Here is a 55,476-nt window from a genome sequence, read left to right as displayed (position 1 = left end):
GTGACGGCCTTGAACGCGCGCAGCACCTCTACCTGGGTCGTGACGTCGAGTGCCGTGGTAGGCTCGTCGAAGATGACGACCTTCGGTTGACCGATCAGGGCCATGGCGGCGGCAAGACGCTGCAACTGACCACCCGAGACCTGGTGCGGATAGCGGTCGCCGATCGTTTCCGGCTCCGGAAGCGAGAGCGCTTTGAACAGCGAAAGGGCTTTCGCTTGTGCCTCAGCGGCCGACATGAGCTTGTGGATACGTGCCACCTCGGTGACCTGATCCATGATGGTAAGTGCAGGGTTGAAGGCAGCCGCGGCGCTCTGGGGCACGTAGGCGACCGTGGTCCCGCGAATTCGGGCGCGTTCCGCTTCCGAAAGCTTGACCATGTCGACGCCGGCCACTCGCACTTCGCCGCCGGTGATAGCGCAGCCTTGGCGGGTGTAGCCCAGAAGCGTCATGGCAATCGTGGTTTTGCCCGAGCCGCTTTCGCCGATGAGGGCTAGGATCTCGCCTTCGGCGATGTCGAGGCTGATATCCTTGATGATCTCGACCCGCCGGCCTGCGTCGGTCGTCGCTTCAACCCTGAGATTGCGGATCTCGACGAGGTTTCCCGTCATTCGGCGCTCCGGTCGCGGATTCTGCGCGGCAAATTGTCGATCAGAAGGTTGACGCAAATCGTGAGACTTGCGATGGCGAGCGAAGGGAAGATCACCGCCGGCGCACCGAAGGGAAGGCCGCCGATATTCTCACGGACCAGTGCCCCCCAATCGGCATAGGGCGGTTGCACGCCGAGTCCGAGAAAGGACAAGCCGGAAAGCAGGAGTACGATGAAGACGAAGCGAAGGCCGAGGTCGGCAAGCACGGGACCAAGAATATTGGGAAGGATCTCGGAGGCGATGAGATAGGGCAGGCCTTCGCCCCGAATGCGGGCGACCATGACGAAATCCATCGTGTTGACATTGACGGCGAGAGCGCGGGCGAAGCGATAGGCGCCTGGGGTATAGATCACCGAGAGCGTCGCGATCAGCGCCGGGATTGACGAGCCGATGGCCGCGACGACGACGAGGCTGAACAGCTTGCTGGGAATCGAGTTGAGTGCATCGAGAAACCGGCTCAGCGTACTGTCGAACCAGCCGCCCGCAACTGCTGCAGTCATGCCGAGTGCGACGCCGCTGAAACAGGCAATGGAGACGGCGGCAAGCGAGATGCCGAGCGTGTAGCGCGCGCCCATCAGGATGCGCGAGAATATGTCGCGTCCAAGATAGTCGGAGCCAAACCACAAATCTCGGCTCATGGGCCCGAAGTAATCGGTGTCGACGATCTCGCCGACAGAATGCGGGATGATGTGCGGGGCGAAAACGGCGATGCCACCCCAGAGAAGGATGATGCTCAGCGCCGTCACGCCGATGAGATTGAAGCGATAGCCAAACTGCACGCCGAGCCGGCCGGGCGAAGTGGATTTCGTCATCGGAGCCTCGGATTGGACAGGACGGCGATGATGTCGGCTGCCGTGATCAATGTCAGATATCCCAGGCAGAAGATCATCGCACATGTCTGGATCAGCGGCAGGTCGCGATTGGAAACGGCATCGACCATCAAATATGCGATGCCGGGATAATTGAAGATTGTCTCTACGATGATCACGCCACCAAGCAAATACGACAGCGAGAGTGCGACCGAATTGACGATGGGGCCAAGCGCGTTGGGCAATGCATGTCTTAACACCAGCCGAGGGCGCGAGGCGCCTTTGAGAAGCGCCATCTCGATGTAAGGCGTGTTCAGTGTCTCGACGACGGCGGCCCGGGTCATGCGGATCATCTGCGCCGAAACCCCGATCGTGAGCGTTACCACCGGCATCGCGTAGATCCTCATCAGGTCATAGAACGACTTGACCTCATTTGTGAGAGATAACGCCGGCAGCCATTTGAGGTAGACTGCGAAGAGCAGCACCGCCAAGGTTGCGATCATGAACTCCGGCACGGAGATGATACCGATGGTCGCAACGGTCACCATGCGGTCGTAAAGGGTGCCTCGCCACATTGCGGCGGTGATGCCGAGCGTCAGGGCGAACGGCACGGCGATCGAGGCGGTCAATCCTGCAAGCTTCATGGTATTGGCGAGCCGTCCACGTATCAGATTGGCGACAGAGACGTTGTTTGCATAAGACGTGCCGAAATCACCCTGAACGAGGCCGGCCATCCATTTCAGGAAGCGGACGATCGCGGGATCGTTGAGGTGCATGGCCTTGCGCAGACCCTCGATGGCTTCGGGCGTTGCGGACTGGCCGAGCAAGATGGTGGCTGTATCGCCGGGCAGGAGCGCGGTGGCAAAGAAGACCGCAAACGAAACGATTATGAGCGTGATCAGGGCGATAACAAGCCGCTTCGCCACAAGCGACATAACTTGTCTTCTCACATTCGAGCTCCCGCACCGCCGCTCAGTTTCTCAGCCACGATTGCAGCAATGGGCCGCTCAGGTAGCAAGCCAGACGTACTCGGCGAACGCGTAGCCCATCATACCGCCGAGCGGGTTGGGCTCCAGTCCCTTCAGCTTGGCCGTGATGGCGTCCGCATTGGAGATGTAGGCCGGAATGATGGTGCCCGCTTCCTCTGACACCAGGACTTGCATCTCATTGTAGATTTCGCGGCGCTTGGCTTGATCGAGCGAACCGCGGGCCTCGAGCAGCATCTTGTCGAATTTTTCCGAGCTGAAACGGCTCTCGTTCCACGGCGCGTCAGACTTGTAGAGCAAGGAGAACAGGATGTCCGGCGTCGGACGCGGATTGAGATTGCCGAAATGAATCGGCGCCTTCAGCCAGTAATTGCTCCAGTAGCCGTCGGAAGGCACGCGCTTCACGTCGAGTTTCATGCCGATTTGGGCGGCCGATGCCTGGACGATCATGGCCATGTCGATCGCCGAACTGGCCGCTTCGGAGGTAATCACCTCAATGCTCTGCCCGAGAACGCCCGCTTTCTGAAAATGGAATTTTGCCTTGTCGGGGTCGAACGATTTGGGCTTGAGAGCCTTGTTGTAGAAGAAGTTGACGGGCGACACCGGCTGATCGTTGCCGGCGACGCCGAAGCCGCGCAGTGCCGATTTGACGATCTGCTCGCGGTTGACGACGTATTTCATGCCCTCAACGAAATCCCGATTGCTGCCGGGCGCCATGTCCATCCGCATGTTCAGGTCGGTATAGGTGCCCGACGTGCTCGTGGACAGTGCGAAACCATTCTGGCCTTCGAGGAGGCGCAGCGATCGTGGGTTGATCGCGGCGGCGAGATGAATATCCCCGGACAGCAGCGCGTTGATTCGAGCGTTTTCATCGGGAATGGCGAAAAACTCGAACGAATCGACGTTCGGGCCGCTCTTGAAGTAGTTGGTGTTCCGCACGCCGATCGAGCGCTCGCCGGGGCTGAATTGCTTGCACGTGAAGGCGCCGGTCCCGTTACCGGTGGAGAAATCGGTGGTGCCGTCGGCCACGATCATAAAATGATGCATCGACAGGATCGTCGGCAAATCCGCGTTGGGGCTCGCCAGCGTGACCTCGACGGTATTCTTGTCGACGGCCTTGAACTCGGACATTTGGGAGGCGATTGCCGCCACTTTCGATCCGGTTGCCTTGTCCAAATGGCGCTTCAGGGAAAAGATGACGTCGTCGGCGCCGAGGTCCTTGCCGTTGTGGAAGGTGACCCCTTTCTTCAGCTTGATCGTCCAGGTCTTGGCGTCGCCGCTTTCAATCGATTCGGCGAGCTCCATCTGCGGTACGCCGGCTTGGTCGAGAAATGTCAGGCGATTATAGAAGGAGCAGCAGCGCACATAGTCCGTCGAGAGCGACGCTTTGGCCGGGTCGAGCGTGTCGGCCGTCGAGGAGGACCAAGCCGCGGCTTTCAAAGCGCCGCCTTTCACGGGCGTCGCTGCCACCGCTTGCGATGCGCGACCGAAGACCGTGTTGGCAGCCGCCAACACCATGCCGTTGGCGAGCATCAACTTCAGCAAGTCGCGGCGGGAAGCCCCGCGCCGAATAGCGCTCTCGACCGCGGCGTCGTCTGAACAAGACCAGTTCCTCGTTGTGTCGTTCATGTCAATCCCTCGTCGCTGACTAAGGCTATGGCTCATGCTGCGGTGAGCGACGGATTATTCCGTCGCGCCATTGTGCTGGATGCCGGCGTGGTCTTGTCAAACGACCGTAACGCGGCGCCCCTCAGGATTGCATTCTTTCCCGCGATCGAAGTCTCGCAGGATAGTTTCACGGCTTTGGCCGAAAAGCCCGTGCGCCACGGCACAAAATTGCGAAGATGCTTCGATTTCTAGTATTTCGGACCTGCTTGCTGCCACCTCAATGTGCTTGCCCATTAATGTTGCAATGCGGCGCGAACTTCGGCATCGGCCAGTGTGTCGTCGAGCGTCCTTGCGGTCCGCTCGATGATCGCATCGATATCGGAGTCGGAGCAGCAGAGCGGCGGAGCATAGCCCAACACGCCTGTCGGGAAAGCCCGGATGACGAGGCCGTTTTTCCAGGCGCGGTCGAAAATGCGCTTTGCTGGTTCGGCGGCGGCGGGGAGCGGCGTCTTGCGCTGCTTGTCAGTGACAAGTTCGATGGCGGCGAGCATGCCACGGCCGCGCACGTCCCCGACGAGGGGGTGATCCCTGAGCGATTGCAGGCCAGCCATCAGACGTGCACCCGCTCTTGCGCCATTCGCAAGCAACCCGTTTTCGTAGAGGCGCAGCACTTCCAGGGCCACGGCGGCGCTGACGGGATGCGCGGAGTAGGTATAGCCGTGGCCGACAGCGCTTGAGCCCGCCGCATCGGCGATCGTGTCGTAGACGTGATCCGAGAGCAAGACCGCGCCCATTGGCACGTATCCAGAGGTCAATCCCTTGGCGAGCGTCATGAGGTCCGGCACGATTTCGTCCTCGCTGCACGCAAAAAGCGGTCCGGTCCTGCCGAACCCGGTAATGACCTCGTCCGCCACGAACAGGATGCCGTAGGCCTGGCAACGCGCCCGCATCGCTTTCATCCAGCCCTTGGGCGGCACGAGCACGCCACCTGAGCCTTGGATCGGCTCGGCATAGAACGCGGCGACGCGTTGCGGACCGCCAATCTCCTCGATTTTCGCATCGAGCGCGGCCAGTGATGCGGCGGTGATAGCGTCACCGTTCGCTCCGGCTGGATTGCGGTAGACGTCGTGCGAGGGGATCCTGTGCTGCCAGCTGTGCGGCACGCCGAAGCCGGCATGAAAGGCGGGCAGGGCTGTCAGCCCCGCGCCCACGGCCGAAGACCCATGATACCCCTGTTCAAGGGTGATGAAATGCTCGCGCTGCGGCTCGCCGCGAGCGTGCCAATAGTAGCGAATGAAGCGGACCGTGCTGTCGACGGCGTCGGAACCGCCCAGTGTAAAGTAGACGTGGTTGAGGTCGCCGGGCGCGCGTTGAGCCAACTCCGCGGCAAGCCGGATCGCCGGCTCTGAGCCGAGGCCGAAATAGCCCGTTGCATAGGGAAGCTCCTGCATCTGCCTGGTTGCGGCCGCAACGATGCTCTCGTGCCCATAGCCGGCATTGACGCACCAGAGGCCGGCAAAGCCGTCGACGAGCTGATGTCCGGAAGCATCCGTCACTATCGCCCCTTTGGCCGATTTCAGCACCTTGACGCCGGCCGCCTCGTGACCGCGGTACGATGCGAGCGGGTGGACGAGGTGAGCCCGATCGAGCTCGATGAGCGAGTTGCTGAGCATTGGAGTCTCCACCTATCCGAAAGCCTGGCTGGCGAGCGCGAATGTGGTGAATGGCGCGTGGCTGGATCGCACAGCGGCAGGGCGCTGCATGGCCATGCCCTCGTCTACCCGGACGAGTCCCTTGTCCGTGAGCCAGGCCCCCAATTGAGAGGCCTCGGCAGTATCTACGCGTACAAAGCGTCCTTCCCGCTTAGCCATGAAATAGGCCAGCAAGGCCTTCCCGTCGTCCGCGTTTGCCGCCACGACGGGGCCGATCACCTCACCTCTGCCGAAGCTGCGCAGCGCCGCGAATCCAGTCAGCGTCTGGCCATTGCAGAGCACGGCAAGCTGGCCAAGCTTCGCAAGCACAAGAAGCAGATTTCTGCGGTCTGCACCGTATGCGCTTCTGTCGAGTTCAAGAATCCCGGAGATATCGTGCGACTCGGCCGGCCGGACATTGGCAGGCGGGACGATATGCAGAACCGTTCCCTGATGCTGCGCGATCGTTCCGGTCTGGCAAAAGCCGAGCTTTTGATAGAGTGGCATGCCCTCGCTGGTTGCAACGAGGCTCAGCGCGCGCCCCGCCGCAAGCGCGATGGCCGCCGCCATGAGCTCACGACCCAATCCGCGCCCGCGGGCGGCTTCATCGACGATCACCATGTTGATGGTTGCGACATCCCCTTTGTAGGGCGTCATCAGAACCGTCCCGAGCACGGTTGCGGCATTCGCGTCCAGCGCGACTAATCCCTCGCTCAAGTCGAGTGCAACTTGCCAGTCCTCGAGCCGGTGCGGCCACTTGGCCTGAAGTGAAAGCCGCAGGGCACCATCGAGATGCTCGGGGCCGAAGGCGGTGAGCGATAAGGTGCTTTGGGTCATCGATTCGTTTTCCTGTCCGGCATCAGTCTCGTATTTTGGCGATGTGCAGATCGTCTGAAGGCCGCCGCGCGAACGATATCTTTCACCGCAGCCGACGGAAAAGCCGCATCTTATGCCGCACGGCTCCTCTATTGTTGCGGCACCGACATCGCGCGAGCGCCCCAGGACAAAGATGATGAGCCAGTTTCGCCCAAAATACGTGACCTTCGATTGCTACGGCACGCTGACGAATTTCCAGATGGCGGAAGCGGCGCAGGATCTCTATCGCGCGCGTCTACCCGAACCGCAGATGGCCGCCCTGGTCCGGGATTTCGCGGCGTATCGGCTCGACGAGGTTCTCGGCGACTGGAAACCCTATGCCGAAGTGATCCACAATGCGCTGGAGCGCGCCTGCAAGCGCAATGGCGTCGCCTTCGAGGTCGAGCATGCACACATGGTGTACGATCGCGTGCCGAGCTGGGGGCCGCATCCGGACGTTCCTGCCGGCCTTGCCAGGGTTGCCAAGGAGATTCCGCTCGTCATCCTCTCGAACGCCATGAATGTGCAGCTGCCGTCCAACGTGGCGAAGCTTGGGGCGCCTTTTCACGCCGCACTCACGGCCGAACAGGCGGGATCCTACAAGCCTCGCATGAAGGGATTCGAATTCATGTTTGATACCTTGGGCTGCGGACCGGAAGACGTGGTGCACTGCTCCTCGTCGTTTCGCTACGACCTGATGACGGCTCACGACCTCGGCATCAAGAACAAGGTGTGGGTCAATCGCGGACACGAGCCCGCCAATCCCTATTACGGCTATGTCGAGATCAAGGGTATCGACGCCTTGCCAAGCGTGTTCGGGCTCTGAGCGGTCGGGATCTGCGGTGAAATACGTCTCTTACTGGCACGATACCGCACCAGGCTTCGACGGCGGGGACACAGGTCCCGTCGAGGGGCACTATGACGTCGCAGTGATCGGCGGCGGCTTTACGGGGCTGGGAGCTGCGCGCCAGCTCGCGAGGGCCGGAACGAGGGTCGTCGTCCTGGAAGCGGACCGGGTGAGCAGCGGAGCATCGGGCCGGAACGGCGGGCATCTCAACAATGGTCTGGCGCATAGTTATCTTTCCGCCAAAACGGAGTTGGGAAAGGAGCGAGCCATCGCGCTTTACCGCGCACTCGATGCCTCAATCGACACGCTCGAGGCGCTGATTGCGGAGGAGGGCATCGACTGCAATTTCCGCCGTGCCGGCAAGCTAAAGCTCGCGTCCAAACCGACGCACTTCGACTCCATCGCGCGGAATTTCGAAGCGGTCCATCGCGAGGTCGATACAGAGACCGCGTTGCTGTCCGCCCAGGATCTTCGCTCGGAAATCGGCTCGCCGTTCTTTGGTGCGATGCTCTCGAAGAAGAGCGCGATGATGCATATGGGGCGCTACGGCGTCGGACTAGCCGAGGCGGCCAAACGCCACGGCGCGATCATCTTCGAGCAAGCGCCGGTCACCGCGCAGGCGCAGGAAGGTTCGCGTCATCGCTTGACGACCTCTCGTGGCAGCGTCACCGCCGATCAGGTGCTGCTGGCGACCGGCGCCTACACCACACCGAATTTTCGCTACTTCCGTCGCCGCATTGTTGCCGTCGGAAGCTTCATTATAGCGACCCGTCCGCTGGACGCGGCCGAAATCGCGGCCACCATGCCTGGCAACCGCACTTGCGTCACTTCGATGAACGTCGGCAATTATTTTCGGCTGGCACCCGACAATCGCCTGATTTTCGGCGGGCGCGCACGCTTCTCGGCCACGTCGGATCAGCGTTCCGACGCAAAGAGCGGGGCGGTACTGGTCGACAGTCTCGCGCGAACCTTTCCGCAACTCGCCGGCGTACCGGTGGACTATTGCTGGGGCGGGCTCGTCGACATGACTAGCGATCGCTATCCACGCGCCGGTTATCAGGACGGGCTGTGGTATGCGATGGGCTATTCCGGCCATGGTGCACAGCTCTCCACCCATCTCGGGATGACCATCGCCGACGCGATGCTCGGACGCGAAGACCAGAACCCGATGAAGGGCCTCGACTGGCCCGCGGTGCCCGGCCATTTCGGCAAACCGTGGTTCCTGCCGCTGGTGGGAATGTACTACAAGGTGCTCGATCGCGTTCAGTAGTACGACCGCGCGCTCTCAGGTGGAGCGCTTAGCATTGCGCTAGTTCGTCTGCAGCGGCTGCCTGGACCCGGCAGAGAGCGCAGGCATGCGCCCCCTCCGTTGCACATGGTTATCCCAACCCACCGATATGGAACGCCTTCGTTTCGAGGTATTCCTCGATCCCGACCTGGGCTCCTTCGCGACCCAAGCCGGATTGCTTGATACCCCCGAATGGCGCCACTTCCGTCGACACCATGCCCGTGTTGAGGCCGACCATGCCCGCCTCGAGCGCCTCTGCGACGCGCCAGGAGCGCTTCAGGTCTCTGGTGTAGAAATAAGCCGCGAGTCCGAACGGGGTTGCATTTGCAATGGCGACCGCCTCCGCGTCGGTCTCAAAACGGAAGAGCGGCGCGACCGGACCAAATGTCTCTTCGTGCGCCAGCGCCATCTCGGTGGTTGCCTCGGTCAGAACGATAGGCGCGGTAAATTGCGGCCCCTTCGGTAGCTTCACGGGCTGGCCCGCAAGACGGGCACCCTTGGACAGTGCGTCGGCGACATGGCGGTCGATCTTGCTGATCGCCGCCTCGTTGATCATCGGCCCGATCGCCACGCCCGGCTCCAGGCCTGGTCCCACCTTCATTCTTTCGACGCGGGCCACAAGCTTGTCCGCGAAGGCATCATAAACGCCGGCCTGCACGAGAATCCGGTTGGCGCAAACGCAGGTCTGGCCGCCATTGCGGAACTTCGACATGATCGCGCCCTCGACCGCGAGGTCGAGATCGGCATCGTCGAAGACGATGAAAGGGGCATTTCCGCCGAGCTCGAGGCTCACACGCTTGATGCTATCGGCGGCACCGCGCATGAGCAGCGAGCCGACGCGGGTCGAGCCCGTGAACGAGATCTTGCGCACCGTTTCGTTGGCCAAGATCTCCGCGCCGATCTCGGTTGGCAGGCCGGTGACGACGTTGACCACGCCCGGGGGAATACCGGCGCGCTCCGCCAGCACCGCGAGAGCGAGTGCCGAATGGGGCGTGAAGTCGGAGGGTTTGATCACAACCGTGCACCCCGCCGCGAGCGCTGGCGCGACCTTGCGTGTGATCATGGCGTTTGGAAAATTCCAGGGCGTGATGATTGCGCACACGCCCACCGGTTCCTTGAGAACAAGGATGCGCCGGTCTGGCGTCGGCGAGGGGATCGTCGTGCCGCCGATACGCCGGGCTTCCTCCGCGAACCATTTGACGAAGGAGGCACCGTAGCGGATCTCGCCCTTTGATTCCTCCAACGGCTTGCCCTGTTCGAGCGTCAGAATGCGCGCCAGATCGTCCAGATGCGCGATCATGAGTCCGTGCCAGGCTTCCAGAAGCACAGCGCGCTCGGCGTTGGTCTTCGCACGCCAGCCCGCGTAAGCGGCGGCGGCGGCAGCAATAGCGGCGCGGGTGTCGTCCCGCCCCATGTTCGGCACGGTGCCGACAATGGCCTGCGTCGCCGGATCGATCACATCGATCGTTGCTCCCGAAAGTGCCCCCACCCATTGGCCACCAATCAGGCCCCGCTGGCGGAACAGCCCTTCGTCGTTGAGGTTCTGCATCTGATGATCCTTGTCGGCTAGGAGAAACGGGAATGCACGGCTGTGGTGATCGCCTCGGTGCCGGCGGCCCCCAGCAAGGCCCGTGCGGTTGCTGTCACCTCGCGCCCAATGCCGTCGCCGGGAATGAGTGCGATGCCGTAGCTCTTCATGAAAGCCCCTCGATATGGATGAGTACGCTCTTGGAGCGGCGGTTCGCGCAATAAGCTTCGCGGCCGAGATCCTTGCCGATGCCGGAGCGCTTGTAGCCTCCGGTCGGCAGAATGTGATCGCGCGATCGGCCATAGCCGTTGACCCACACGGTGCCGGCGGCAAGCGCCCGGGTGGCCCGGATCACGCGCGAGACGTCGCGCGTGTAAAGTCCGGCGGCAAGACCGTAGGTCGGGTGGTCGGCGAGGCTCACGGCTTCTTCCTCGGTGGTGAATGTCTGAAGCGTCAGCACCGGCCCGAAGATCTCTTCGGCAATGGCGGGAGAAGCTTGCTGCACGTTGGCAAGAAGCGTCGGTGCATAGAAATAGCCTTTGCCGTCCATGGGTTCGCCGCCCGCTCGACACTCGGCGCCACTGGCGCACGCTGCTCGGACGATCGTGTGAATTCGCGAGCGCTGCCGCTCGGAAATGATCGGCGAATACGTGGTTGCGGCATCCCAGGTCGGACCAGCGCGAACGGCTTTCATGCGAGCGAGGATGGCCTCGACGAGCGGTTCGGCCACCAAGGCGTGCGCGATCAGCCGCGATCCGGCGACACAGGCTTGACCTGCGTTGGCGAGGATGCTGCCGGCAATCGCCGCAGCAGCCTGATCGAGATCGGCGTCCGCGAACACGATCTGTGGGCTTTTGCCGCCGAGCTCGAGTGTCATTGGCTTGATGCCGGTAGCCGCAATATTGACCATGATCGCAGCTCCCGCGCCGGTCGATCCGGTGAAGCTCACCTTGGCCACATCGGAATGGCCGGTAATGGCGGCGCCGGTCGTTGGTCCATCGCCGAGCACGACGTTGATGAGTCCCGGGGGCAGGCCGGCCTTGATCGCCAATTGAGCGAGAAAGACCGAGGAGAATGGCGTCAGCTCGGAAGGTTTCAGCACCACGGCGTTGCCCGCGGCAAGCGCCGGTGCGAGCTTCCAGCCTGCCATGGACAGCGGAAAATTCCAGGGCGTGATAGCGCCGACGACTCCGTAGGGCTCGGTCATGATCATGCCGAGATGCCCGTCATCGGTGGGTACCAGGTCGCCGCCCTCCTTGTCGGCGAATTCGGCGAAGAAGCGGATTTGCTCCGCGGTCACCGCGATGTCTCCCGCAACGAGTTGGCCGACCGGGCGGGTCGATGAAACCGCCTCGACTTTCGCGAGAGTGTAGGCTTCGCGCTCTATGAGGTCGGCCCAGCGTTTGAGGACGTTGGCGCGTTCGCGCGGCCGCACGCCACCCCAGTTGCTTGTCTTCAGGGCCTTTCTGGCGGTTTGAACCGCCTCGTCGACGATCTCCTCCGAGGCGACGGGACATTCGGCGTAGAACGAGCCATCCGAAGGGCGCTGCAGCGGAAGCAGGCCGGGCGCCTCAAGCAGCCGATCGCCAATCAAGTGGCCGATCGGCAGCGAAATCTGATCGGGGTCGAAGCTCAGGCTCATGACACTGTGACGTAGATCTTGCGGACGGTCTCGATGGTCTTCCAGACGCCCGTAAAGCCTGGTCGGGGATCCACCCCGACAGGGCCGATCGCGAACGGCAGGTGCGGGAGATCGCGAGCGAAGGCGTCGCGAAAAACGGCCGCGCGCTGTGCGTCGGAATTGAAGAGAAATGTCATTCTCGAAGTCGATCGCACCAACAATGGCGAACTCGCCGGGTTGAACCATGCTACCGGAGCGAGCGTACATCCGGTGCCGAATGCGACCGCGATTTGGTGGATTGTTTCGTTGCACGGCAGTTCTGAAATGCAATCTGCGGCGGCGGCCGGTTTATGCTGAGCTTCTCCGGAGCCCGGAGCGGCGGCTTCGGCCGATGTCGGGTCTGATCAGAGGGAGACATGAAGCCCCGCACGACCAGTTCACTCACGATCGATGCCTTCGATGCGCGCGCGGTCGACATCGACACGGTAGGGCTCGAACAGCTCTACACGTTGTCGATCGGCGTTGGCTGGCCACACCGGCCCGAGGACTGGCAGTTTCTGCGCAACGTGGGACACGGGATCGCGGTTCACGATGAAATCGGACGATTGCTGGGCTCCGCCATGTGGTTTCCCCACGAGCCGGATTTTGCCACCGTCGGAATGGTCATCACGTCACCCCGCGTTCAGACACGCGGCACGGCCCGGTGGTTGATGAAGCGGGTTCTGTCCACGTGCAAGAGACGCAATCTCCGCCTCAATGCCACGCGCGCAGCCCGCAAGCTCTATCTCTCGCTCGGCTTTCGTACCGAGCGAACGGTGTTCCAGCGTCAAGGCGAGGCGCAATGGTCCGGCGAGATGCCGCTCCTTTCCGGAGGAGCTGAATTGCGTCCCCTTCACGACAGGGATCTGCGGGCAATCGCCGAACTCGATGCGCAAGCATTCGGAGCATCACGCCTCGCGCTGCTTGGGGCTCTCCTGCCGCAATCCGCAGGGGTAGGGCTCTATCGGCGCGGTCGTCTCGAGGCCTTCGCACTCTGCCGCCCGTTCGGGCGGGGGCATGTCGTCGGGCCGGTGGTCGCCTCGAACGACGAGGACGCGATCGCGGTGATTGCGCCGCATGTCGCTGCCCATGAAGGAGAGTTTCTGAGGCTCGATACGCACCTGGCCGACGGCGAGTTCTGCTCGTTTTTGGCTGGCTCGGGCCTCGCGTTTTTCGACAGCGTTACGACGATGTCGCTCGGGGGAGAGTTTTGCGATCCAAATGCGCGCTCTTCAAGGCCCACAACTTACGCGCTTGCAAGTCAGGCGCTCGGCTAACCTCAAATCGTGGAGCGTCCGCGATACGGGCCTTGCCGATCGTTCTGAGAACCGCCGCTCGCCGGCCGACCCGGATCTAGTGCGCGTCAATCAACGACCTAGAAGATATGCGCTGCGTTCGGCGCCCGCGTTTGCAGAACGATAGTGGCGCGCATCCATCCGAGTTCATGGATCAGCACGGCAGCAAGCGCTGACCGCGATCGCACTGGGCGGTCCCGAAGGTTGCATCCCTGCAGCGCACACCGCGACGACACAGGAACCAAACAGCAAGGGAAGGCTTGATCGCTAAAGGAGGTGCGGCATGAACGTCTCCCGAGTTGCCCTTGTCCTGGCTGTGATCATTCCTTGCGCCGCGTTTGCTCAAGGCGGCGGAGGCGGAGGTGGCAGCGGCGGCGGATCTGCCGGCGGAGCAGGTGGCGCCTCGTCCTCCTCGGGTGCTGGCGCAGCAGCTTCAACATCTCCCTCCAGCGGAGCTGCCGGCACTGGCGCGACAGGCGCGAATGGAAGTGCGTCGACAACGGCTCCTGGGCTCAATGGAAACGTGGCGACGGGCACGGTCAATGGTCTTTCGACCGGGCAGCCTGGCGTTAACCAGCGAACCGGCGCCGAAAATGGGCTTGGAACAGGAACAACGCCCGGCACCAACACCGCCGGCACCGCAAGCTCATCAGGCGCGCCAGCCGCGAACGCGCAAAACGCCGCGCCTGCCGGCGGCATCGGCAGGCCTACGCGAACCAAAGAGCAGGACAGCGATTCCAAGATAGATCAGGAGAACAACAAGGCTGATCGGACGGTGGGGCAGATCTGCAAGAACTGCTGAAACGGACTGCCATGACGGCGCGGCCTGTCGGCCGCATGATGATGATCGGACGTCAGCAATTCGAACCGCCGCATGGGACAGGGCACCGCGTGCCCTCCCAGCACGCACCACGCTGAACGTGTCGACAGACCCTCGTGCCGTAACGCTCCCCTGCCAAGGTCGCTCGCAAAACCGGCGCGAACCAAAACCCGCGCGAACTAAGGCTCGTTTCGTCGCGTGTCGAAGCTGGTATTCCCGCAATTCGGGCATTTGGGAATTTTGTGGCCCTTCGTGACGTGGGTCGTCTCGTGGCATCGTTCGCAGCGGAAATCGCCGGTTTGCTCCGCGGCTTCTCCAGCATGTGCAGCCATTGCGTTTCTCCTGTGATCGCTGCGTGTCAAATCACCCAGCTTCGCAACGGTTTCTATTTGCCGGTTCTTTTCTCCCGCCGTGGAGTTCAGGCAAAAGGCTTGTTGAGCATCGCTACTAGGAACGATCCGATCAATTCCTGCTTTTCTGATCGCCGCCATGAGCGCCGCCGCCAGGCATGGCGGTGCGGACTTTCTGGTCGGCGATCGCGATCCTAAAATTATCAAGGAGAACGTCCATGAAACAGTTGATCCTCGCCGCCGCTTTGCTTGCCTGCCCAGCCGTTTCGGCGTTCGCGCAGACCCCAGGTCCGGTCAATAGCTCGCAGATGGACGCGGCCTCCAGCGCCAACGACCAGAAGAGCCCGACGGACCAGGGCCAGAACGCCGGCGGGGCACAGAACACGGCCGCGATTCAGAAGATCAGGCAGGATCTGGAGAGCGCAGGGTTTACCGACGTGAAGGTTGTCGCGCAGTCATTTGTGGTCCAAGCGAAATCCAGCGAGGGCAATCCGGTCGTTATGACCATCGGACCGCATGGCATGTCGGTTTTCGAGGCCATGAGTTCGGGCTCTGGCACCGTCGGATCGGCCTCTGCCGGGGCCAGTGCGACTTCTCCGGCCACACGATCCTCAAGCGATCAGAATGCTGGCGCGCAAAAGTAGACGCCGCCGGGCCGACCCAGCCATCCTGACCGGGCCGCAGGACGGCCGGCAGGATCCGGACTGCGGAAGCAACCAGACCTGCAAGTCAGCGCGAGCGGGCCGGTGAACGGGCGAGGGCATGTCGCCACTTTCTTTCATAGCGGTGCTGTTGTGCCTTGCGTCCACGTTCGGACTTCTCAACCGGATGCTTCTGCGGCTTCCCGGCACGATCGGGCTGACGGTGGTCGCGCTCATTGCTTCGCTTGTTGTCATCGCCCTCGGCGCTCTCTTCCCTGCTCTGAATTTGCGACTGGCGCTCCAGGATATTTTGGGTGTCCGGGAGCTGCCGGAGACGCTCTTGAACGGCGTCCTGTGCTTCCTGCTTTTTGCCGGCACCTTGCAGGTCGATGTCTCCGCATTGTGGTCCCGCAAGATCACGGTCTTCCTTCTGGCGACCGCGGGGGTGGTGATTGCGACCGTGTTGTTCGGGGTGGGGATCTACTTCGCCTTCGCCCTCACTGGGGTGCAGATGCCGCTCTCCTGGGCCCTCGTGCTCGGGGCCATCCTCGCGCCAACAGATCCCGTGGCGGTCGGGTCGATACTGTCGCGAGTGGGACTCTCCAAGCATTTGCAGGCGGTGATGGCGGGCGAGAGCCTGTTCAACGACGGCGTGGCGGTGGTCCTGTTTCAGGCGACGCTAGCCTATGCGGTCGGGAAGCATCCTACGTTCGGCTCCATCGGCCTTGATTTCCTGCGTGAGATGGGCGGCGGTCTCATCGTCGGCGCTGCGACCGGCTGGATCGGTTATCTGGCGATGAAGCGCATCGACGACTACCCGTTGGAGATCACGATGTCCTTGGCTTTGGCGAGTGGGTCTTACGTGCTCGCCAACAGTCTCGGCGCCTCCGGTCCGATTGCGGTCGTGCTTGCCGGCCTTTTGATCGGCAGCCGCGGACGGCGCGAGGCGATGAGCGAGAAGACGCGCCGCAATCTTGCTCTGTTTTGGTCGGTGGTCGACGAGATCCTGAACTCGCTGCTGTTCTTGTTGATCGGTTTCGAGATGCTTGGGCTGGCTCGTCTCGAACGCTCGACCTTGGTCGTCATGGCACTCGCGATTCCCCTCGGTCTGCTCGTGAGAGCCGCAAGTATCGTCGGCACCGCGTTGTGGCTTCATGCCAGGAATCCGAACCGTTGGCCCGCAATCGCCGTCCTGACCTGGGGCGGCCTGCGCGGAGCCATCTCGGTGGCGCTGGCGCTGAGTATCGGTTCCAGCGAATGGAAAAGTGAACTTTTGGCGATCTGCTACGCCGTGGTCGTATTCTCGATCGTGGTGCAGGGGCTGACATTGGAGCGGGTCGTGCGGTTAAGCCGCTTCAAGGACCAGGTTCGGTGAAGCCTTGCGGAGCCGTACAATCGCAGGCGAGTGAGCGCCCATCTCAGCATTATTACAGGGCGAAGGAACTTTTGCGGAACGGGCAGGTTTTCGCCACAGCAAGAGTGTTCGCCCATGCGCCAAATCCGCTGGCTCGCCGTCGCGCCGTTCCTCGCTCTCGTGGCCGGTCCGTTCTTCGTCAACCGGGTGCACCCGCTTGTCTTCGGCCTCCCGTTCCTGCTGGTCTGGATCGTGGCCTGGATTGTGCTGACGTCGCTCATCATGGCCGTGATCTACGCCGTCGATCCGGCCAACCAGGAGAGCGAGCCGTGAACGGCGCGCTGCCCTTTATCGCGGCCGCGGCGGTGTTGGCTCTCACCCTCGGCTTTCTCGCGCAGCGCGGGAAGGACATGAACCTGGAGCAGTGGACGGTGGGTGGCCGCGGTTTCGGCGCCGTTTTCGTCTTCCTGCTGCTTGCAGGAGAGATCTACACCACCTTCACGTTTCTCGGCGGAAGCGGCTTTGCCTACGGCAAGGGCGCGCCGGCCTATTACATCCTCTGCTATGGCACGCTGGCCTACGTGCTCTCGTATTTCATGCTGCCGCCGATCTGGCGCTACGCCAAGGAGCACCGGCTTTACTCACAGTCGGACTTCTTCGTGCGTAAATATGATAGTCCGGCGCTCGGCATCATCGTGACGCTCGTCGATATTGTGGCGCTGATTCCCTACCTCGTGCTCCAATTCAAGGGGCTCGGCATTATCGTCGAAATCGCCGGTTATGGCGCGATCTCCTCCACGGTTGCGATCTGGACAGGCGCTGTCGTCGTGGCGGGTTACGTCATGGTGTCGGGCGTGCATGGCTCGGCCTGGACCGCGGTGGCCAAGGACATTCTGATTCTCGTCATCGTGGTGTTTCTCGGCCTCTACCTTCCGTCGCACTACTATGGTGGGCTCGGGGCGATGTTTGAGGCCATCGAGCAAGCCAGGCCCGGTTTTACGGTCCTGCCGCCGCATGGGGAAAGCCTGTGGTGGTTCTCCTCCACCGTGCTGCTCACCGCGCTCGGCTTCTACATGTGGCCGCACAGCTTCGGCTCGATCTATACCGCCAGAAACGCGACCGTGATCCGCAAGAACGCGATCGTGCTGCCGCTGTATCAGCTCATCTTGCTGTTCGTGTTCTTCGTCGGCTTCGCCGCCATCCTGCAGGTGCCCGGGCTCACCGGCCCGGACATCGATCTCGCGCTCTTCAAGCTGTCGGTCAAAACATTCGATCCGTGGTTCGTCGGTGTGATCGGGGCCACCGGCGTGCTCACTGCGTTGGTGCCCGGCTCCATGATCCTGATGACCACTGCGACGCTGATTGCCAACAATCTTTACCGCGTGCTCAGCCCGTCCTCCGACGATCGACAGGTCTCGCGGGTGGCAAAGCTTCTGGTGCCTGTGGTGGCGCTCGTGGCGGTGTTCTTCACGCTGAGAGGCGGAGAAACCATCGTGGCTCTCCTGCTGATGGGATACAGTCTGGTCACACAGTTGTTTCCTTCGCTGGTGCTCAGCCTCGGTCAGCGCAACATCGCGACGCGCGAGGGCGCAGCCGCGGGCATCCTCGCCGGTGTCGCCACGGTCGCCATCGTCAGCCTCACCGGCCTCAACTTGCACAAACTATCCTGGCTGCCGACAGAGTTGCAGGACCTCAATATCGGCATCATCGCGCTGGCGGTGAACTTCATCGTGCTGATCGCGGTCAGCCTGGCTATGCGAGCCGCCGCGGCCCCCGCTCAGGCCGCTGCCGAATAGGTGCGCCCCGCCGCTCACCGACAGCCCGGCGCCTTCGAAACTAACCCAGGATAGATATGAGCGTTTTTTTGAACGGCCGGCATTGCCGCGAGCTCTGGCGTGGGCGTGGAGGCTGGGGATTGGGTGGACATAGGAACGTCCGACATTCAGGCTCGTTACTCGCCCGCTTCATGAACGAGACCTGCTGGGGACGCAGCCACGGCAGCCATTTGCGGAGAGCAAAGATGAAGAGCACGGCACCTTTTCTGACGACACTCGCAGTTCTGTTCGCGGCCGCAGCACCGATGCAGGCCCGCGGCGCGGTTGGACCCGCGATGGGAGGTTATTCGGCCGGCGCCGTCTTCGAGGGCGTCGAATTGCCCAGCTATGGCTGGCCCGGCTACGGATATGCGGATGCGTCTTGGCGCGGAGCCTACCGTGAGCCGGTTCAGCCCTTCTCTGCAGTACGCCCACGCTCGCATCGCGGGCACTGGTCGCGGCAGTAAGCGCTGTTCGCGCCAATCGGGAACGGCTCGTCGTGGCTGCCCATCGACACTGTCGTCAACATGGCGACGGTGATCAGACTCAGCCGCTGCCGGGCAGTGCATACGCCCGGACATAATCGCCGAGTTTAGTGCCGAACGAGCCGTGACCGCCATCGACGGTCACCACATACTGCTTGCCGCCGGCCTCATACGTCATCGGTGTGGCCTGCCCGCCGGCGGGAAGCCGGTCCTCCCACAATTGCTGGCCGGTGCTGATGTCGAACGCTCGGATGTAATCGTCCATGGTGCCCGTCAGGAATGCGACGCCGCCCGCCGTGATCATCGGACCACCGAGCATCGGCACGCCTAGCTTGAAGGGCAACGGCAGCGGCGCCTCGTCGCGAATTGTCCCGACCCGATGCTGCCAGATGATCTTGTTGGTCTTCAGGTCGATCGCGGCAAGAGTCCCCCAGGGCGGCGCCAGACAGGGTATTCCGAGCGGCGACAGGAAGATTCCGAGGTCCACCCCGTAGGGCGTACCATACATTGGCTGCACACCAAGTTCGGTCCCGGGCGGATGCGACGCGGTCGGCGCCGCTGGATTGTCTTTTCCGCGCGGCACCAACCGCGAGATGAACGGGATCGACTGCGGATTGGCGATAGCAATCTGGCGGTGAGGGTCGACGGCGATGCCGCCCCATTCGAACATGCCGAAATCGCCTGGAAACACGATCGTGCCCTGCTCGGAAGGCGGCGTAAACGGGCCTTCATAGCGCAGCCGGTGGAATTTGATCCGGCAGACGAGCTGGTCGAACATCGTGCTGCCCCACATTTGCGCGCCGGTCAGGTTCTCCCGCGGACGAAAACTCAAATCGGAGAACGGCTGTGTCGGCGAGAGTCGGTCGCCAGGGGCCGCACCTTGCGGTACGGGTTGCTCGGGCGCCGGGACCAGCTGATGACCGTCCCGGCGATCAAGCACGAAGATGTTGCCGGTCTTCGCGGGCACGTAGATCGCGGGAGTGACCGCGCCGTCGATGGGCAGATCGACCAGGCTCGGCTGCGAGGGCATATCCATGTCCCAGAGGTCGTGATGCACGTTTTGGAACGACCAGCGTAGCTTGCCCGTGTTGATGTCGAGGGCGACAAGCGCGGAGTCATATCGCTCGTAGTCCGGCTTTCGATTGCCGCCCCAGATATCGGGCGAACTCGAGCCGAGCGGCACGTAGACCAACCCCAAGCCCTCGTCGACCGCCGAGATCGACCATGAATTCGGCGAGCCAGCCGTGAAGTGGTGGGTAGCCGAAGGCATTTCGTTCGGATCGGGATTGCCGGAGTCGAACACCCAGATCAGTTTTCCGGAATAGATGTCGAAGCCGCGGATCACGCCCGAAGGCACGCGATCGGAATAGTTGTCGATTACGGAGCCGCCCATGATCAAGATCTTGTCGGTCACGACGGGAGGCGAGGTGCCCTCGTAGAAGCCGAGCGTCTTGATTTCGCTTCCCTGCTTCAAGTCGATCTGGCCGTGATCGCCAAAGCTCTCACAGGGCTTGCCGCTTTCGGCATCGAGCGCAAACATTCGCCCGTCATCGGTCGGCAGAAAGATGCGCTTGGGGCAGTCCGCCGGCGCGGGTGTTCCGTCCGCGGTGGCCGCGCCCTGCTTCGTCTCGTGATAGGAGACGCCACGGCAGGTCATGTGCTGGAATGTCTTGTTGCGCGCAATCTGCGGATCGAACTTCCAGCGCAGCTTGCCGGTGGCGGCCTCGAGCGCAAACACGATCTGATGCTGCGAGCAGGTGTAAAGCAGGTCTCCGATCTTGAGCGGCGTGGCTTCGTTGGTGATCTCATCGGGGTCATCCGGGCCCTTGCCGTCTCCGGTACGGAACTCCCATGCGAGCTTGAGATTTTTCACATTGCCCGTGTTGATCTCCCGCAGGCTGGAATAGCGTGTGCCAAAGCCGCTGCCACCATAGGCGGTCCAGTCGGATGCGGCGTCGGCCGGCGATGGTGCGCCTGCCGCGGCATTCGCGTTCTCGGCGCCGAGCGCTCCCGCTATCGCTTTGCGATCCGAGCTTAAGGAAACACCAAGTACGACGGCCGCAACAATCAGGACCAATCCCAATCCCGAGGCTGCCGCTCGTCGGCGGCCAGCCAAATGCGAGCTGATGAACGGCAGCAGCAGCCAGATCCCGATCGGGACCAAAACATCGCCCCGCGGGGCCAGCGACCAGAAGTCCAGGCCGACTTCCCAGATGGCCCAGATCAGCGTTGCGAGCAACAGCGCCGCATACAGCCACAACGCCTCGGCCCGCCTTCGGAAGAGGAGCCACGCCACCGCGAGCAGTGCCAGCCCGGCGATGAGATAGTAGAAGGACCCGTGAATCAGGACCAGCCAGATTCCACCGGCGGCAAGTACAAGCCCCATGAGCGCGAGGATGATGGCGGTCGCGACCAACAGCGGCGCCTGCCGCACTGATATACGGCTATGCATTGCCGAACTCCGGAATGATTAGACTGAGCGAAACTGCTGGAGCTCGGCGGAAGTTCCTCTTGACGGGATGGCGTACGTTCCAGCCCGGCAGCTTCGTTCCGCGGCTTCCGGCCTTTCACTCGGGGCCTCGCCAATCTGCCCCAAGACTAACGCCTGTTTCCCCGCGGAATCCCTCGGCTTAGGAACACCTCTGCCGGAATCGCATTGTGAATCCACCTTGAACAGGAGGACAGTGATGCGAAAACTCGTTATTGCCGCTCTTGCGGCAGGCGCGATATCGGCCGTAACCGCAGCACCAGCCGAGGCGCGTTGGCACGGTGGCTGGCATGGAGGATGGGGCGGTCCCGGTCTTGGCTTCGGACTTGCTGCCGGCGCCTTGGCCTTGGGAGCTGTTGCGGCTGCTTCGCCTTACTACTATGGGCCCGGCTACTATCCCGGTCCATACGCCTATTACGGGCCACGTCGCTATGCCTATTACGGTCCGAGCTACTACTACGGGCCACGATATTATCGCCCTTACTATGGGCCATACGGCTACTGGTAACGACAACGGCCCGGTTTGATCCGGGCCTTTTTGTCGGCGACAAGCGATGTGTTCGTCTTTCCGGTTAACTTATGTAGACGTCAGCGGCGCGCCGGCGCGATAGCCTTCTCACGAAGCCACGAGAGGAGTGCCAATGCAGAAACGACGCCGCTTCAAGCAAACAACATCGCTTCAAGACCGCATCGCAAAATTCTCAGAGGACGTCCGCAAGCAAGCTGACAACGCGGCCGATAGGAGTACCAAGGAAGCGCTTCTTAAAAAGCTTTGTGCTGCCGATACCGCCGCCGATCTCGACCGTCAATTGTCCACCGGGTGATGCGGAAAATTCGGCCTTGCCCGAATGCAATCTGTTCCCCGGATCGGCTCAGGCAGCGAGCGTGACGCGCCGCGCGACAATGATCGCCACGACCGTCAGAAAGAACTTGCCCATCACCTCTTGTCGTCCTGAGCGTCCTTCTGGACCGGTTGACGCGGCATGTGGCCAGGCTGTGTCTTCGGAGCAGTCTGTGCACGCTCCTTGTCTTGAGGCTGTTCCTCACCGCGCCCCGCTCGCGTGATGCCCTGATCGGGTGGTTGCGTCATGCTGTCGTTTCTTTCTGACTTCTGACGCGCGCCTTCCGCGGCAAGTCGACCGTCGCCCAGGATTTCTCCGACGAGCTCTTTGGTGGTCCCGGCGATGCTGTCTTTCGGCTTGCTCATGCGGCCTCTTTGAACGCTCTCCGTTGTCAGGCAACGGCAACGGGCGGGCCAGGCGGCCGTTCCTCGCAGCCTTTCTGTCAGCCGCCGCCGGATTTGCGGCCGTCATTTCATGGAGACGCCGATTGGCGGCGAACTGATCGGGTACGCGCCCGATGAGCAAGCGATGAGAGCAGGCCTGGCGGCCGCCACCGGCCGCGCTGGGCCGGGCTTTAACATGTGCGAATCCGGAACTTGCCGGTTTCGTGCATAATCGGCCCGACAACGGGGGAAGCCCACATGTTTGATGCCCAAACAGCCGCCTTGTTGCGGACGATCCTCGACGAGGTTTGTGCAGGCATGTCCGGCGACGAAGCCGCTACGAGAGCCCATGTGGCCTCGAAGCTGTTCGAATCCGCCAACCGCGGCGAAATCTCGGTCGAAGGTCTGAAGGCCGTCGCGCGAAAGGCGCTCTCGGACGCCCCGACCATGTGGCGGTAGTGTCAGAGGCGTCATCGAAGTGGCGCGCAGCTTCCGCAATACGTCAGCGATCGCGGCGCACACGCGCCGCTTTAGCGGTCAGCGGTTCTGGCATTTAGTGGTATTTCCGATATTTGCGTCGGACATAGGAACGAACGCCTGGCCACTGCTTAGGCTCACCGAATGAGCGAGGGAGACGCCCGGTGATGCCGCGCTTCTATTTCGATCTGCGCGACGGTGACAACCTCGCCGTTGATGAAGAAGGGCTGGAGCTGCCCAACATAGGCGCGGTTCAAGCGGAGGCCGCGATATCGCTGGCCGATATGGCCCGGGATGCCGTCCATGGCGCTCCTCTCGTTCGTGGCGGACACCGCATGGCGATCGAGGTTCGGGACGACGCCGGGCCGGTGATGCAAGTCAGGTTTGCCTTCGAGGTCGAACCACAGAAACAGTAGTCCGCTGGAAGAATTTCACAGATCGGCAGGCGCTCGTGTCCGGACTCCTCACGCGCGAAGAAGGTGCGACGCTTGTCAACGAAAAACGGACTGCCTCTTCAGGCGCCGTCGGCTTCGGATCTCGTTGGCTGATCCGTTAACCTATGTAGATGCCATCTGAAATGGCGGGCTGTAGGTTTACTGTTGAACAAGCGTGAGAAGTACTGCAATGCAACGACGACGTTTTAAGCAGACGACCTCCCTTCAGGAGCGAATAGCGGAGTTTTCCGAGAGAGTCCGTAAACAGGCAGATGCGGCGACTGATGGAAAAGAGAAGGAAGAGCTTCTCAAGAGACTCCGTTGCGCCGACACTGCGGCGAACCTTGAACGGCAGCTGACGATCGAGTCCTGACCGCCTTCTCGCGTTGCTCTGGCTTGCGGAGGTGCCTCGGTGGAACGACATCGCCGCGCACGGCGCGCGCCATCGGCGGCAGCCTGTGTCTTGGCCAATCGGGGGCCTTCACCCAAGCTCTTTCAGGCCAAGTGTTACAGTCATTTCAAACAATGGCCCGTCCTCGGTCCTTACGGTCACGGTCACCTGCGATCCCTTTGAGGCGAACACGTCCCTCGCTATCGAGGTCGCCGTGGCAATAGCTTCCTTCCTCGCAGCTTCGACGCTGGCATGCTCGGCTCCCTCGTCGTCAGACACGGCAAAGAAGTCATCCCGAATATCGAAATAATAGCGCATTTCAGAGCGAGCGATCCAAATGAAGATAGAGCGCGTCGAAGTCGGCTATCTCCCTCAATCCAGCTTCGTTCAGCAGCGTGATGCGGCCTCTGTCGAGATCGAGCAGACCTCTGCTGCGCAATTCCTGGACCACACGGTTCATGTGAACCACGCTCGTTCCCACGGCGTCAGCAAGCAGTGCTTGCGTTGCCGGAAAGCTGTAGGACCGGCCGTCCGTGCGTCCAATCGCCGCCAATCTGGTATAGAGCTCGAGTACCAAGTGTGCCACGCGGCTCGTCGCGTCCCGCTGGCCGACATTGCAGATCCACTCGCGGAAAACCGAGGCATCGGTCAGGGTGTCGCGCCAAAGCGCTTGAGCAATATTCGGTCGGCGCTTGATCAGCTCGCGCAGCGGCGCATGCGGGATAAAGCCGAGGACGCTATTTCCCAATGCGCTGACATCGTGATCCATGACGTGAAGAAACAGGCTCTGCAGATCAGGGATGTCGCCTGGCTGGTGGAATGCGAGAACCTGACGGCGCCCGGTCCCGACGATCTTGGATCGCAGCACGAATCCATCGACGACCAGGCAGCACGCCGACGGCCGATCGCCGAAGGATACGATCGGTTCGCCGCTGGCCATCGATTTGACTGATATCGGGAGCGTTCTGATCGCACCCTCGTCCTCCTCGTCGATCTCGGTGCTGACCCTCAATCTCTTCAAGAAGGGCTCTGTAACGTCCGCTTTGGTCATCTCTCGCTCCCGAACGCAGAACCTGATTTCGGGAAAAAAGTTCCCAAGCAAAGTTCCCAAACATGGCTGCCGATGCCGCCGCCATCCCTACCGATGGGCTCGTCCAGCGCGCGTATGCGTAGCGAGAATTGATGCCGCGACAGGCTGATCGCCATGAACGTCACGCTCGTGGTGGTGTTCCCAGGCCCGCGAGGGCTCGGCCCGACTCTCCTGCAGATTCGCCGCCAGAGTGAAGGAACGCCTTGCGGACAGCGCAAGTTAGTCAGCCGAACAGCCGGAGCCTGACATGACAAACTATCCAAAGCCGCCATACCCGCCGCAAAAACAATCGATGCCCGGTTCGACCAAAGCGATGAACCCACGGCCCGACCATGGTGAGGCGACGTACAAGGGCGCCGGTCGTCTCGCCGGCAAGAAGGCAATCATCACGGGCGGGGATAGCGGCATCGGGCGGGCGGTTGCGATTGCCTACGCGCGCGAGGGCGCGGATGTCGCCATAGCCTACCTGGATGAGCACGAGGACGCCGCCGAGGTCAAAGCTCTGGTCGAGCGGGAAGGGCGCAAGGCCGTTCTTATCTCCGGCGATATCCGCGACGCCCAACATTGCCGTAGCGTCGTTCGCCGGACCGTCGACGAACTTGGCGGGCTCGACATCCTGGTCAACAATGCGGCGCACCAGGACACCTTCAAAGACATCGCCGACATCAGCGACGAGGAATGGCAACGGACCTTCGAGACGAATATCCACGCCATGTTCTATTTGACCAAGGCGGCGGTCGCTTGCATGAAGCCGGGAAGCGCCATCATCAACACGGCTTCTGTCAATTCAGACATGCCGAACCCGACCCTGCTTGCCTATGCTACCACCAAAGGCGCGATCCAGAACTTCACCGGTGGACTCGCCCAGATGTTGGCGGAGAAGGGCATTCGGGCCAACGCGGTTGCGCCCGGTCCGATCTGGACTCCCCTTATTCCGTCTACGATGCCGGAGGAGACGGTCAAGAATTTCGGTCAACAAGTGCCCCTGAAGCGCGCCGGGCAGCCGGCCGAGCTCGCAACGGCCTACGTCATGCTGGCCGATCCTCTTTCGAGCTACACCTCTGGCACGACGGTCGCTGTGACCGGAGGCAAGCCCTTCATCTAGGATCGCGTTTCACGGGGCTGCGCTGGAGCAAGTCGTCCTTGCGTGATGGCTGCCGGAACAGGCTATTTTAGCGTGTAGAGATAGGCGGCAATGTCCCGCGCATCTTTCTGCGGAATGCCCATGCTCGGCATGGCATTGCCCGGCAGGACCTTCTGCGGCTCCTGAATCCAGAACGCCATATTCTCGGGAGAATTTCGCACGAAGCCTGCAATGTAAGTGCGGGTGCCGATACGATGTAGCGGTGGGCCAACATTGCCGTCGGCGCCCGCTATACCGGGAATGTCATGACAACCGCCGCAACCGTATTGGCCGATCAGCTCGGCACCGTGTCGGGCGTCACCGGTGAAATTGACCGGGCCGGCAGCTTTGCCCGGACCGCAAGCGGTGAGCACGGAGCCGAGCAGCAGGATCATCAGAAGACGCGTATCGCGGGGCACAGAGAAGCAGATCATCGGGCGCTCCGCCTCGCTCATGGTTTTTGGCCGAAGCTGAATCCTTTGGTGCTCGACCAGGGATCGCTGGTCGAAACCTGCTCCGACGGGACCTGCTCGACATTTGGCGACAGCGGGCTCGCGGAGAATGTTCGACCCCATTGATGGGTCGGCTCGTTGCTGATCTTGCCGATATAGGTCACGAGATCCCAAATCACCGAATCTGGCAGCACCGAGCCCCACGCCGGCATGCCGTTCGGGCGGCCCTGGTAAATGGAGAGATAGATGTTCTCTGGCTGCGAGCCGTAGATGAAAAGACTATTGCTGAGCGCAGGCCCCATCCCGCCGCCACCGTTCGGCGCGTGACACCCGACGCAGTTGAGACTGACGTAATACGTCATGCCGCGTTCGAGTGCCTTCGGGTCTCCCTGTGCAGGATTCTTGATGGCCGGGCTGCTGGGCTGTGCACCCGGGAAGAGGTGGGTGACCGGCACTTGCATGAAAACGCCCGGCCTGCCGTTGCCGACACTCTCGCCAAAATTAGGCCGGGGCGCGAGCGTCGGCGTCTCGGCTTCTTGCGATTGTGGCAGGGTCTGCTGGCCGATGGATGATCCGCTGCCGGCGATGACCATGAGCAGAGCAATGGCAATCCTGAAGGGACGCAGGGGCATCTAATGTCCTCCGGAAGCGGTTTCCGACATCTCCACCAAGGGAACGCCGTAATCACGCAGGAGGGTTGCGATTTCGGCGCGATGGTCGACGATGAATGTATTGAGCTGATCGCGCAGGGCGTGATCACTCTTGCGCACGCCCATCGAAATGGAAAACTGGAATTGCTGGGGTGCAAACCGGTCCCCGTCCCGGATCGGCGTGACGGTCAGAGGCACTGGCGAAAGCTTGGCGAAGTAGCCGGCGAGGGGCCCCCATGCGGCGGCAACGTCGATCTCCCGATCTTCGACCGCCTCGAGCAATCGCGCCGGTGGATCTGCCTGGCGATAGTCGCCATAGATCGAGTAGCCACGCACGTTGTCGACAATACCCTGATCGCCGAGTGCCTGCGCCGGCGGCGCATTGTTGCCGTCATCGCCGATCAGGTGCACCCCGATCGTCAACTTGCGCAGCCTTGGATCGAGCAGGGAAGCGACATCGAGATGCTGATCCTGGCGCGACAGGAAAACGTAGGTCGACCGATAATAAGGAATCGTCGGCTCGACCAGATCGTAGGTCGAGGGCACGCCCATCACCACGTCGCATTTGCCGGCTTTCAAGGTGTTTCGGATGAATCCGCGGCGCTGCGCCCACCAGGTGTAGGCGACCTGCTTGCCCAGATGGTCCGCGATCATGGCCGCAAGCCGGTTCTCAAATCCGAGCTCGGCGCTGTTGGAAAACGGCATGTTGTTTGGGTCGGCGCACACCCGAAGCTCGGAAGCAGACGCAGCGATGATACGGCTGGTCAAGAGGACCGTAGTCGCAAGCGCCGCCGTCGCCCCCTTACTGAGCCGGCGCATGATTGTTGTCCTGCGCTGGATTACCCAACCTGAAGACGAGCAGCTCGCTGCCGGCCGCGGTGTAGAACGGCAAATCCTGGGTCGCGCCCGTGAAGCCAAGCGCAGCGTTGCGCACGCGGGGATCGACCTCGGCATTTGCCACGACGCCCGGCCAACCACCGACGCCTGACAGAACGGCGATGTATTGCTGGCCGTCCGAGCCGCGATAGGAAACCGGCTGACCGATAAAGCCGGATCCCGCCCTGAACTGCCAGAGCGGATGTCCATCCTTGGCATCGACGGCTTTGAACAGTCGGTCCATCGTGCCGTAGAACGCGACATCTCCGGCCGTGACCAATGCACCGCTCCAGACCGGAAGCTTCTCGTGAATCTCCCAGACCTTTTTGCGCGCGACCGGGTCCCACGCCATGAACTCGCCACGGTAGCCACCCGGACCCGCGAACATGTCGACTTCAGCACCGACATACGGCGTGCCGGCGATATAGCCGACCTGAGACGCCTTGAAATTCATGCACAGATGTTGATGCGGGACGTAGAGCAATTTGGTTCGGGGAGACCAGGCGCTCGGCTGCCAATCCTTGGCGCCAGGCGCAGAGGGACAGATGTTCTCGATGGTCTTGCCGAGCAGAGGCGTCTTCTCGTCATTGGGAATGATCTTCCCCGTCTTCAGATCGACGCCCTTGTAAGCGTTGACGAACTCGTAGGCGTCCGCGGAAATCACCTCGCCGGTCGCGCGGTCGATCACGTACATGTAGCCGTTGCGCCCCGGGTGGATCAGCGCTTTGCGCGGCTTCCCGTTGATCTCGAGGTCGACAAGGACGTTTTCGTTGATTTCATCGTGGTCAAAAAGATCGTGCGGATTGACCTGATAGGCCCATTTGGCCCGGCCGTTGTCGGGATCCCTTGCGAAGATCGTGGTGCTCCAGAGATTGTCGCCGCTGCGCTGGTTGGCGTTCCACGGACTTGGGTTCGCCGTACCGTAGTAGATCAGTTTCAATTCCGGGTCGTAGGAAATCCAGCCCCACATCGTGCCGCCACCAACCTGCCAGCGATCAGCCGGCCAGCTCTTGACCCCGAGGTCTTGGCCCTTGAGATTGTCGTAGAAAGGCTTGAAATCATCGCCGATCAGGACGTCCTTGTCCGGCCCTGTTGCGTAGGCGCGCCAGACGATGGCGCCGGTGTTTTCATCCAGCGCAGTCACCCAGCCGCGAACGCCCATCTCACCGCCGCTGTTGCCGACCAGGATATTTCCGTTGACGATCACCGGCGCCATCGTGATCGTTTCGCCCTTGTTGATCTCCCCAAGTTTGGTGTGCCAGAGCTCCTTGCCGCTGCCCGCATCGATCGCAACCGTGTGGTTGTCGAGCGTGTTGAGAAAGACCTTGCCATTATCGAAGGCAAGTCCGCGATTGATCACGTCGCAGCAGGCAACGCCGGCCGCGGCGGGCTCTGGCTTCGGCGCATACGACCATTTCAACTCGCCTGTCGTCGCGTCGAGCGCGAACACGCGGTTGGGGTAGGGGCCCGCATACGGGCCGACCACATACATCGTGCCGTCGACGACGATAGGCGCGGCCTCCTGTCCGCGATCGGCTCCGATCGAGAATGTCCAGGCAAGCTGCAGGCGAGACGCATTGCCTGCATTGATCTGATCGAGTTCGCTGTAGCGGGTATTGGCATAATCCCGCGCCGCCATCGGCCATTGTGCGGGATCCTTCATGCGGCTGATCAGATCGGTTTGGGCTGAAGCCGCGGGCAGGAGCGTTCCAGTGATCAAGACAAGGCCCAACACTCCGATCAGCGGACGCCTCAAATCCCGCGCTAACATATGTAAACGTCTCCAGGAGAATGGTCCGCGCCTGCCGCAGGCCAACCGCGGACGTACAAAGGTTTCCTTAGCTGTTGGTTCCTAACCTGCCGCCGGGCAAACCTATCTCACGACGTTTCCCGACACCCCGGCACCGAGATCGATCGCGATCTGGTCTTCCTTGCCGTTGCATTTGGGGTGACCAAAGCCTGATGGGCTTTTGCCGTCTGGCCCGATGTCGTAGATGATGGCGTCCTTCATGTTGGGACTGACGCCTGCCGGAACGTGATCGAGCCCGAGATAATGCCGCGTGCGCCAGGCGACGTTGTGATCCGCGCACGAGCTGTCGCCGCTGACCCCGATCGCGCCGGTAATGCCGTGATCGTCGTAGAGCGCAAGGCCGCCGCCGAACACGATCACGCCGCCCACGGGCTTGCCGACCATCGGATCATGCGCGGTGCCGAAGTCCTCCGGCCGGCCGGAATAGATCACGTCCGGCGACGGCGGATTGCTCAGCCCCGCGCCGAACAGGATTCCGCCAGGTTGGGAACCCGCATAGAGATTGGCGCTCGCCATCGCCTTGTTCTTCAGGCTGAACGCGTTGGAGGTGTTCGCCTTCTCTGCTGCGATGGCGCGACTGCCGAGCCATTGATCGTCCGCCTTGTCGCCGCTGTAAGCAACCGCGCAGACGACGCCTTCGCGGTTCACGACGGCCGCCCACTCATTGTTGTCAAATCCACCGTTGCTTGGGCCTCCCGACGGCTTGACGCTCTTCTTGAGGACATCGGCCAATTGGTTATGGTCGACCGGGCAGGACATTGGGGAGCTCGGCTGATCCTCCGCCGGCGATGCCGACGGACCGAGACAGCAGATCACCAGGATAAATCCAACCATTGCGCGTCGGTTGCTCATGCATTCTCCCGTCATGACCGTTAACCCCTGCGACGAACGTCGGGCGAAAGCAGCGGTTCCTAGCCGATTCCGGGCATTCGATAGGAGGCGTGAGAGGACGGCGTTTCGCTCATGCTGAGCCAGCGATAGGCGAACACCAGCGCAGCGCCGGTGTAGAGCGCTCCCATGGGCACCCACATCAAGATGCCTGCAAGCTGCTGGTCTTCCAACTTTGACAGACCGAAATCCGCCGCGAGAACGCCTTGGCCGGGAATCCACACCCGTGTCGACAAGGTCAAAAGCGCGCCGAGCACGCCGGAATGCAACACCGTTACAAACAGACATGCGATGCCGATCCCGTCGCGCAGCCGCGCGCTGCGACCCGGACCGCGGCCGTAGAACAGCACCCACCAGAACAGAAGCGCTGTCGCAAAAAAGCTGACATGCTGCAGACGATGGACCGCCACGTTCTCCAGAGCCCATGCGTACAGAGGCGGTGCGTGCCAGATCCAGAGCGCAAGCCCGTGCAATGCCGTTGCGCTGACAGGGTGGCTGAGGAAGCTCCAGGCCGCCGCCAACGGCCCTGTGCTGAAGACGCGACCGACCGGGGCGCGCAGCTTTGAGGGCAGGCTCCACAACATCGGGCCGTTGATCCTGGCCCAGGCCATCAGCGGAGCGGCGACGAGCATCAGCAGTTCATGTTCGACCATGTGCGCGGTGAACAGGCGCTCGCCGATCCAGTGAAGAGGTGACGTGACCGCGAGCGCAACGACCAGCCATCCGGTCCAGAACGCGGCGACCCGACCGTAGCTCACTCCACGCCCACCGCCGGCGCTATGCCAGAGCCGCTGCGTTCCGATGTAGAAAGCGATGCCGACCGCATAGAGCGGGGTGAGCAGCCAGGGGTCGTAGCTCCACAGCGACGATGGATCGATCACGTCGGACAGGCCGTGCGCGGCAGCGGACGAGGGCAGCCACCCGACAAACAGCAGAACCGCGATCAGCGCAGGCATGAGTTGACCATGGAAGCGGCCATGAGCTGATTTGCGATCACGAGTGCGAACAGGATGCCGCTGCCGACGCCGAGCCAGGCCATGAACGTTCTGGGGCCGCCGCCCTGAGCGTCGGCCCATTCCGATCCGGCACCGCGATAGATCGCCCGCGCTGATAGCAGCGAGCCGGCCAGAGCGACCAGCATCAAAATGGCCCCTATCACCAGGCCGCTGGACGCCGTCCTGTGGCAGGCGAAATGTGTGATGGCGTAAGCGGCCTGCGAATTTGTAGCCCAGGCGACCGGCCCCAGAGCCACGCCGGCCCAATAAAGCAGCTTTGAGTTTTGCTCGGGAGTACTCATAGCCTTGGCACCCAATCGAGCAGGACGTACAGAGGCAGCCATGCCAGGACGACGAAATTCCAGTAGAAAACGTTGTCAGTGACGTCGCTGAACCGGCGCGGCTTTGCGTGCGACGTGAACATCAGCACCGTCAGAACGATCGTATCGGCGAGGTCGGTCGCCAGATGCGTCGTATGCAGGCCGAGAATGAGCCAGACGATGGAGCCATAGGCCGAATTGTCCCACCGGGTGTTGAGATGCGCGAATTCGAATCCGCGCAGGACCAGCAGCACGATTCCGATCAGCGACATCACGATCAGGCAGGCACGGACCTTCGGCAGATCCTGGCGATGCGCGACACGGCTGGTGTACTGGTTCGGGATGATGCTGAGGAGATACAGCGCGGTCTCGACGCTGCCCGGCCAAAGGTCGGGCGGCGCCGCTCCGATCGGCCAGGTCGGATTCACCGCATACAGATAAAGGTATGCACCGACCGCGATCGCAAAACCCATGCCCTCGAGCGCCATGAAACCCATCGCGCCCCACCAGGGCCCGCTCCGTGGGCCGAAACCGTAGGTCGGCAACTCTCCGACGTTCTGGACGATTTGCTGCTTCACTCCTCGTCCTCCCTGCTGCCCGTCGGCCAGAACCAGCCGATCAGGGCGACGGCCATCGGAGGCGTACCCCAGAGCACGGCCCAGGGCGTGAAGATGGAGCCGATGAAGAACACCGTGGTAGCGAGCGCGGTGAGCAGGGGCCAGATGCTTGGCTCCGGCGAAGCTTCGCGGACCTGCGGATCGGCTTCCGCAAGCGATGTCAGCAGCACCTCGCGGCGCTCCACGCTCATACCGGCTACGACCCGCATGCTCTCGGTATCGGACCACAGCGGCTCGCGATGGTCCACCGCGGGAATACGCTCGAAATTGTAGGACGGCGGCGGTGAAGTCGTTGCCCACTCCAGCGTGGAGGCGCCCCAGGGATTGTTGCCGGCCAGCGCACCTCTGCGCCCACTGACGACCGCGTTTACAATCAGCAGGACGAAACTGAGGCCGAAAAGCGCGGCGCCACTGCTCGACAGCAGATTCAACCGGTCCCAACCCATGTCGGGCGTGTAAGTGTAGACCCTGCGCGGCATGCCCAGCAGTCCGAGAAAGTGCATCGGGAAGAACGCGAGGTTGAAGCCCACGAACGCAAGCCAGAAATTCCACCGCCCCAGCCTCTCGCTCATCAAGCGACCGCTGATCTTCGGGAACCAGTAGTAGACGGCCCCGAGCAGCGGAAACACCGCCCCGCCGATCAGGACGTAGTGGAAGTGAGCCACCACGAAGTAAGTGTCGTGCACCTGGGTATCGATCGGCACCGAGGCCACCATCACGCCTGAAAGGCCGCCGATCACGAAGATCACGATGAAGCCGAGCACGAACAATAGCGGCGTCCGATAAACCGGTCGGCCATCCCACAACGTTGCGAGCCAGCAGAAGATCTGCAAGCCACTCGGAACCGCGATGAGCATGCTGTTGGCCGTGAACAGCGCGGCGCCAAGCTGCGGCAGTCCGGTCACGAACATGTGGTGCACCCACAGCCCGAACGACAGAAAGCCGGTCGCAATCAGGGAAAGGACAATCACGGGATATCCAATCACCGGCCTGCGCGCGAACGTGGCGAGGATCATGGAGGCCATGCCGGTCGCAGGCAGGAAGATGATGTAGACCTCGGGATGTCCGAAAAACCAGAACAAATGCTGCCACAGCAGCACGTGCCCGCCGGCCGCCGGATCGAAGAAATGCGTGTTGACGAGCCGGTCGAGGATCAGCGAGGTCGAGGCGATCATGATGGACGGCATCGCAAACATCACGAGAAAGGAGGTCACCAGCATCGACCAGACGAAGATCGGGATGCGGTCGAGCGTCATGCCCGGTGCGCGCAGCTTGAACACGGTGACGACGATCTCTACGGCGACTGCAAGCGCGGCGACTTCGGTAAACGTGATCATCTGCGCCCAGACGTCGGCGCGTTTGCTGGGCGTGAACTGAAGGCTCGAAAGGGGGACGTAGGCGAACCAGCCGACATCAGGGCCGACATTGAAAAGAAAGGAAATCCACAAAAAGAGTCCGCCGAACAAGAACATCCAATAGCTGAAGGCATTGAGGCGCGGAAATGCGATATTCCGCGTACCCACCATCAACGGCACGAAATAGACAGCGAACGCCTCCATCACGGGAACGGCGAACAGGAACATCATGGTCGAGCCGTGCATCGTAAAGACCTGGTTGTAGAGGTCTGCCGACAGAACGTGTTTCTCTGCGCCGGCGAGCTGAGCGCGCATGAGGAGCGCGAGAATGCCGCCCAGAAACAGGAATAGAAACGCCGTGAGGATGTAGCGCCGGCCGATGACCTTGTGATCGACCGATGCAAGCGCGCCGATCAAGCCAGACGGGGTTCGCCAGATCCTGTCGAGCCGCGTCGCGAGTTGCAGCCCGTCCAGAGCGTCGTCGCGCAATTCGCTGTGCTGGGCGACCAGAGTCACTTGAGCTGCTCCAGATAATGGTGGATCGCGATGAGTTCATCTGACTGCAACGGCATCTGCGGCATGAGATTGCCGGGCTTGATGTGTTGGGGGTCGGCGAGCCACGCGCCCAGGGTCGCTGAATTGAGCGGCAACGTACCCGCGGCGATTGTGGTGCGGCTGCCGATATGCGTCAGGTCCGGACCGAGCTGGCCGCCGGCAAGGGTGCCGCGGATGGCGTGACAGAGCGCGCAGCCGCGAGCGCGAAACAGCTGTTCGCCCTGTTTTGCCAGCGGGTCGCTCGGGCTGACTGCGCTCTGGTTCTCGTGATCGCGCCAGCGCTTGAACTCGTCTTGCGGCAGCGCGATCACCGCGAACGCCATGTGCGCGTGCTGCAGTCCGCAAAACTCGGCGCATTGGCCGCGATAGACGCCAGGCGTCTTCGCCGTAAACTGGATCTCATTCTGCTGGCCTGTGATCAGGTCCATTTTTCCCGTGAGACTTGGGATCCAGAAACTGTGGATGACGTCGGCCGATTCCAGCTGCACTTTCACGGGCTGCTCGACCGGGATCCGAATCTCGTTGGCCGTGATGAAACTCAAATGCGGGCTATCCGCCTCATAGCTGACTTCCCACCACCATTGATGCCCGGTGATCTTCAGGGTGAGTGCGTTGGGGTCCTTCGCGAACACGCTGCGTTGTCCGGCGTAGCTGACCAGGGACAGCGCAAGCACGATGATGATCGTTGCGATGCCGAGTCCAAGGACAATTTGGCCGGCGCGTTTTTCAAACGGCGGATCGAGTGCAAGTGGGTCTCGGGACAGTGTGCGCTGGCGCCACAGCCCCGCGGCGAGAACCGCCACAACGGCAATCCAGACGACCGCTGCGACGGCCAGGAAGCCGACAAACGTACGGAAAATGTCTCCGGATTGCAGCGCGTGAGGGTCCAACGCAGATTGCCGCCCGGCACAGGCGCAGAGGGGCCAAACCGCAAAAAATACAAGACCCGATCTCATCCAAGCTGGCATGGGTGGTACAGACGCTCCGCCTCCTCGGAACCTGCAGCAGGTACAAAGGTTCCTATCTACGACCTCGTGGCGTGGTTGCCGCGAAGCTAGAGCGGCGGCCATCCCTTGACCGCGATGATGATCGCCGCATCGCCGGCTGCGAAGAGCAGGAGGACGAGGCCGGTAGCGATCAGCGCCCCTGGCTGAGCGAGTGCACGCAGATCTTCGAACATGACGTCGTGGTTTCCATAAGCCGCCCTGAAGAATGGCTTTAGGAAAGAGTGGTTCCAATTGCTTGAGGCAGAAGCGGGGTTTTCAATCTGCCGATGCGGCGTCATTCCCTAAGGCTTACCGGGACAGCCGGCGAATGGTTTTAATCGCACGGTTTGGACCGTGCCAGCCCAGGAAGCTGAGCTCCTTGTTCTCCAATACATGGGTTGCGCGAAAGAACTGCTCAAGCTCTTCGCGGCCATGCGATGGCAGATCCCGAACATCCCGGAGATCGGCTTCGAGGGACGAACGGTCGGGCACCGCGAAGACGCGGTCATTCCTTTCGACGCGGCCTTGGCTCTTCTGCTCGACCTCGAGTATTCCGATCGGCCTGCATTTGACAACCACGCCGGGATACGTCCTGGCGTCGTGAATAATCAGGACGTCGAGAGGATCCCCATCTTCCGCCTTGGTGGATGGAATGAAGCCCCAATCATAGGGGTAGGTGAGCCCCGCCATGAGCGGCTTCGCCAATGTAAACGCACCGAGCTTGGGATCGAAATCAAGCTTGCACGAGCTTCCACGCGGCGTCTCGACCACCGCGTGGAGATATTTCTTGTCAGCCCAGCTGGGCAAGCTCAAGAGATCCGTCATTGAATGGACCCCGCGAGGGACCGAAGTCGGCGCGAAAACTGCGCCGACCTCATCATTAGCTTTCGGTTTCGCCGTCGCTTCGTCCTAGGATTCGGCCTGTTCCAAAGTGGCGGGCATCTTGGCGACGGACATCAGCGATCGCGCAACCTGATTGAGCAGGACGTCGGCATTCTCTTCCTCGGCGAGCGACTTGGAAAGCAATGCCACAATCGCACTGTGTCGGAGTTGCTGTGCGAGGTTGCGGGCGGTGGTGTAGCCGGCCATCTCATAGTGCTCGATCCGCTGGGCGGCAGCGATCAGCGCGAGATCGGCGGCCGCGTCTTCCTTTTCCTCGCTCTCCTCCATGACCTCCTTGCCTTCCTCGACGAGGCCCATCATCCCCTTGCAGGGTTTGGCGCGGGCTGTCTCGCCGAGAAGCTCGAAGCACCGATTGATACGCTCGATCTGCTCTTCCGTTTCGGCCAGATGCTGCTCGAAAACCTCCCGTAACTGATCAAACCGAGCAGTTTGCGCCATCTTCGGCAGAGCCTTGGTCAGCTGCTTCTCCGCGTGCAGGATGTCCCTCAGCTCATGCAAGAGGAGCTCGGTCAGGCCGGCCTCGTCGACCGGTGGTGAGCTTTCGGTGACGATGGGCGTCGCGGCGCCGGGCTCCGCACTCTGCAATGCGGGCGATTCGGTGAAGACCCATTCGCCACCTTCGTTCCACGGACCGCGCGTGTCGATCTCGCCATGGTCGCCCGTTCCGGTGGAGTCGTTGAAGAACTGATTGACCAGACCCGGTGTCGGTGCAATCCGGCCGACGCTGAATGCCGGCTTGGCCAGGCTCTCGAGCGCAGCCGCGAACGCCTTCATGTGCGTGATTTCACGCGTCATCAGAAACTGCAACGCATCCTTGGAACCGGCGTCATCGCAGAAATTGATCAGCCGCTCATAGACGATCTTGGCACGCGCTTCGGCCGCGATGTTGCTTCGCAGGTCGACGTCGAGTTCACCGGTGATCTTCAGATAGTCGGCCGTCCAGGGATTTCCTTGCGAGTTGAACAGATTGACCCCGCCGCCGCCGGCAATTGCGATGAGCGGATCCGTCTCCGCGGCCTGGCGGTCGAACTTGGACGGCGCCAGATGCATTCGCGCGAGACTGCCGACAACCTCCAAATGGCTCAATTCTTCCGTGCCGATGTCCATCAGCAGGTCCTTGCGATCGGGGTCTTCGCAATTGAGGCCTTGAATGGAATACTGCATTGCGGCGGCGAGTTCGCCGTTGGCGCCGCCGAACTGCTCCAGCAGCATATTGCCAAAGCGCGGATCGGGTTCATCGACGCGAACGGTGAACATGAGCTTCTTGACGTGGTGATACATGGGAATTTCCGGGGCACGAGGAGTGGACGGCGCGACAACGGGGCCTCCAACCCTTCGTTCCTACAACGCGTCGTTCTTGTGAGGCTCCGCTCCTATTGGGCGGTTGCGGCGCCCGCTGGACCCCCTGGCCTCTCAAGTTCGATGATGACACCTTCATTGGCCCGGAGCAGGACCGACGCCGGTTCGACAGTTGGTGGGGACCGGTCCGGGTGCGTCGACAGCAGCACATTCCCGCGACAGTCCCCTTCAAACTTGCGAGGCTCGGCCGCGATGTTGAGGACAATAAGCAGCTCGCTTTGGTCCAGAGAACGCTTGAACGCCAGGATGTTGTGGCGGGCGCGGACGGGGTGATACTCGCCGCGCTGCAGGGCCCGGTGTTTTCGCCGCACCGCGATGAGGCTCCGGAACAGATGCAGGATAGAGCGTTCGTCGCGTCGTTGCTGCTCGATATTGCGGGCACCGTCTTTCTCCAATGGTAGCCAGGGCGTGCCGGTCGTGAAGCCGCCCGCTGGGCTATCGTCCCACCGCATCGGGGCTCGCTCGGGATCGCGGCAGAGACCGTAGCCTTTGACGAGCTTCTCGAAAGGATCATCAATCCGATCATCCGGGATGTGAACGCGTTCGCGGCCGATCTCGTCGCCCATGAAAAAGAAAGGCGTACCTTTCAGCGTCATCAGCAACATCGTCAGCGTGCGCATCGCCGCTTGTCCGATCGAGCTTGCGATGCGTTGCTTGTCGTGACCACCGATGACCCAGACCGGCCAACCGCCCTTGGGCAGAGCATTCATGTAAGCGTCGATCGCCGCCTGCAACTCGAGCACGTCCCAATCGCAGTCGAGCAGCGCGAAGTTGAGCGGGAGATGAAGACGTGGCCGCTCGGTTCCGTAGAAATGACCGATGCGGTCCGTCTTGCCCTGAACTTCCCCGCAGAGCAGCCTGCTGTCGTAGCGATCGATCATCTCGCGAATGAACTCGATGCATTGCATCGTTTCCGGCCGGTCGTCGGTGAAGACCGGCGTGAATCGCTGCGGCGGCGGCTTGTCCTCGGCCTGTGGGGCGGGCGGATTGTCGCGAAGGAGGTGATCCTTGATCAAGACGGCGCTGGCGTCGACGCGGAAACCATCGATGCCGCGATCGAGCCAGAACCGCATGACGTCTGCAATGGCCGCCCGGAGGTCGGGATTTCGCCAGTTCAGGTCGGGTTGCTCGACAAGGAATGAATGGTAATAGTATTGGCCTCGGGCGTCACACCATTGCCACGCGCTGCCACCGAAGCGGCTGAGCCAGTTGTTGGGCGGACCGCCCGTCTCGGCTGGATCGGTCCAGATGTACCAATCGGCCTTGGGATTGTCGCGGGAGGCACGGCTTTCAACGAACCACTCGTGATCACAGGACGTGTGGTTGGGCACGAGATCGAGAATGAGCTTGATGTCCAGTTCGTGCAATTTGGCGATCAGGCGATCCATATCCTCGAGGCTGCCGAACGTGCGGTCGATCGAGCGGAAGTCGGAAATGTCGTAGCCGAAGTCGCGGAATGGGCTGTTGTAGATCGGCGTAAGCCAGACGGCATCGACGCCGAGCCAGGCGAGGTACTCAATGCGCGAGAAAAGGCCGGGCAGATCCCCCTTGCCGTCTCCGTTGGAGTCTTGAAATGAAATGGGCGCCAGTTCGTAAATGACCGCGGACTTCCACCACTCGTCTGTGACTTTGTTCATGAAGAAGCTTTGTCGCGTGATCTGGTCCTATACGTGTCTCGTCTCATTAGCGCTGATCTGCGATCGTCAGTCTGCCGCGTGCCATCCGTCCCGTCTTTCGGGTCGCGATTGCCGGCACAAGTGCCGGCGCATCGGTCGCGATGCGAAGGGCAAAATAGGCGATCGTCGCCTGAAGGCCTTCCTTCAGCGGCACGCGGGGGCGCCAGCCCAATGCGCGTTCGGCCGTCTCAATCACGGGCTTGCGCCGCTTGGGATCGTCCTTGGGCAGCGCCTCGAAGCGGAGCGGGGAGTCCGAATGTGTGTATGACAGAACCTCGCGGGCAATTGCCTCGATCGTGACCTCGTGCGGGTTTCCGAGATTGCACGGACCGGTGACGGAGGCCGGGCTCTCCATCAGCAGCTGTAATCCCCGGACTAAATCTTCCACGAAGCAAAAACTCCTGGTCTGAGTTCCGCGTCCATAGATCGTGATGGGGTCTCCTCGCAGCGCCTGAACGATGAAGTTCGAGACCACCCGGCCGTCGTTTTCGAGCATGCGTGGTCCATAGGTATTGAAGATGCGGGCGATCTTGATCTCGACGCCGTACATCCGGTGGTAGTCGAACATCAAGGTCTCTGCGGCCCGTTTGCCCTCGTCATAGCAAGCGCGCGGGCCGATCGGATTGACGTTGCCGAGATAGGACTCGGGCTGGGGATGAATTTCGGGATCGCCATAGACCTCGCTGGTGGATGCCTGGAGCACGCGAGCCCCCTTCTTGAGCGCGAGTTCCAGAATGTTGAGAGTCCCCATCACGCACGTCTTCATCGTGCCGATCGGATCCTTCTGGTAATGCCGCGGTGACGCCGGGCAGGCCAGGCTGTAGATCCGGCTGACGTCTTCGTCGACGTCAAGCGGGTCGCGCACGTCATGTTCGATGAAGCGAAAATTCGGATGGTTGAGCAGAGGCCTGATGTTGTCAGTCGTGCCGGTAAACAGGTTGTCGACACAGATCACCCTGTTGCCATGCTGCAGCAAGGCGTCGCAGAGATGCGATCCGATAAAGCCGGCCCCTCCGGCAATCAAGACCGCGGAGGAGCTACGGGGCGCATTGATGCGGGTCTGGAACGTCATGGCACTCTCCTTTCAGAACTCGGCGACCTGCACCGGCCGGATTTCGGACAATCTTCCTGCTTTGCGTCGACGCCGCGCGAGTGCTTCCAGGTAATAGGCCTCCAGTTGCTCGGCTCTGTGATACGACGTGTGCTCGGCGAGGACTCGCCGTCTCGCGTTCGCTGCGATGGTGCGACGGCGTTCCTCAGGCATGTCGCGCAGGATCTCGACGACGTCCCGCGGGCTCGAGACCAGCAGAATTTCCTGCGACGGCTTGAAGATGGTCTCGAGTCCCGGCCATTTGTCCGAGATGATCGGCGTGCCGCAGGCGGCCGCTTCAAACAGCCGAACGCTCGGAGAGAAGCCCAGAGCGCGCATGTCTGCGCGGGTCGCATTCAGGGCGAAGCGCTGCTCCGAGTAGAACATCGGATGCCGTTGTGGCGGGAGATGCTCGATCCGGAACACGTTGTCCGGCCAGGTGATATCGTCGGGGTATTGTGCCCCCGCGACCACAAATTGCTCGGACGGAAGGGCGCGGGCAGGCGCGAGAAGCAATTCTTCAAGGACCGGTTGCCTGTCGTCACTGTAGGTCCCGAGATAGCCCAGAGACCATTTCGGCTCGGCCTGCTGGGGCGCGTATACCCGCGTATCGGCGCTGCAATACAGCGCCCGCGCCAGAGGACTGCCGTAAGTCTCCTCAATCATCTGCGGAACTGGACCGCCGGAGAAGGAGAGATAGAGGTCGAAACGCGGGATCATCGCGGCAGAAAGATAGTCCAAATTTCCTTCGAGCCGGGACAACGTGACCGGCGTATCGATGTCGTAGAAGGCGGTAATGCCCTGGGCTTGGCTCGTGACCCATTCGGAAATCGCAATGCCGTCCGGGACGAAGGAGCCGATGATCACCAGATTGGCCCCACGGATGAGTTGGCCGAAGCGGCGTGGAATGTCACTCAGGGACTCGTAGAGGCTTGCGTTCCACGCGGAAGGGTTCACCAGATCGCGATGGTTTCGGTACCACGGCACGTCCCGCTCCAGAAAGGTGACGTGGTGGCCGCGTTGCGCCAGGGCCTCGATCAGGGCGCGATAGGTCGTGGCGTGACCGTTGCCCCAGGACGACGTGACCGAAAGACCGATGACGACAATGTTGAGCTTCATTCTGCTGCCTCGATTCGCGAACTGCTTCCGACAAATAGATCGCTGAACTGGCGCGCGCGGTGCCGATAGGTATGGTGGCCGAGGATACGTAGCCGTGCGCGGCCGGCGATCGCCTGCGCGCGATCCGGGCTCAGAGAGCTGATGTGGTCCGCGACCTCCGCGCCCGTCGAGGCCACCAGGACCTCGCGGCCAGGTTCGAGAAAATGATCGATGCCGTCCCATTGATCGGTGATCAGGCAGGCGCCGGCGCCGATGGCCTCGAAGACTCGCGTCGGTGGGGAGAACCCGTAGCGCGCCATGCTGTCGCGATTGACATTCAGTGTGGCGAGACCTGAGCCGAAGAATGCGTTGTGGTCCGCGGTTCCGACATGTCCGACCTTGCGCAGATTGGCAGGCGTGTCCTTGCTTTCCCAACCCGAGCCGCCAAGCACAAAGGTCTTTGTCGGCAAGGAACGTGCAACATCGATGAAGAATGTCTCGACGCGCTGCTCGCGATCAGGCAGGCGGTTCGCCAGCAGGCCAAGATCGCAACAGAACCGCGGCTTCGGCGGCGCCGAATAATGCGTGGCGGGGTCGAGCGCATTGTAGATCGGGACGCAGTCGCGGGCACCCACGGCGCGATAGGCGGATACGACGCCGTCGCCGCCGCCATAGGTCAGCACCATGTCGTAGGACGGGATGGCACGGCGGAGATGATGTTGCGGATCGTTCGCCATCGCCTCGAGCGTGGCGGGCGCGTCGACATCCCAGTAGATCCGCAGCGCCTTCGACGGGATGTTGGCTGCGGCGATCTCCAATTCCTGGTCGAACACGCCGACGCCGCTGGCCTTGATCAGCATGTCGGCCGACATGGCGGCCATCTCGATGCTGCGTTGCCAGCCATCGGGCGTGGCCGGATAGACGACGACGTTTGCCCAATCGGGATCCGCGATATCGCGATGCGCCTGGCGCTCGAAAGCGTCCGGCTCGAAGAAGGTGATGTCGTGCCCGAGTGCCGCGATTTCCTTCAGCATGCCACGGTAATAGGTTGCGGCGCCGTTCCAGTACGAGGAAACCAGGCTGGATCCGAAGAAGCAGATCTTCATGCGACGGCTCCAACATATGGCCGCTGCTGCGGCTGGCCCGAGATCCGGATGCTGTCCACGATGCCGAGAAGCTGTTCCGCGCGATGGCGGCAGGTGTGACGTTCCCTGATCACGCGGAGGCCGGCCTCCACTGTGGCGGAGGATAGCTCGCGGTCACTCAGAAGCATGCGCAGCGTGCGTTTCATCTGCGCTCCATTGGCAGCGCTGAAATAGCTGCCGTCGGGGAACAGGCCTTCCGAATCCGACCAAGGTGCGGATACCAACGGGATGCCGCAGGCCATCGCCTCGAACACGCGAATGGTCGGGATGCCTGGAAGCGATCGGACATAGGGGCCGCGCGGCACATGCACCGTTGCGCGTGCGCTGGCGAAGGCTGCGGGAGCCCGGTGCGCCGGCAGCCAGCCTCGATAGCGGATGCCTGCGGCCCATATCGTCTCGAGCGCCGCATCCGAATAGCGGACGCCATAGGCGCTCGCGCGCAGCTTCAGCTCAGCGACCGGCTCAACCAGGAATTCGTTGAGTTCGGCGCTGCGTTCGCCGTCGCCCCAATTGCCGATCCAGATCAAATCGTCGGTGCGTGCGATATGCGGCAACGGATGGTACAGCGCGACGTCAGCCGCCTCGTGCCACGTGAAGGCGCGGTCGGCCCAGCCGAGCTTCAGATAGATCTGGCGGAGCACCTCGCCGAAGGCGAGCACGCCGTCGAACCCATCGAGGTCGAACTGTGCCAGTTCTTCCGGCGCACTGACGGCGCGGTGGTGGGTGTCGTGAAACAGCAACGTAAAGAACGCGCCTTGCGCACGCCTGCGCCCGATCTGCGCGATCAGATCGGGCGAGTTCCACTCGTGAACGATCACGAGATCGGCGCCGTGCAGTGCCTTGTCGAGATCCAGGAAAGCGTCATAACGACGAACGTCGATGCCGGGGAACAGCGCCGGGATGTCGTCCATCGCATGCGTGCCGCCCTCTCGCATGGCATTCAACCGGCTCCAGCCGTCACCGGGTTCGTAGACGACGACTTCGTGACCGAGCGCATGAAGCTCGCGCGCGTAGCCGCGCAGAAAATGCGCGTTGCCGTTGTTCCAGCAGGAGCTGAACGCGTGATAGAACAGGACGCACTTCATGCGCGCACCTCGATGGCATCATCCGGCGCCGTTGCGCGCCGAGATGTGAGCAGCCCTTCGTAGAGCCTCAAATACGCGCTGGTCATCCGCGCCAGCGAATAGGTCAGCGAGTATTCATAAGCGGCACGTTGCAGCCGGGTGCGCTCACGTTCGTCGGTGCAGAGATGCGCGAGCGCACGATGCAACGCCTGGCGGTCGGCGGGATCGACGAACAGCGCAGCTCCGCTCCACAATTCCCGGAACGTCGGGATGTCGGACAGGACGAGCGCACAGCCCGCGGCCGCGGCCTCGAGGACGCACAGACAGAACGGCTCGTACAGTGCCGGGCTGACAAAGACGGCGGCATGCTGCAGGTGTGCGCGCATGACCTCGTGCGGCAACTGTCCAAGCCAGCTCACAGCAGCTGACGGGCTTGCATCGGCCGGTCCCGCGACCTGGACGGGCCAGGGGAGACCAGGTGCCGCGGCCGCGAGAGCTTCGATGTTCTTGGCGCGGTCCCAAAGTCGACCCGCCGCGAAGATCAGTTCCTGTTTTCGCCCACCGGCACCGCCGGGTGCGATCCCGTTCCAGATCACCGCGCCCGGGGAGCGGGGACGGTAGATCTCCGCGATCTCGCTGTGGAACGAACGGCTCGGGCACACCCACGCTTGAGCATTATCGAGAGCTGCCGCGACCCGCTCAGTGTAGCGGCGCCATCGCGGCTCCTCCAGCCACGCGCTGTCCCGACAGGCCCGCGCCCAGGAGCGAACGCAGGAATGTGCCACGACCACGGTTGGCGCGCGCCAGCCGAAGGATGCTTCGCGAAAGCTGTTGAGATGAACAAGGTCGGGCCTGAGTTTGGCTTCGAGGCCGGCAAGGACGCGCTGTGCGTCCGAGATGTTGTGCCCTTCAGGATCCTGCCATTCAAGCGCCAGGTCCGTCTCGATCAAACGCACTCGGGACTCATGCAGCATGGCCAGCTGATCTGCGCGCGCGCGGGGACCCAGGGTCACAAGGGTGACCTCGGCGCCGGCTTCGGTGAGAGTCGTGGCGAGGCCACAGGAATAGGTCCACACCCCACCCACCGTGTCGGTGGTCATCAGGATGCTGAGCTCCGGGAGACCGCTCATGGCGCGACCTGAAGTTCGAGAGCATCGAGGGGAACGGGACGGTCGTTCTGCACGTCACTGAACTGGTCGAACAACGCGAGATAGTGCTGATGCGCGCGTTCCCAGGCGAAATCGTCGGGTTCGCCCCATAGCTTTCTGTAATCCGGCGAGCCCGGATAGGGGTAGAGCGGCACCGGATCATTGGCCCAGATGCCGGCATCCTGCATCTGGCGGCGCCAGCGTTGCACGACCGGATCATCGTCCTCGGGCACTTCGATCAGGTTGGCCTGCACGAAGGGGACGTGACGGCGTGCCTCGACCAAGCGCTCGGCCAATTGGTCGGTGGTCATCTTGCAATTCTTGGCGAGTGCGGCGCGCCCCTCCACCGTCAGGCTCTCGATTCCGGCCTCGATCGACACGCAGCCGGCCTGGCCGAGCAATGCCAACATGTCCGGTTTCCAGAGGTCGATCCGCGTCTGCACGCCGAACTTCAGCCCGCGCGCGCGCAGTCCCTCCAGCAGCTCCCTGTTCGGGAGAAAGATCTCGTCGATGAAGTAGACATATTCGATGCCTTGTTGGCGCAGGCGGTCGATTTCATCGAGGATGATCGCGGGGGGACGTTTGCGATAGGCGTTGCGAAAATTGTCCTTGGCGCAGAACGTGCAGCTGTATGGGCATCCCCGTGACGCTTCGACTTCCGCGCCGGGAGCGACCGGCTCGGCCTCGAAGCGATGATGGTGGTGCTGATGGCGCCGCACCATCTCGTCCGGCCAGCGCAGCGGCGGCTGATCCTTGAAGTCGACCGCTTGGGGGCCTCCATTGACCCGCACCGAAGCTCCGTCGGCAAAGCACAGGCCGGCGAAGTCGCGCTCGCCATTGGCCAGCCGAAGCAGGGAGATCTCGCATTCCCCCATCACCACGATATCGGCGCCGAGCTTCTTCAGCGCCGCCCGCGGCGTGGTCGAGCCGTGGGGGCCTATCGCGACCAGCACCGGGACGAGGTCTCGGAGTGCCAGCGCAAGCTCCTGTGGAACACGAAGCTCGGGCGGCGCGCAGCGCCAAAACAGGTAGGTCGGCGCCGTCGTGATGACGACCAAGTCAGGACCGAAGCCGCGCAGTTCGGCCTCGACCTCGGCCAGCGACAGATCGAACATGTGCGCATCGAGCAGCAGGGTCGTGTGCCCGGCCGCCTTCAGATAGTGATCGGAAATTCCGAGCTCGAGCGGCAGGTGAGGGGATCGGCAGCCGAAATAGATGCTGCCGCCGAAGTCCCAATTGGGATTGATGAGGGCGACGCGCGTCATGCCATGGCCTCCCGATTGCCGTGGGGCGATGCGAAACGGCTGTCGAGCCATGTGTGGAGCGAGCGGAGGCCTTCCGTGACGGCGATTTGCGGAGCCCAGCCGATAGTCGTGGACAACGCGCTTGTGTCGGTGACGTACCAGGGCTGATCGCCGGGACGCCAATCGGCGAAGCTGTAGGCGACATTGCGACCGGTCAGCTCGGTGATGGCATCGATCAATTCCAGCAGGCTGATCGCATTGGCGGGACCACCGCCGAGGTTGAACACGCGTCCGCGGACCGAGTCCATGCGGTCGAGCACAGCGAGCCAGGCGCTCACCGCGTCCGAGACGTGAAGTGCATCGCGGACCTGCTTGCCGTCGCCATAGATCGTGAGCGGGTTTCCGCGGAGCGCGCTCAACAGGAAATGCGCGATCCAGCCCTGATCCTCGGTCCCGAACTGGCGCGGGCCGTAGATGCAACTCATCCGCATCACCACGGTCCGGAGACCGAAGACACGGGCGTAGTCGTGAACATATTGGTCCGCGGTGCCCTTGGAACAGCCATAAGGGCTATAGAAATCAAGCGGCGCATTTTCGGAGACCCCGGCCGCCAGGAGAACGTCCGTCGGCATGTAGCGGCGACCTGAGAGCGTGATCGCGCTGTCCTCGATCAGGCGGCCGTAGACCTTGTTGGTCGAGGCGAAGATCACCGGTGCCTGCCGGTTGTGCAGGCGGACGGCTTCGAGAACGTTCAGCGTACCGCGCGCGTTGATCTCGAAATCCGAGGCGGGATCGCTCACGCTGTCGGTGACCGCGACCTGGGCGGCCAGGTGCAGCACGGCACGCGCCTCGCGCACCGCGTCGATCACCGGAATGGGCTCACGGATATCGGCAACCGTGATGGCAATCTTCTCGCCATGCCTGGACCTCAGCCATTGCGCGTTCTCCCGCACCCCGGCGCGCGCGAGATTGTCCAGCACCAAAACGCTCTCGCCACGCTGCGCAAGCCGATCGGCGAGATTGCAGCCAATGAAGCCGCAGCCGCCGGTGATGAGGACTGGTTTGTTGTCGCGGGTCTCTGTCATCACGCGACCAATCCCCGTTGCAGCAACTCCCTGGTGGCTCGCTCGGCTTGATCGTCGGCAATCTGGTCCGCCAGATATTCGGCGAGCTCTTCGAGGCCATCCTTGAAGCCGACATGTGGCTCGAACCCGAGCAGATCGCGCGACTTGCCGATATCGGCGAAGCAGTGCCTGATATCGCCGGCACGGTACTTTCGGGTGATCTCGGGTTCGATTTCGCTCCGGCCCATCACTTCGGCCAGGTCTTGCGCCACCGAAACAATGGTTCGGCTCTGGCCCGAGCCGACGTTAAAGACGTCCTGGGCGTGTTCGGCCTCGAGCGCGATGCGGCATGCCCTTGCCACGTCATGCACATGGACGAAGTCGCGGCGCTGCTGGCCGTCCTCGAACACGAGGGGCGACCGTCCGTTGAGCAACCGGGCGGCAAAGATGGCGAGCACGCCGGTGTAGGGATTGGACAAGGCCTGGCGCGGACCGAACACGTTGAAGAAGCGCAGGGCTACAGTGGGGATGCCGTAAGCTTTGCCCGTGATCAGGCACATGCGCTCCTGCGCATATTTGTTCAGCGCGTAAATCGAGCTCAGCGACGGCTGCTTTGTCTCGGGCGTCGGAACGGGTTCGAGCGGATGGCCGGAACTGTCGCGTAACTCCCACTCGCCGCGGCGAAGCTGTTCGATCGGCCGCTCTTCGCAGGCCACGACCCTGTGGTCGGCGCTGCTATAAAGTCCCTCGCCGTAGATGCTCATGGACGAGGCCACCACCAGCCGCTCGACCGGTCGCTTGGAAAGCGCCTGCAACAGCACGGCTGTGCCGACCTCGTTGGTCCTGACGTAAGGTTCGATGTCGTACATGCTCTGACCAACGCCAACGGCGGAGGCGAGATGGAGAACCATGTCGGTGCCGCGCAGAGCGTGTTCGACGGCAAGTGCGTCCGTGACATCCCCGACCACGAGCTCGGCGTCGTCGGCAAGATAGGCCGGACGCTGACGATTGCCGCCGTGAACCTGAGGCGAGAGATTGTCGAGGATCCTGACCTCGTAGCCGGCCGCAAGGAGGACATCGGCAGCATGGGAGCCGATGAACCCCGCACCTCCAGTGATCATTACCCGCGTCATTCACCGCTCCGTGCACCGTGAGGCCGATCGTGGGAGATCGACCTGAATGAGAGTGGAAGCGCGCTTTGCTAATTGGTCGGGCGACCCGCGCGCCAGTCACGTTCGAAGTTAGAAGCGGTGCAAGGAATGTTCGTTCCTCGAAAACGTACAAACGAAAGTTTCTCTAACCTGGATCAATAACCTGAGTGAATCGCAGGCGCGCTTTTTCAAAAGCGGATGCCTTGAAAGCTGGTGCCTTGGAGGAGCGGCGGCAGGTCGAGATGCGCGGCCACGGACGCGCCGATGTCGGCAAAGCCGGTCCGCCGCCCGATGCGCGAGTTTCGAGTCGCATTCAGGGCTAAAATTGGGACCTGCTCGCGGGTGTGATCTGTTCCGCCCCACGACGGATCGCAGCCATGGTCGGCGGTGATAATCAGAAGATCGTCACTTCGCAGGGCCTCCAGCAACTCCGGCAGGCGTGCGTCGAAGGCTTCGAGTGCTGCGGCGTATCCGGTCACGTCGCGGCGATGGCCGTAAGTCGTGTCGAAATCCACGAAGTTCGCAAACAAGAGACCGCCGTCTGCGAGCCCACGCAGCTGTTTGAGCGTGGCGTCGAAGAGTGCATTGTTGCCGTCGCCGCGCGTGTTCCGTCCGGTGCCGCGGTGGGCAAAGATGTCGTCGATCTTGCCGATCGAGACGACGTCGCGACCGTCACTCTCCGCGAGATCGAGGAGTGTTTGTTCTGGCGGAGGAACGGAATAATCCCGGCGGTGCGAGGTGCGTTTGAAGTCCCGCCTGGAGCTGCCGACGAACGGCCGCGCAATCACGCGGCCGATGTTCAGCGGGTCGATCAGCTTGCGCGCGATCGAACAAACCTCGTAGAGGCGTTCGCGCCCGAAGACCTCTTCGTGTGCGGCGATCTGGAAAACGCTGTCGGCGGAGGTGTAACAAATCGGTTCGCCGCTTTGCATATGGCGCTCGCCGAATTCTGCGATGATCTCCGTGCCGGAGGCGTGGCAATTCCCCAATGTGCCGGGTAGCCCCGCTTCCGCACAGAGTTGCTCGATCAGTTCGGCGGGAAAACAAGGTCTTGTTCTCGGGAAATAGCCCCACTCGAACGGGACGGGAACGCCGGCGATTTCCCAATGTCCGGATGGCGTATCCTTGCCGCGCGACAGCTCGCTTGCGCATCCGAACTGGAATTGCTCACGCGCGAAGCCGTCGAGACCTGGAGGAATACGCCCGCTGGCAAGTCGACAGGCTTGACCCAGGCCCATTGCCACGAGGTTGGGAACACGCAGGGGCCCCTCGCGCACCTCGCTATCGGCTTGCCCACACGCGCAGGCGTCGGCGATATGACCGACGGTGTCAGCGCCCTGATCACCGTAGTGCTGGGCATCGGGGGCGCCACCGATGCCGACGGAATCCATCACCAGGATCAGGGCACGCATGCACGCTCCTCCTCGGCCAGCCCAGGAAGCGAGCGGCGAGCCGAACCGCCGGTTCTGACGCAGTAGCGCTCGACCATTCGCGCGCAGAAATCTGCAAATTCGTTCACGTCAAGCGGTGGACTTGTGTGGTGAGCGGCGATGCCCCGATGTTCAGGCGTGAAGCAGAACGTGACCGTCACCTGAAACTCTGCCAGGGCATCCATCTGTCGGTCGAACCAATCGAGCGCGTTGGGACGGAAGCTATCGGCCCACGACAAGCCCGTCCTGAGATGCGCCACCCCGAGGCGCTGCATCCAGCGCACCGCGTCATCCAAGCGATGATCCTCGAAGTGGAACCACTGGCACAGGCCCATGTCGCGAGCATACGGGCCAAACCGGTCGAGCGCAGCCTTGGGTGTCCCATCTTCGCGCAGCAGCCCCATGTGAAAATGGCGATAGTAGGAGGAGCCCTCAGCCTCCTTGTGCCGCGTGGTGGCTTCCCAGGTGGAGGGAAGATCGTAGAGGCTGTACCAGTGGATACGTGGCGCGCGGCCGATCAGGAGTTCTGCGGTGCGCGACAGACCCCACGCCTGCACCTCTTCGGCACCGAAGGACGACACGCCGACTTCGGTCACCCAGACCGGGAGCGAGGTGACCGCTTTGATTTCGTCCAGCTTGGCCGGCCATTCCCCGATCTTCCACAGGTTCCAGTCCAGCGGAAAGCCGTGCACGGCCACTGCATCGACGTGATCGAGAACGCCGCGGGCCTGCATGTTCCGGATGAAGGACGGATCGATCGGCGAGATGCCGCCGAGCACGCGCGGCAATGTCGGATGCGCGCTACGGATTGCCTTGCCCGCGGCGGTGGCGAGGCCAGCAAACATCTCCCAATCGGGATCGATCAGAATGTCCCAATGCGATTTGTTGTTGGGTTCATTCCAGATCTTGGCGGCTTCGATCATCAGCCGGGTCTCCCGAAGGGATAGACGGGGCCGTCGGCTTGCGGCCGCTCGGTCCGCTTGCAGAGATAAACCTCGTCTTCCGGATGTGCGGTGATGGCGAAACCGGAGCTGCGGAGCATGGCTTCGACGCAGGCGCGATTGGGCACCCACCAATTGGTCGGATCATCGGCGTATTTGTGCTCGATGAAGTGGAGCTTGGGATAGCCTGCCGAGTCGAAATGTTCTGTGGTCCAGAAGTCATAATTCTTGTCGACGACGTCGACCTGACCGTCGCCGCGCAGCATCGATTGGAACAGCAGAAGATCGCCGGCCACGTGCTCATGGATGAGGTCCAGCGCGAGCAGCGGATGACGCAGGTGATAGAGCACGCCCATGAAGATCACGAGATCGAACTTTTCGCGGAGCTGTCCCACGTCATAGGCCGACATCTTGCGAAACTCGATCCTGAGCCCATTGACCTCCGCGGCGAAGCGCGCCTGTTCTAGATACTCCTCGTCAGTGTCGAGGCCGAGCACACGCTCGGCGCCGCGCCGCTTCATTTCCATCGCGTAAAAGCCGGCGTTGCAGCCGATATCCAGCACGGTCTTTCCTTCGAGCCGGTCGGGAATGACGCCGGAGAACCGTCGCCATTTGACGTTCGGGTAGTCGCCGAGAAAATGAGTGGGCGCGGTCGGGACACCGTCGAGATCGAGATTGTGAAACCACGGACCCAGCGCGTCGACGCGCCGGCGAATTTCGTCACGGGAAAGCGCGCCTTGGGTCATGCAACCGCTCCGTCATTGGTGATGGCCGGCGCGCGCGCCGTCTCCGGGGATCCGCCGGCGCGCAATCGCGAGCGGCCGTTTCCCGTGCCGCTTCCAGCCAGAAGGGCCATGGCCGTGCGATAGCCGTCGATGGTGCCGACATCGACATAGGATTCGCCTGCCTTTACTCCTGCGCCGCGACCGCCGGCGGCGAGGTAAGCATTGACCAGCGTGCCGAAATATTCGTCCCTGCGATCGCGCTCACGCCAGAGCGCCTGGAGCTGGCGGAACCCTTGTCCGGACATCCGAAAGGCGCCCCATATCCATTTTGACCCGGCATCCGGTTGTTTTACCTGGATTTCCGTCACCTCGTCGCCGTCGAGCATCACAGCGTCGAAAAACTCCGGATGCTCGACCGGAAACAGCAGGAAGGAGAGGTCGGCGTCGGGTAGAGCCTGCAACGCGGCCTTGGGAAACCAGACAGTGTCGGGAAGACCAACCACGACGTCCTCGTCCCGGCCGACCACGGTTCCGGCTCGGAAGACTGCGTCACACAATCCGGCTGGCTCCGGCTGCACCACATAGGCGAGCTGGGCGCTGCCATAATGGTCGCCGAAATATTCGAGGATGTCGGATTTCCCGGGTGAGATCACGAAGCAGATCTTGTCTGCACCGCCCAAAATCAAACGCTCCAGAAGATATTCAGAGACCGCGCAGGGACGGTCGGTGCCGTCGTCTCCGCGGCTGCCGACGGGCAGCAATTCCTTCGAAAAGGCGAGCGGCTGGATTCGGCTGCCGCGACCCGCAGCCGGGACGATGCCCCACATGTCAGGCCTCCTCGGGTTGTTGATGGCGCGTGCCACGACATGCGGCTCGTTCCAGCAACGAAATGAGTTCGCGGGCCCGCTTGTCAGATGTGTGCTGGTCCATGGCCCGCTCGCGCGCCTTCTGTGCGATGCCTCGAAGCTCGGCGTCGGGCATCGCCAAAGCGGCGAGTGTGTCGGCCTCGTCGCGTGCGATCAGGATCTCGTCGCCGGGAGTGAAGAACGCGTCGATCCCTGGCCAGTTGTCGCTCAGGAGCGGAACTCCGCAAGCCGCGGCCTCAAACAGTCGGCCAGACGGGCACCAACCCATCTCCGCCATCGCCGGTCGCGTGACATTCAGTGTCAGGCGAGACGACGCAAAGAACGGCGCATGTTCGGATGGCGGCAGATGTTGCACGAAATAGATGTTCGGCGACCACGGGAAAGTGTCGGGATACTGCGCGCCTCCGATCAGGAAGCGCAGCTCGTGCCGCGCCTGTGCAGGTCTCACGAACAATGTTTCGAGCGTTGGCTGGCGATCGTCGGAGTACGTCCCGAGATACGACAGGTCAGCGCGATAATGCGGCTGTGGCGAGACCGGCCTGTGAATGTCGGTGTCGACATGACCGTAAAGCGGCTCGACCTGACGCGCGCCGAGCCTGGTCCGGAACTCGTCCGAGATCCGCGGCCCCCCAGTGAAACTCAGGACCAGGTCGAAGTCCTTCAGGCCGCGTTGGCCGATATAGCTCACTGTCTCTCCCGCCATGAGCTTGGCCAGAGTGACCGGCGTATCGAGGTCGTAGAACACAGGGACTGCGCGACCTTCGGCAAGGATCAGTTCGGTCGCCGCGATCGCATCCGGACAATAAGAGGTCACAATTGCGACGTCGGCGTCGCGAATGTCGCTTCTCGCCGCCGGGCGCACGTCGTCCCAATCCGAAAACAGGGTCAGGCGACCACCGGCCAGTTCGTAAAGATCCCGGGCTCCAGCGTAATAAGGCACGTCGCGCTCGAAGAACACGATGGTGTGCCCGAGCCGCACCAGATGCTTGCAGAGGCCGCGCCACAAGGTCGCATGGCCGTTGCCCCAGGAGGAGGAGATGGTCAGACCGAAGATGACGATTTTCACGCAGACACCCGCTGGTTGATGCCGGTGATCGTGAGCCCACCGTTCTTGACGGTGAGCGTACTGATGCTGGCTGGATCAATCTCGATGGAGATGAAATCATCGAGCTCAATTCGGGAATAGTGCAGGAGTGCCGCCCGAATCGGCTCGGCGTGGCTGACCGCCACAATGATGTCGGCGCCTTGATCGCTTCGCAGTTGCTCGAGATGGTCCACGACGCGGCGCTGGAGCGATCGCATGCATTCGCCGCCGGGTGGACGGCTCGCTCCGCGCTGCGTATTCCAACTGGACCATTGCGCATCCCGGCCAAGGTCGTCAAAAGTTCGCCCGGTCCATGCGCCGTAATCCAGCTCGTCGAGGGCGGGCACGATCTCGATCGGGAGACCGAAGCGAGCGGCCATGATGCAGGCCGACTGCATGCAGCGCCGCTGCGGGCTTGATTGAATCGAGCTTGGCCGCGGCCCGATGAGATCGACACAACGCGCCATCTCCTGACAGCCGAGATCGTCGAGCGCAACGCCCTTCATCCGGCCGCATAGCATCCGTCCCAGCAGGGCGTGATGACCGTGACGCACGAGGTGAATGATCGTCGCCATCACGTATAGGCCTTGTCTGCGATGAAGGCCCGTGTCCGGCGTCCGGCCTCCTCATCGGTGAACTGCCGCGGCGGCGACTTCATGAAGTAGCTCGAGGGCCCCGTCAGCGCGCCGGCTTGTCCGCGATCCATCGCGAGTTTGGCGCAGCGGACCGCGTCGATCACGACACCCGCCGAATTGGGCGAATCCCAAACCTCCAGCTTGACTTCCGCACTCAGGGGAACGCCGCCAAAGGTCGTGCCTTCGAGCCGGATGAAAGCAAGCTTGCGGTCAGTGAGCCAAGGCACATGATCGCTCGGACCGACATGGATGTTGTCGGCGTCCATGGGAACATCGAATTGGCTGGTGACGGCCTGCGTCTTCGAGATCTTCTTGGACGTCAGCCGCTCCCGCTCGAGCATGTTCTTGAAATCGGTATTGCCACCGACGTTGAGCTGGTAGGTGCGGTCGAGCCTGACGCCGCGGTCGCGAAACAGATTGGCGAGCACGCGGTGAACGATGGTGGCGCCGACCTGGCTTTTGATGTCGTCGCCGATGATCGGCAGTCCGGCTTGCTCGAACCGCCGCTGCCAATCGGGATTCGAGGCAATGAAGACCGGGATGCAATTCACATAGCCGCAGCCGGCCTCGATCGCACGTGCGGCGTACCATTCGCTGGCGCGCTGCGATCCGACGGGAAGATAGGAGACCAGAACGTCCGTGCGCGATGTCGCCAGTACTTCCGCCACGTCAGCCTCTGGAACGTCGGCAATCGGGATGTCGTCCTGGAGATAGCGGCCGACCCCGTCCATGACGGGACCGCGTTGCACGATCACGCCGGTCTCGGCAACGGCGCAAAAGCGGTGCGTGTTGTTGGGTTTGGCCAGGATCGCTTCAGCAACATCGCGGCCGACCTTGGTTGCGTTGACGTCGAATGCCGAAGCAATCTGGATATCGCTGATGTGATAGCCGCCGAGATCGACATTCATCAACCCGGGCACCGGCTCGTTCGACTCGGCGTCCCGGTAATAGGTGAGCCCCTGGACCAGGGAGCTCGCGCAATTGCCGACACCGACGATGCCGACGCGCACGCGCCGCCTGTCTTGAAGACGTGAATGCATGGATTGAAGCCCTCCAGGACACAAGCGGCGCCGAACGTAAGTAGATCGGCGAACGTGCGGCGGGTATGTTCGTTCCTGCTCAGATCATGCTGTGGGGCGGCGAGAGCCTTTTCGGCTGCACAAAATGCAAGAAGCTTAACCTGGATTAGAATCCGTGCACGCGCGGAGGGAACGAACAGCTTCTTGGTTGAAGATGAAGAAGATGCGGCAGCCGTTCCTCACTGGCCAGAGAACCAATCCTTCCGGCCGGCGTTGGACGCGAAAGCGAGGCTCTCGACCGCGTGTCGGGGTCCAGCGCGCCAGCGAAGAAGGTGCCAAATGAACACGAGCCATGCAAAGACCAAAGCAAAGACTGAAGGCAGCGAAGCTCAGAAGACCACCGACCACGACGTCATTCGGAAAT

At 62.2% G+C, this 55,476-nt stretch carries 58 protein-coding genes and 1 pseudogene (2 of these 59 cut by a window edge); 15 read left to right on the top strand and 44 right to left on the bottom strand.

What is annotated here, in order from left to right:
• From AC0L2O_RS12010 to AC0L2O_RS11985, 6 genes are all read right to left on the bottom strand, one after another.
• Nucleotides 1–608 carry the beginning of an ABC transporter ATP-binding protein gene (locus tag AC0L2O_RS12010; RefSeq protein WP_473369859.1) on the bottom strand. 1,054 nt of this gene lie to the left of the window's left edge, so only the first 608 of its 1,662 coding nucleotides appear in the window; the start codon lies at nt 606–608; its stop codon lies off the left edge, out of view.
• A complete protein-coding gene (locus tag AC0L2O_RS12005) occupies nt 605–1,459 on the bottom strand; it encodes an ABC transporter permease (RefSeq protein WP_473369858.1) in 855 nt (284 codons plus the stop codon). Before AC0L2O_RS12005 ends, AC0L2O_RS12010 begins: the two co-directional genes overlap by 4 nt.
• Complete coding sequence (locus tag AC0L2O_RS12000) at nt 1,456–2,406, bottom strand: ABC transporter permease (RefSeq protein ID WP_369722209.1); 951 nt, start codon at nt 2,404–2,406, stop codon at nt 1,456–1,458. The genes AC0L2O_RS12005 and AC0L2O_RS12000 overlap by 4 nt, the downstream gene beginning before the upstream one ends.
• A 57-nt stretch (nt 2,407–2,463) precedes the next feature.
• Nucleotides 2,464–4,071, bottom strand: a complete 1,608-nt coding sequence (locus AC0L2O_RS11995; RefSeq protein ID WP_473369857.1) for an ABC transporter substrate-binding protein — start codon at nt 4,069–4,071, stop codon at nt 2,464–2,466.
• Nucleotides 4,072–4,343: 272 nt separating this feature from the next.
• Complete coding sequence (locus AC0L2O_RS11990) at nt 4,344–5,723, bottom strand: aminotransferase class III-fold pyridoxal phosphate-dependent enzyme (RefSeq protein WP_473369856.1); 1,380 nt, start codon at nt 5,721–5,723, stop codon at nt 4,344–4,346.
• Nucleotides 5,724–5,735: 12 nt separating this feature from the next.
• Nucleotides 5,736–6,578: a GNAT family N-acetyltransferase gene (locus tag AC0L2O_RS11985; RefSeq protein ID WP_473369855.1), complete on the bottom strand. Its 843-nt coding sequence runs from the start codon at nt 6,576–6,578 to the stop codon at nt 5,736–5,738.
• A 175-nt stretch (nt 6,579–6,753) separates the two neighbouring features.
• Between AC0L2O_RS11985 and AC0L2O_RS11980 the strand changes: the two genes are divergently transcribed.
• Nucleotides 6,754–7,422: a haloacid dehalogenase type II gene (locus AC0L2O_RS11980; RefSeq protein ID WP_473369854.1), complete on the top strand. Its 669-nt coding sequence runs from the start codon at nt 6,754–6,756 to the stop codon at nt 7,420–7,422.
• 16 nt (nt 7,423–7,438) lie between these two features.
• Complete coding sequence (locus AC0L2O_RS11975) at nt 7,439–8,713, top strand: NAD(P)/FAD-dependent oxidoreductase (protein ID WP_473369853.1); 1,275 nt, start codon at nt 7,439–7,441, stop codon at nt 8,711–8,713.
• A 109-nt stretch (nt 8,714–8,822) separates the two neighbouring features.
• On the opposite strand, the gene AC0L2O_RS11970 is transcribed toward AC0L2O_RS11975, so the two are convergent.
• The 4 genes and pseudogenes from AC0L2O_RS11970 to AC0L2O_RS11955 form a co-directional block, all read right to left on the bottom strand.
• On the bottom strand, nt 8,823–10,280 hold the full coding sequence (locus AC0L2O_RS11970; RefSeq protein ID WP_473369852.1) for an NAD-dependent succinate-semialdehyde dehydrogenase: 1,458 nt from the start codon (nt 10,278–10,280) through the stop codon (nt 8,823–8,825).
• A gap of 17 nt (nt 10,281–10,297) precedes the next feature.
• The gene (locus AC0L2O_RS11965; RefSeq protein WP_409192694.1) at nt 10,298–10,429 is read right to left on the bottom strand and encodes a hypothetical protein; all 132 of its coding nucleotides are present in this window, start codon (nt 10,427–10,429) and stop codon (nt 10,298–10,300) included.
• On the bottom strand, nt 10,426–11,901 hold the full coding sequence (locus AC0L2O_RS11960; RefSeq protein ID WP_473369851.1) for an aldehyde dehydrogenase family protein: 1,476 nt from the start codon (nt 11,899–11,901) through the stop codon (nt 10,426–10,428). The genes AC0L2O_RS11965 and AC0L2O_RS11960 overlap by 4 nt, the downstream gene beginning before the upstream one ends.
• A pseudogene (locus tag AC0L2O_RS11955) lies at nt 11,898–11,966 on the bottom strand (cupin domain-containing protein); the annotation flags it as partial. The pseudogene AC0L2O_RS11955 and the gene AC0L2O_RS11960, both read right to left, overlap by 4 nt.
• 330 nt (nt 11,967–12,296) lie before the next feature.
• On the opposite strand from AC0L2O_RS11955, the gene AC0L2O_RS11950 reads away from it, so the two are divergent.
• Nucleotides 12,297–13,196, top strand: a complete 900-nt coding sequence (locus AC0L2O_RS11950) for a GNAT family N-acetyltransferase (protein WP_473369850.1) — start codon at nt 12,297–12,299, stop codon at nt 13,194–13,196.
• A gap of 541 nt (nt 13,197–13,737) precedes the next feature.
• Entirely contained in the window at nt 13,738–14,016 is a 279-nt protein-coding gene (locus AC0L2O_RS11945; RefSeq protein WP_369722219.1) for a hypothetical protein, read from the top strand.
• Between the two features lie 197 nt (nt 14,017–14,213).
• On the opposite strand, the gene AC0L2O_RS11940 is transcribed toward AC0L2O_RS11945, so the two are convergent.
• Nucleotides 14,214–14,525 carry a zinc ribbon-containing protein gene (locus AC0L2O_RS11940; RefSeq protein ID WP_369722220.1) on the bottom strand — a complete coding sequence of 104 codons (312 nt, stop codon included), beginning with the start codon at nt 14,523–14,525 and terminating at the stop codon, nt 14,214–14,216.
• Nucleotides 14,526–14,602: 77 nt separating this feature from the next.
• Here AC0L2O_RS11940 and AC0L2O_RS11935 point away from each other — a divergent pair, with 77 nt between their 5' ends.
• The 5 genes from AC0L2O_RS11935 to AC0L2O_RS11915 all read left to right on the top strand — a co-directional run bounded on the left by AC0L2O_RS11935 (nt 14,603) and on the right by AC0L2O_RS11915 (nt 18,660).
• Nucleotides 14,603–15,028 (top strand): hypothetical protein, encoded by a 426-nt coding sequence (locus AC0L2O_RS11935; protein ID WP_473369849.1) that lies wholly within the window; start codon nt 14,603–14,605, stop codon nt 15,026–15,028.
• Nucleotides 15,029–15,146: 118 nt separating this feature from the next.
• Nucleotides 15,147–16,400, top strand: a complete 1,254-nt coding sequence (locus AC0L2O_RS11930; protein WP_473369848.1) for a cation:proton antiporter — start codon at nt 15,147–15,149, stop codon at nt 16,398–16,400.
• Nucleotides 16,401–16,514: 114 nt separating this feature from the next.
• A complete protein-coding gene (locus AC0L2O_RS11925) occupies nt 16,515–16,712 on the top strand; it encodes a DUF3311 domain-containing protein (RefSeq protein WP_369722223.1) in 198 nt (65 codons plus the stop codon).
• Nucleotides 16,709–18,175: a sodium:solute symporter family protein gene (locus tag AC0L2O_RS11920; protein WP_473369847.1), complete on the top strand. Its 1,467-nt coding sequence runs from the start codon at nt 16,709–16,711 to the stop codon at nt 18,173–18,175. Before AC0L2O_RS11925 ends, AC0L2O_RS11920 begins: the two co-directional genes overlap by 4 nt.
• A 224-nt stretch (nt 18,176–18,399) precedes the next feature.
• On the top strand, nt 18,400–18,660 hold the full coding sequence (locus tag AC0L2O_RS11915) for a hypothetical protein (protein WP_473369846.1): 261 nt from the start codon (nt 18,400–18,402) through the stop codon (nt 18,658–18,660).
• 79 nt (nt 18,661–18,739) lie between these two features.
• Here the strand turns inward: AC0L2O_RS11915 and AC0L2O_RS11910 are convergent, their stop codons facing one another.
• A complete protein-coding gene (locus tag AC0L2O_RS11910) occupies nt 18,740–21,130 on the bottom strand; it encodes a membrane-bound PQQ-dependent dehydrogenase, glucose/quinate/shikimate family (RefSeq protein WP_473369845.1) in 2,391 nt (796 codons plus the stop codon).
• A 235-nt stretch (nt 21,131–21,365) separates the two neighbouring features.
• Between AC0L2O_RS11910 and AC0L2O_RS11905 the strand changes: the two genes are divergently transcribed.
• The gene (locus AC0L2O_RS11905; protein WP_473369844.1) at nt 21,366–21,674 is read left to right on the top strand and encodes a hypothetical protein; all 309 of its coding nucleotides are present in this window, start codon (nt 21,366–21,368) and stop codon (nt 21,672–21,674) included.
• A 133-nt stretch (nt 21,675–21,807) separates the two neighbouring features.
• Nucleotides 21,808–21,990, top strand: coding sequence for a hypothetical protein (locus tag AC0L2O_RS11900; RefSeq protein ID WP_409192705.1), 183 nt, complete (start codon nt 21,808–21,810; stop codon nt 21,988–21,990).
• 113 nt (nt 21,991–22,103) lie between these two features.
• On the opposite strand, the gene AC0L2O_RS11895 is transcribed toward AC0L2O_RS11900, so the two are convergent.
• The gene (locus tag AC0L2O_RS11895) at nt 22,104–22,373 is read right to left on the bottom strand and encodes a hypothetical protein (protein ID WP_369722228.1); all 270 of its coding nucleotides are present in this window, start codon (nt 22,371–22,373) and stop codon (nt 22,104–22,106) included.
• Between the two features lie 276 nt (nt 22,374–22,649).
• Here AC0L2O_RS11895 and AC0L2O_RS11890 point away from each other — a divergent pair, with 276 nt between their 5' ends.
• Both AC0L2O_RS11890 and AC0L2O_RS11885 read left to right on the top strand, forming a co-directional pair.
• On the top strand, nt 22,650–22,850 hold the full coding sequence (locus AC0L2O_RS11890; RefSeq protein WP_369722229.1) for a hypothetical protein: 201 nt from the start codon (nt 22,650–22,652) through the stop codon (nt 22,848–22,850).
• Between the two features lie 185 nt (nt 22,851–23,035).
• The gene (locus AC0L2O_RS11885; protein WP_473369843.1) at nt 23,036–23,284 is read left to right on the top strand and encodes a DUF6894 family protein; all 249 of its coding nucleotides are present in this window, start codon (nt 23,036–23,038) and stop codon (nt 23,282–23,284) included.
• Between the two features lie 499 nt (nt 23,285–23,783).
• On the opposite strand, the gene AC0L2O_RS11880 is transcribed toward AC0L2O_RS11885, so the two are convergent.
• A complete protein-coding gene (locus AC0L2O_RS11880; protein WP_369722231.1) occupies nt 23,784–24,011 on the bottom strand; it encodes a DUF6894 family protein in 228 nt (75 codons plus the stop codon).
• A gap of 1 nt (nt 24,012) precedes the next feature.
• Nucleotides 24,013–24,744, bottom strand: coding sequence for a Crp/Fnr family transcriptional regulator (locus tag AC0L2O_RS11875; RefSeq protein WP_473369842.1), 732 nt, complete (start codon nt 24,742–24,744; stop codon nt 24,013–24,015).
• 286 nt (nt 24,745–25,030) lie between these two features.
• Between AC0L2O_RS11875 and AC0L2O_RS11870 the strand changes: the two genes are divergently transcribed.
• A complete protein-coding gene (locus AC0L2O_RS11870; RefSeq protein WP_409192708.1) occupies nt 25,031–25,888 on the top strand; it encodes an SDR family oxidoreductase in 858 nt (285 codons plus the stop codon).
• A gap of 62 nt (nt 25,889–25,950) precedes the next feature.
• Here AC0L2O_RS11870 and AC0L2O_RS11865 read toward each other — a convergent pair whose 3' ends face one another.
• The 29 genes from AC0L2O_RS11865 to AC0L2O_RS11725 all read right to left on the bottom strand — a co-directional run bounded on the left by AC0L2O_RS11865 (nt 25,951) and on the right by AC0L2O_RS11725 (nt 55,073).
• Nucleotides 25,951–26,361 (bottom strand): c-type cytochrome, encoded by a 411-nt coding sequence (locus tag AC0L2O_RS11865; RefSeq protein ID WP_473369841.1) that lies wholly within the window; start codon nt 26,359–26,361, stop codon nt 25,951–25,953.
• Nucleotides 26,358–26,990, bottom strand: coding sequence for a c-type cytochrome (locus AC0L2O_RS11860; RefSeq protein ID WP_473369840.1), 633 nt, complete (start codon nt 26,988–26,990; stop codon nt 26,358–26,360). Before AC0L2O_RS11860 ends, AC0L2O_RS11865 begins: the two co-directional genes overlap by 4 nt.
• Entirely contained in the window at nt 26,991–27,827 is an 837-nt protein-coding gene (locus AC0L2O_RS11855) for a substrate-binding domain-containing protein (protein WP_473369839.1), read from the bottom strand.
• The gene (locus AC0L2O_RS11850) at nt 27,811–29,655 is read right to left on the bottom strand and encodes a PQQ-dependent dehydrogenase, methanol/ethanol family (protein WP_473369838.1); all 1,845 of its coding nucleotides are present in this window, start codon (nt 29,653–29,655) and stop codon (nt 27,811–27,813) included. Before AC0L2O_RS11850 ends, AC0L2O_RS11855 begins: the two co-directional genes overlap by 17 nt.
• Nucleotides 29,656–29,757: 102 nt before the next feature.
• Nucleotides 29,758–30,528 carry a heme-binding protein gene (locus AC0L2O_RS11845; RefSeq protein WP_473369907.1) on the bottom strand — a complete coding sequence of 257 codons (771 nt, stop codon included), beginning with the start codon at nt 30,526–30,528 and terminating at the stop codon, nt 29,758–29,760.
• Nucleotides 30,529–30,605: 77 nt separating this feature from the next.
• Nucleotides 30,606–31,538, bottom strand: a complete 933-nt coding sequence (locus AC0L2O_RS11840) for a cytochrome c oxidase assembly protein (protein ID WP_473369837.1) — start codon at nt 31,536–31,538, stop codon at nt 30,606–30,608.
• Entirely contained in the window at nt 31,526–31,879 is a 354-nt protein-coding gene (locus AC0L2O_RS11835; RefSeq protein ID WP_473369836.1) for a hypothetical protein, read from the bottom strand. Before AC0L2O_RS11835 ends, AC0L2O_RS11840 begins: the two co-directional genes overlap by 13 nt.
• Nucleotides 31,876–32,475, bottom strand: a complete 600-nt coding sequence (locus AC0L2O_RS11830) for a cytochrome c oxidase subunit 3 (RefSeq protein WP_409192714.1) — start codon at nt 32,473–32,475, stop codon at nt 31,876–31,878. Before AC0L2O_RS11830 ends, AC0L2O_RS11835 begins: the two co-directional genes overlap by 4 nt.
• Nucleotides 32,472–34,385: a cytochrome c oxidase subunit I gene (ctaD, locus tag AC0L2O_RS11825; protein WP_473369835.1), complete on the bottom strand. Its 1,914-nt coding sequence runs from the start codon at nt 34,383–34,385 to the stop codon at nt 32,472–32,474. Before ctaD ends, AC0L2O_RS11830 begins: the two co-directional genes overlap by 4 nt.
• On the bottom strand, nt 34,382–35,392 hold the full coding sequence (gene coxB, locus AC0L2O_RS11820; protein ID WP_409192822.1) for a cytochrome c oxidase subunit II: 1,011 nt from the start codon (nt 35,390–35,392) through the stop codon (nt 34,382–34,384). Before coxB ends, ctaD begins: the two co-directional genes overlap by 4 nt.
• A gap of 86 nt (nt 35,393–35,478) precedes the next feature.
• Nucleotides 35,479–35,604, bottom strand: a complete 126-nt coding sequence (locus AC0L2O_RS11815) for a hypothetical protein (RefSeq protein WP_369722241.1) — start codon at nt 35,602–35,604, stop codon at nt 35,479–35,481.
• 115 nt (nt 35,605–35,719) lie between these two features.
• Nucleotides 35,720–36,181 carry an inorganic diphosphatase gene (locus AC0L2O_RS11810; RefSeq protein ID WP_473369834.1) on the bottom strand — a complete coding sequence of 154 codons (462 nt, stop codon included), beginning with the start codon at nt 36,179–36,181 and terminating at the stop codon, nt 35,720–35,722.
• Nucleotides 36,182–36,319: 138 nt separating this feature from the next.
• Nucleotides 36,320–37,594 (bottom strand): DUF892 family protein, encoded by a 1,275-nt coding sequence (locus tag AC0L2O_RS11805; protein WP_473369833.1) that lies wholly within the window; start codon nt 37,592–37,594, stop codon nt 36,320–36,322.
• Between the two features lie 92 nt (nt 37,595–37,686).
• Nucleotides 37,687–39,309 carry an alpha-amylase family glycosyl hydrolase gene (locus tag AC0L2O_RS11800; RefSeq protein ID WP_473369832.1) on the bottom strand — a complete coding sequence of 541 codons (1,623 nt, stop codon included), beginning with the start codon at nt 39,307–39,309 and terminating at the stop codon, nt 37,687–37,689.
• 46 nt (nt 39,310–39,355) lie between these two features.
• Entirely contained in the window at nt 39,356–40,420 is a 1,065-nt protein-coding gene (locus tag AC0L2O_RS11795; protein ID WP_473369831.1) for a UDP-glucuronic acid decarboxylase family protein, read from the bottom strand.
• A 12-nt stretch (nt 40,421–40,432) separates the two neighbouring features.
• Nucleotides 40,433–41,557, bottom strand: a complete 1,125-nt coding sequence (locus AC0L2O_RS11790; protein WP_473369830.1) for a CgeB family protein — start codon at nt 41,555–41,557, stop codon at nt 40,433–40,435.
• The gene (locus AC0L2O_RS11785) at nt 41,554–42,642 is read right to left on the bottom strand and encodes a CgeB family protein (protein ID WP_409187720.1); all 1,089 of its coding nucleotides are present in this window, start codon (nt 42,640–42,642) and stop codon (nt 41,554–41,556) included. The genes AC0L2O_RS11790 and AC0L2O_RS11785 overlap by 4 nt, the downstream gene beginning before the upstream one ends.
• Nucleotides 42,639–43,766 (bottom strand): CgeB family protein, encoded by a 1,128-nt coding sequence (locus tag AC0L2O_RS11780; protein ID WP_473369829.1) that lies wholly within the window; start codon nt 43,764–43,766, stop codon nt 42,639–42,641. The genes AC0L2O_RS11785 and AC0L2O_RS11780 overlap by 4 nt, the downstream gene beginning before the upstream one ends.
• Entirely contained in the window at nt 43,763–44,875 is a 1,113-nt protein-coding gene (locus AC0L2O_RS11775) for a glycosyltransferase family 4 protein (RefSeq protein WP_473369828.1), read from the bottom strand. The genes AC0L2O_RS11780 and AC0L2O_RS11775 overlap by 4 nt, the downstream gene beginning before the upstream one ends.
• Nucleotides 44,872–46,158, bottom strand: coding sequence for a TIGR04295 family B12-binding domain-containing radical SAM protein (locus AC0L2O_RS11770; protein WP_473369827.1), 1,287 nt, complete (start codon nt 46,156–46,158; stop codon nt 44,872–44,874). Before AC0L2O_RS11770 ends, AC0L2O_RS11775 begins: the two co-directional genes overlap by 4 nt.
• Nucleotides 46,155–47,222 carry an NAD-dependent epimerase/dehydratase family protein gene (locus AC0L2O_RS11765; RefSeq protein ID WP_369726690.1) on the bottom strand — a complete coding sequence of 356 codons (1,068 nt, stop codon included), beginning with the start codon at nt 47,220–47,222 and terminating at the stop codon, nt 46,155–46,157. The genes AC0L2O_RS11770 and AC0L2O_RS11765 overlap by 4 nt, the downstream gene beginning before the upstream one ends.
• Nucleotides 47,222–48,334: an NAD-dependent epimerase/dehydratase family protein gene (locus AC0L2O_RS11760; protein ID WP_473369826.1), complete on the bottom strand. Its 1,113-nt coding sequence runs from the start codon at nt 48,332–48,334 to the stop codon at nt 47,222–47,224. Before AC0L2O_RS11760 ends, AC0L2O_RS11765 begins: the two co-directional genes overlap by 1 nt.
• A 206-nt stretch (nt 48,335–48,540) precedes the next feature.
• Entirely contained in the window at nt 48,541–49,764 is a 1,224-nt protein-coding gene (locus AC0L2O_RS11755; protein WP_473369825.1) for a phosphopentomutase, read from the bottom strand.
• Entirely contained in the window at nt 49,752–50,705 is a 954-nt protein-coding gene (locus AC0L2O_RS11750; RefSeq protein ID WP_473369824.1) for a glycoside hydrolase 5 family protein, read from the bottom strand. The genes AC0L2O_RS11755 and AC0L2O_RS11750 overlap by 13 nt, the downstream gene beginning before the upstream one ends.
• Nucleotides 50,705–51,469, bottom strand: coding sequence for a TIGR04290 family methyltransferase (locus AC0L2O_RS11745; protein ID WP_473369823.1), 765 nt, complete (start codon nt 51,467–51,469; stop codon nt 50,705–50,707). Before AC0L2O_RS11745 ends, AC0L2O_RS11750 begins: the two co-directional genes overlap by 1 nt.
• Nucleotides 51,466–52,275, bottom strand: coding sequence for a nucleotidyltransferase family protein (locus AC0L2O_RS11740; RefSeq protein ID WP_473369822.1), 810 nt, complete (start codon nt 52,273–52,275; stop codon nt 51,466–51,468). The genes AC0L2O_RS11745 and AC0L2O_RS11740 overlap by 4 nt, the downstream gene beginning before the upstream one ends.
• Before the next feature lies 1 nt (nt 52,276).
• Nucleotides 52,277–53,380, bottom strand: coding sequence for a CgeB family protein (locus AC0L2O_RS11735; protein WP_473369821.1), 1,104 nt, complete (start codon nt 53,378–53,380; stop codon nt 52,277–52,279).
• Nucleotides 53,377–53,973: a histidine phosphatase family protein gene (locus tag AC0L2O_RS11730; protein WP_473369820.1), complete on the bottom strand. Its 597-nt coding sequence runs from the start codon at nt 53,971–53,973 to the stop codon at nt 53,377–53,379. Before AC0L2O_RS11730 ends, AC0L2O_RS11735 begins: the two co-directional genes overlap by 4 nt.
• A complete protein-coding gene (locus AC0L2O_RS11725; RefSeq protein WP_473369819.1) occupies nt 53,973–55,073 on the bottom strand; it encodes an inositol-3-phosphate synthase in 1,101 nt (366 codons plus the stop codon). Before AC0L2O_RS11725 ends, AC0L2O_RS11730 begins: the two co-directional genes overlap by 1 nt.
• A gap of 318 nt (nt 55,074–55,391) precedes the next feature.
• Between AC0L2O_RS11725 and AC0L2O_RS11720 the strand changes: the two genes are divergently transcribed.
• Nucleotides 55,392–55,476 carry the 5' portion of a hypothetical protein gene (locus AC0L2O_RS11720; RefSeq protein ID WP_473369906.1) on the top strand. The gene runs 224 nt beyond the window's last position, so 85 of the gene's 309 nt are visible here — the first part of the coding sequence; its start codon is at nt 55,392–55,394; its stop codon lies beyond the right edge, outside the window.

The organism is Bradyrhizobium sp. Kon10 (genome assembly GCF_055807395.1).
The sequence above is the reverse complement of the archived record's forward strand: the minus strand, read 5'-3'. Positions and strand labels throughout refer to the sequence as shown.

Bases quoted from the DNA above. Each gene is read 5' to 3' on its own strand.
- AC0L2O_RS12005 (WP_473369858.1), bottom strand. From the start codon at position 1,459: ATGACGAAATCCACTTCGCCCGGCCGGCTCGGCGTGCAGTTTGGCTAT.
- AC0L2O_RS11995 (WP_473369857.1), bottom strand. From the start codon at position 4,071: ATGAACGACACAACGAGGAACTGGTCTTGTTCAGACGACGCCGCGGTC.
- AC0L2O_RS11990 (WP_473369856.1), bottom strand. From the start codon at position 5,723: ATGCTCAGCAACTCGCTCATCGAGCTCGATCGGGCTCACCTCGTCCAC.
- AC0L2O_RS11985 (WP_473369855.1), bottom strand. From the start codon at position 6,578: ATGACCCAAAGCACCTTATCGCTCACCGCCTTCGGCCCCGAGCATCTC.
- AC0L2O_RS11980 (WP_473369854.1), top strand. From the start codon at position 6,754: ATGAGCCAGTTTCGCCCAAAATACGTGACCTTCGATTGCTACGGCACG.
- AC0L2O_RS11970 (WP_473369852.1), bottom strand. From the start codon at position 10,280: ATGCAGAACCTCAACGACGAAGGGCTGTTCCGCCAGCGGGGCCTGATT.
- AC0L2O_RS11965 (WP_409192694.1), bottom strand. From the start codon at position 10,429: ATGAAGAGCTACGGCATCGCACTCATTCCCGGCGACGGCATTGGGCGC.
- AC0L2O_RS11960 (WP_473369851.1), bottom strand. From the start codon at position 11,901: ATGAGCCTGAGCTTCGACCCCGATCAGATTTCGCTGCCGATCGGCCAC.
- AC0L2O_RS11950 (WP_473369850.1), top strand. From the start codon at position 12,297: ATGAAGCCCCGCACGACCAGTTCACTCACGATCGATGCCTTCGATGCG.
- AC0L2O_RS11940 (WP_369722220.1), bottom strand. From the start codon at position 14,525: ATGGCGGCGATCAGAAAAGCAGGAATTGATCGGATCGTTCCTAGTAGC.
- AC0L2O_RS11935 (WP_473369849.1), top strand. From the start codon at position 14,603: ATGAAACAGTTGATCCTCGCCGCCGCTTTGCTTGCCTGCCCAGCCGTT.
- AC0L2O_RS11930 (WP_473369848.1), top strand. From the start codon at position 15,147: ATGTCGCCACTTTCTTTCATAGCGGTGCTGTTGTGCCTTGCGTCCACG.
- AC0L2O_RS11925 (WP_369722223.1), top strand. From the start codon at position 16,515: ATGCGCCAAATCCGCTGGCTCGCCGTCGCGCCGTTCCTCGCTCTCGTG.
- AC0L2O_RS11915 (WP_473369846.1), top strand. From the start codon at position 18,400: ATGAAGAGCACGGCACCTTTTCTGACGACACTCGCAGTTCTGTTCGCG.
- AC0L2O_RS11910 (WP_473369845.1), bottom strand. From the start codon at position 21,130: ATGCATAGCCGTATATCAGTGCGGCAGGCGCCGCTGTTGGTCGCGACC.
- AC0L2O_RS11905 (WP_473369844.1), top strand. From the start codon at position 21,366: ATGCGAAAACTCGTTATTGCCGCTCTTGCGGCAGGCGCGATATCGGCC.
- AC0L2O_RS11900 (WP_409192705.1), top strand. From the start codon at position 21,808: ATGCAGAAACGACGCCGCTTCAAGCAAACAACATCGCTTCAAGACCGC.
- AC0L2O_RS11895 (WP_369722228.1), bottom strand. From the start codon at position 22,373: ATGAGCAAGCCGAAAGACAGCATCGCCGGGACCACCAAAGAGCTCGTC.
- AC0L2O_RS11890 (WP_369722229.1), top strand. From the start codon at position 22,650: ATGTTTGATGCCCAAACAGCCGCCTTGTTGCGGACGATCCTCGACGAG.
- AC0L2O_RS11885 (WP_473369843.1), top strand. From the start codon at position 23,036: ATGCCGCGCTTCTATTTCGATCTGCGCGACGGTGACAACCTCGCCGTT.
- AC0L2O_RS11880 (WP_369722231.1), bottom strand. From the start codon at position 24,011: ATGCGCTATTATTTCGATATTCGGGATGACTTCTTTGCCGTGTCTGAC.
- AC0L2O_RS11875 (WP_473369842.1), bottom strand. From the start codon at position 24,744: ATGACCAAAGCGGACGTTACAGAGCCCTTCTTGAAGAGATTGAGGGTC.
- AC0L2O_RS11870 (WP_409192708.1), top strand. From the start codon at position 25,031: ATGACAAACTATCCAAAGCCGCCATACCCGCCGCAAAAACAATCGATG.
- AC0L2O_RS11865 (WP_473369841.1), bottom strand. From the start codon at position 26,361: ATGAGCGAGGCGGAGCGCCCGATGATCTGCTTCTCTGTGCCCCGCGAT.
- AC0L2O_RS11860 (WP_473369840.1), bottom strand. From the start codon at position 26,990: ATGCCCCTGCGTCCCTTCAGGATTGCCATTGCTCTGCTCATGGTCATC.
- AC0L2O_RS11855 (WP_473369839.1), bottom strand. From the start codon at position 27,827: ATGCGCCGGCTCAGTAAGGGGGCGACGGCGGCGCTTGCGACTACGGTC.
- AC0L2O_RS11850 (WP_473369838.1), bottom strand. From the start codon at position 29,655: ATGTTAGCGCGGGATTTGAGGCGTCCGCTGATCGGAGTGTTGGGCCTT.
- AC0L2O_RS11845 (WP_473369907.1), bottom strand. From the start codon at position 30,528: ATGGTTGGATTTATCCTGGTGATCTGCTGTCTCGGTCCGTCGGCATCG.
- AC0L2O_RS11840 (WP_473369837.1), bottom strand. From the start codon at position 31,538: ATGCCTGCGCTGATCGCGGTTCTGCTGTTTGTCGGGTGGCTGCCCTCG.
- AC0L2O_RS11835 (WP_473369836.1), bottom strand. From the start codon at position 31,879: ATGAGTACTCCCGAGCAAAACTCAAAGCTGCTTTATTGGGCCGGCGTG.
- coxB (WP_409192822.1), bottom strand. From the start codon at position 35,392: ATGCCAGCTTGGATGAGATCGGGTCTTGTATTTTTTGCGGTTTGGCCC.
- AC0L2O_RS11815 (WP_369722241.1), bottom strand. From the start codon at position 35,604: ATGTTCGAAGATCTGCGTGCACTCGCTCAGCCAGGGGCGCTGATCGCT.
- AC0L2O_RS11805 (WP_473369833.1), bottom strand. From the start codon at position 37,594: ATGTATCACCACGTCAAGAAGCTCATGTTCACCGTTCGCGTCGATGAA.
- AC0L2O_RS11800 (WP_473369832.1), bottom strand. From the start codon at position 39,309: ATGAACAAAGTCACAGACGAGTGGTGGAAGTCCGCGGTCATTTACGAA.
- AC0L2O_RS11795 (WP_473369831.1), bottom strand. From the start codon at position 40,420: ATGACGTTCCAGACCCGCATCAATGCGCCCCGTAGCTCCTCCGCGGTC.
- AC0L2O_RS11790 (WP_473369830.1), bottom strand. From the start codon at position 41,557: ATGAAGCTCAACATTGTCGTCATCGGTCTTTCGGTCACGTCGTCCTGG.
- AC0L2O_RS11785 (WP_409187720.1), bottom strand. From the start codon at position 42,642: ATGAAGATCTGCTTCTTCGGATCCAGCCTGGTTTCCTCGTACTGGAAC.
- AC0L2O_RS11780 (WP_473369829.1), bottom strand. From the start codon at position 43,766: ATGAAGTGCGTCCTGTTCTATCACGCGTTCAGCTCCTGCTGGAACAAC.
- AC0L2O_RS11775 (WP_473369828.1), bottom strand. From the start codon at position 44,875: ATGAGCGGTCTCCCGGAGCTCAGCATCCTGATGACCACCGACACGGTG.
- AC0L2O_RS11770 (WP_473369827.1), bottom strand. From the start codon at position 46,158: ATGACGCGCGTCGCCCTCATCAATCCCAATTGGGACTTCGGCGGCAGC.
- AC0L2O_RS11765 (WP_369726690.1), bottom strand. From the start codon at position 47,222: ATGACAGAGACCCGCGACAACAAACCAGTCCTCATCACCGGCGGCTGC.
- AC0L2O_RS11760 (WP_473369826.1), bottom strand. From the start codon at position 48,334: ATGACGCGGGTAATGATCACTGGAGGTGCGGGGTTCATCGGCTCCCAT.
- AC0L2O_RS11755 (WP_473369825.1), bottom strand. From the start codon at position 49,764: ATGCGTGCCCTGATCCTGGTGATGGATTCCGTCGGCATCGGTGGCGCC.
- AC0L2O_RS11750 (WP_473369824.1), bottom strand. From the start codon at position 50,705: ATGATCGAAGCCGCCAAGATCTGGAATGAACCCAACAACAAATCGCAT.
- AC0L2O_RS11745 (WP_473369823.1), bottom strand. From the start codon at position 51,469: ATGACCCAAGGCGCGCTTTCCCGTGACGAAATTCGCCGGCGCGTCGAC.
- AC0L2O_RS11740 (WP_473369822.1), bottom strand. From the start codon at position 52,275: ATGTGGGGCATCGTCCCGGCTGCGGGTCGCGGCAGCCGAATCCAGCCG.
- AC0L2O_RS11730 (WP_473369820.1), bottom strand. From the start codon at position 53,973: ATGGCGACGATCATTCACCTCGTGCGTCACGGTCATCACGCCCTGCTG.
- AC0L2O_RS11725 (WP_473369819.1), bottom strand. From the start codon at position 55,073: ATGCATTCACGTCTTCAAGACAGGCGGCGCGTGCGCGTCGGCATCGTC.